Source organism: Sanguibacter antarcticus, assembly GCF_002564005.1.
Classification (GTDB): domain Bacteria; phylum Actinomycetota; class Actinomycetes; order Actinomycetales; family Cellulomonadaceae; genus Sanguibacter; species Sanguibacter antarcticus.
Genome location: NZ_PDJG01000001.1, coordinates 3,432,041 through 3,489,048 on the forward strand (window position 1 = coordinate 3,432,041; position 57,008 = coordinate 3,489,048).

A 57,008-nucleotide genomic window follows, 5' to 3' on the forward strand; every position below is an offset into this window, starting at 1 on the left:
GGCTTCGGAAAGTCGAAGGCCAAGCTGGCGACCAAGGACACCCCGCAGGTGACGTTCGCGGACGTCGCCGGTGCAGACGAGGCCGTCGAAGAGCTCCGCGAGATCCAGGAGTTCCTCTCCGAGCCGGCGAAGTTCCTCGCGGTCGGTGCCAAGATCCCCAAGGGCGTCCTCCTCTACGGCCCGCCCGGGACCGGCAAGACGCTCCTCGCCCGCGCCGTCGCCGGCGAGGCGAAGGTGCCGTTCTACACGATCTCCGGCTCCGACTTCGTCGAGATGTTCGTCGGTGTCGGTGCCTCCCGTGTCCGTGACCTGTTCCAGCAGGCCAAGGAGAGTGCGCCCGCGATCATCTTCGTCGACGAGATCGACGCGGTCGGGCGTCACCGTGGTGCAGGTATGGGCGGCGGGCACGACGAGCGGGAGCAGACGCTCAACCAGCTCCTCGTCGAGATGGACGGGTTCGACGTCAAGGCGAACGTCATCCTCATCGCCGCGACGAACCGGCCCGACATCCTCGACCCGGCACTGCTCCGTCCGGGCCGCTTCGACCGGCAGATCGCCGTCGAGGCACCCGACCTCCAGGGCCGGACCGACATCCTGCACGTGCACGCCAAGGGCAAGCCGATCGTCGACGGAGTCGACCTGCGCGCCGTCGCGCGCCGGACGCCCGGCTTCAGCGGTGCTGACCTCGCCAACGTGCTCAACGAGGCCGCGCTGCTCACCGCGCGCAGCGGCGCCCAGCTCATCGACGACCGTGCGCTCGACGAAGCGATCGACCGCGTCATCGCGGGGCCGCAGAAGCGCACACGGGTGATGAACATCAAGGAGCAGAAGATCACGGCGTACCACGAGGGCGGCCACGCCCTCGTCGCCGCGGCGATGCGCTACACGGACCCCGTCACCAAGGTGACGATCCTCCCGCGCGGCCGGGCGCTCGGCTACACGATGGTCATGCCGACCGAGGACAAGTACTCCACGACGCGCAACGAGCTGCTCGACCAGCTCGCCTACGCCATGGGCGGGCGGGTCGCCGAGGAGATCGTCTTCCACGACCCGACGACCGGTGCGTCGAACGACATCGAGAAGGCCAGCAGCACAGCCCGGAAGATGGTCACCGAGTACGGCATGAGCGAGCGGGTCGGGGCGATCAAGCTCGGTCAGGGCTCCAGCGAGCCGTTCATGGGCCGCGACATGGGCCACCAGCGCGACTACTCCGAGTCCGTCGCCGGCACGGTCGACCACGAGGTCCGCAAGCTCATCGAGTCCGCGCACGACGAGGCGTGGGAGGTGCTCATCGAGTACCGCGACGTCCTCGACGCACTCGTTCTCGAGCTCCTCGAGAAGGAGACGCTCAACCAGAAGGAGCTCGCCACGATCTTCGAGCCGGTCGTCAAGCGGCCGCCGCGCGAGGTGTGGCTCTCCAGCGAGCAGCGCGCGATCTCCGACCGTCCCCCCGTGCTCACTGCCGCAGAGCAGATCGAGCACGGCTCTGGTCCCGTCATCCCGGAGGACGAGGCTGCCGCAGCGCGCGAGGAGAAGGCCGCCGCAGAGATCGTCGAGGTGCCCCCGACAGGGACCGTCGACACGACGAAGCAGACACCGTCGACGTCGTCGACGCCTGAGGTGGATGCCACCGACGGGCCGGTGGCATGACGCCGACCGGCGCTCCGGCGTCGCCCGCGGACGCCGGAGAGGTCGACCTCGAGCGTGCGGCGGCCGCCGTCCGTGAGCTGCTCCTCGCCATCGGCGAGGACCCTGACCGCGACGGCCTCCGGGACACGCCCGCACGGGTCGCCCGCGCGTGCACCGAGATCTTCTCGGGGCTGCGCCAGAGCCCGGCCGACGTGCTCAACGCCGTCTTCGACATCGGCCACGAGGAGATGATCCTCGTCAAGGACATCGAGGTGTACTCGACCTGCGAGCACCACCTCGTGCCCTTCCACGGTGTCGCGCACGTCGGGTACATTCCAGGCCCCGACGGCCGGGTCACCGGCCTGAGCAAGCTCGCGCGGCTCGTCGACGTGTTCGCCCGCCGCCCGCAGATCCAAGAACGGCTCACCGCACAGGTCGCCGACTCGCTCGTCGAGGCGCTCTCTCCGGCCGGCGTCATCGTCGTCGTCGAGTGCGAGCACCTGTGCATGTCGATGCGAGGAGTGCGCAAGCCGGGCTCGCGCACCGTGACGTCCGCCGTGCGCGGGCAGATGCGCAACCCCGCCACGCGAGCCGAAGCGATGAGCCTCATCATCGGGCGTTGACCGCCGTGCGCCACCCCCAGCCGCTGCCGAGCGCGCTGACCAGCCTCGACCGGACGCTCGTCATGGGCGTCGTCAACGTCACGCCGGACTCGTTCTCGGACGGCGGACGATGGTTCGAGCCGGCCGCAGCGATCGAGCACGGGCTCCAGCTGGTGCGTCAAGGCGCCGATCTCGTCGATGTCGGTGGAGAGTCCACCCGACCGGGAGCGCAGCGGGTCCCTCTCTCGGTCGAGCTGGAGCGAGTGGTCCCCGTCGTCGCCGCCCTCAGCGCCCAGGGCGCGGTGGTCTCCGTCGACACGACCCGGGCCGAGGTGGCTCAGCAGGCGCTCGACGCCGGAGCGCTGGTGATCAACGACGTGTCAGGCGGGCTCGCCGACCCCGAGATGGCTGGTGTCGTCGCGAGCAGCGGTGCCGTCTACGTCGCCATGCACTGGCGCGGGCACGCCGACGTCATGGACGACCTGGAGCACTATGACGACGTGGTCGAGGACGTCCGGCGCGAGCTTCTCGACCGTGTCGACGCGCTCGAGTCGGCAGGCGTCCGCAGGCACCAGATCGTCCTCGACCCAGGCCTCGGGTTCTCCAAGGTGGGGTCCGCGAACTGGCCGCTCCTCGGGTGTCTCGACGAGCTCGTCGACCTCGGTCTCCCCGTGCTCGTCGGAGCATCGCGCAAGAGATTTCTCGGACATCTCCTCGCAGGCCCGGACAGCGAGCCTGTCGCGCCGGCCGAGCGTGATCGAGCCACCGCAGCAGTGAGTACTCTGGCAGCAGCATCGGGCGCATGGTGCGTCCGCGTGCACGACGTCACCGGCTCGGTGGACGCCGTGCGCGTCGTTCAGGCATGGTTGGGCGGGCAGCAGCACGGTGAACGGCTGGACGGACAGATGAACGGGGACCGGGGATGAGTGTGCTCGTACAACGATCGGTCCTGGGCCAGAGCGGTTACCCGCTGGACCAGATCCACATCCGGGGCATCGCCGCGCGAGGCTTTCACGGCGTGCTCCAGAGCGAGCGCGAAGCGGGTCAGGACTTCAGCGCCGACGTGACGCTGTACCTCGACACGCGCGCGGCAGCCCGTGGTGACGACCTCACCGAGACGGTGAACTATGCGCTCGTCGCCGAGGACGTCCACGCGATCCTCAGCGGCGAACCGGTCAACCTCGTCGAGACCGTCGCCGAGCGGATCGCCGACGCGGTGCTCACCCGCGCGCAGGTCATCTCCGTCGACGTCACCGTGCACAAGCCCCAGGCGCCGATCCCGCTCCCGTTCGACGACGTCGTCGTCACCATCCACCGCGACCGGGTCAACGTCCCGGTGACCAGCGTGCCCCTCGACGCTCCCGCCGCAGCCGACTTGGAGGCCGACGCCGACGACGGCACCGACCCGCTCGGCACGACGGACGTGCCGTTCCTTCCCGAGCGCGACGACGAGACCGTGCAGGCGCCTGCGCAACCACCGGCGTTCGCACCTGCCCCAGCACCCCAGGAGCAGTCGCATCCTCGGGTGGTTTCCCGGACGGCTTCAGGTCAGGTTCCTATGGCACGCCCGGCGGACGCCGGCGAACCGATCGGGCACCCCGGCGACGGCGCGTCGACAGAGCCGGTGCGCAGCGATCCTCCTGCCTTCGTCCCGACCTTCGCCTTCTCCCCGCCACCTCCTTCTCCTGATCCTGCCCCTGCTCCGACGTCTGCTCCTACGCGGATACCGGCACCGGTGCCCGCACCTGCTCCCATGCGGGTACCCGCACCCGATGCGACGGCCTTCATCCCGCGGCAGACCGTCCCGCTGGCAGGAGACACCGTCCGGCGACCCACGTCGCAGGAGATCGCTGTGCTCGAGGAGCAGGCACGTGTCTCGGCCGAGCGCCGTCGTCCCGAGGTGTTCGGGGTGACACGGATCACCGCGGGCGACCGTCCCGACTTCGTCCTCGACCAGACGACCGTCTTCTCTGCCGTCACCGCAGACGAGCCACGGCAGGTCGCTCCGGTGCGCACCGCTGCCAGCGAGGAACGCTCAGCAGAACCTGCGGCATCCGAGACCACCGCGCTCCTCGACCCTGTCGCGATGCTCGACCGCATGGACACGAGACCGAGCGAGCCTGTCGACGTCGTCGTCGCGCTCGGGGGGAACCTCGGCGAGCCACAAGAGACCCTCCGGCAGGCGGTCGCAGACCTCGGCGCGGTCGCCGGCACGCGGATCGTCGCGGTCGGCCCGCTCGCCAGGTCCGCCGCCGTCGGAGGACCTGAACAGCCCGACTACCTCAACACCGTGGTGCTCTTGCAGACCACGTCGTCGGCCCGCGAGCTCCTCCACGGGTGCCAGCGCATCGAGCAGGCGCACGGTCGAGAGCGGATCGAGCGGTGGGGCCCACGGACCCTCGACATCGACATCATCCTCTACGACAGCCTCATCGACTCCGCCGACGACCTCGAGCTGCCGCACCCACGAGCGCACGAGCGGTCGTTCGTCCTCGCACCGTGGGCGCACGTCGACCCGGACGCTGTCCTGCCGGGCCTCGGTGGGGGACCGGTCGCAGCACTCGCCGCGACGGCACCGGACCGTGACGGGATCCGCTGGCTCGCGCTCGACTGGTTGCAGGAGGCAGAAGAGGCTACCGAAGACCGCCGGGCTTCCCCGCCCTCGATCGCGCCGCAGCAGAGCAATCCGACGCCGCCTCGCGGCGAGGACACCGGCCGCCCAGGGTCGGTCGAAACTCTGATGCCACGCGAGTGACCGGGGGCGCCGCATGATCGGTCGGACCCGGGCATCGACGCTCGCGCTCGCCGGCGGGGGCACGCTCGGCGCAGGCTGGGTGCTCCTGATGCTCCTCGAGGACCGCGGGATATTTCTCTCCCCGGTCCCGTGGGGTGTCGGGCCTGTGCTCCTCGTGCTCGGCGTCGTCGTGTTCTGGACAGGGTGGACGGTCCGGGCATACCAGCGAGGACACCGCCCCGCGCTCAGCGCGCTCCGGGCCGCGCGGACCGCGGCGCTCGCGAAGGCCGCGGCAGTGACCGGTGCGCTGCTCGCCGGCTGGTACGGCGCCCAGGGCCTGCTGGCGCTCGGCAACGGCCCGTTCGAGTCCCAGCAGTCGCGTGCGCTCGCCGCCGGGATCGCGTGCGTCTGCGCCCTCGTGCTCGTCGTCGCAGGCATGATCGCCGAGCGGTTCTGCCAGCTGCCACCACCGAGTGACGAGCCTCGGCTCGAGATAGGCGAGGATGGGGCTCATGACTGACATCTCGGCGACGCCTGCCTCGACCGTGTCGCCGTTCGACCCGGACGACGTCACGTGGGTCCGGGTCTCGACCCGTCTGGCTACCGCACGGCTCATCCTGGCGGGCATCTGGCTGGGGGTCCCTCTCGTGGCCAGCAGCGTCCTCGCAGCCGTCTTCGACGAGCCATGGCTGTGGATCGTGGCTGTCGCACTGCTCGCACTGTCCTTGTGGACCGGGGTCGTCGTCGGTCGCCAGGTCCGGGCGATCGGCTATGCGGAGCGAGACGACGACCTGCTCATCCGTAAGGGGCTGCTCTTCTGCACCCTTGTCGTGGTCCCCTACGGGCGGATGCAGCTCGTCGACGTCACCGCGGGTCCGCTCGCACGCCGGCTGGGCATCGCGTCGGTGCAGCTGCACACGGCGTCGCCCGGGACAGACGCGACGATCGAAGGGCTCGTCCCGAGCGAGGCGTCCCGTCTGCGCGACCGCCTCGCATCGCGCGGCGAGGCGAGGCTGGCCGGCCTGTGAGCACGGGGACGGTCGGCCCGACGCCGGACGTCGGACCAGACAGACCGGACGGACCTGACCGGCCCGGCGGACCAGGAAAGGCCGGTGAGCCTGACGGCCCGGCGGACGGTCTCGCATGGCGGCGGCTGCACCCGGTGACCCCGCTCGTGCGCGGGTGGGCAGTCATCGCTGTCGTGCTGTTCATCCTCGCGCAGCGGTCGGTCGAGGCTCTGCCGTCGGGCGGTTCTGTCCTGCCCACGGACAACGTGTGGATCATCGTCGCTGGTATCGCGGTGATCGGGCTCGTCGGTGGTGTCTATGCGTGGTTGTCGTGGCGTGTCACGCGGTACGCGTACGACGCAGACGCCGTGCACGTGCACTCAGGCATCCTCTTTCGCAAGCAGCGCAAGGTGCGTCTCGACCGGCTCCAGGCGATCGACGTCGTCAAGCCGCTCCTTGCGCGCTTCTTCGGCCTCGCGGAGCTCAAGCTCGAGGTCGCCGGTGGTCCCGGGTCGAACGTCAAGCTCGGTTTCTTGCGTGACGCGGAGGCGTCTGCCCTCCGCAACGCGCTGCTCGCCCGTGCTGCGGGGGTCGAGGAAGACCCCGACGGGACAGCGGCCGTCGAAGCGCCCGAGCGTCCGGTGCTCGATGTCCAGCCGGGTCGGCTCATCGGCTCGCTGCTGCTCTCCGGTGCGACGATCGTTCTCGTGCTCATCCTCGTGGGCTCGTCCGTGGCCGCGATCGCTTCGCGGAGCGGCGCACCGTTCGTCGCGGTCTTCTCCGCGCTCCTCGGCCTCGGGCCGTTCGTCGCGACGAGGTTCACGGGCGAGTTCGGGTTCACGGGGGCGATCTCGCCCGACGGCATCCGCTTGCGTCGCGGCCTCCTCGAGACCCGGTCCCAGACGATCCCGCCCGGACGGGTCCAGGCGATCCGCCTGCGCCAGAGCCTGCTGTGGCGCATGTGCGGTTGGTGGCGGGTCGACGTCAACGTCGCGGGGTACGGCATCGAGACGGACGGGAACCAGACGAACACCGTCCTGCTGCCCGTCGGGACGCGCGACGACGCCTTGCGGGCGCTGTGGCTCGTGCTCCCGGACCTCGGGGTCGAGGATCCTGTCGGTCTGCTCGATGCGGCGCTCGTCGGCTCAGGGCCGGCCGCGGGGTTCACGTCGAGCCCGCGCAGCGCACGGTGGGTGGACCCGCTCGCATGGCGCCGCAACGGGTTCTTCGTCATGGGGCGCGGTCTGCTCGTCCGGCGAGGCCGACTGGTCCGCACGGTCGAGGTCGTGCCGCACGAGCGCACGCAGTCGCTCGCTCTCGTCCAGGGGCCTCTCCAGCGCAGGTTCGGGGTGGCGTCGTTCGTCGTGCACTCGACGGCTGGTCCCGTCTCGCCCAGGGTGCCGCACCTCTCTGGACCGGATGCGGCGTCGCTGCTGCGGGACCAGGCGGAGCGTGCCAGGTACGCCCGTCAGCATGCTGGTCCTGAACGCTGGATGCAGGTGGTCGTCGAGGGAGACGGACAGCGTGAGCAGGTGACGTCCGAGGAAGACGGCGCGGTCGAGACAGGACAGGCACCGGACACCGGACGAGAGGAGGCCCCGTGAGTGCAGCGAGCGGCGCCCGACCGGGACGGCTCGGCGTGGGCATCGTCGGTGCGGGCAAGGTCGGCGCGGTGCTCGGGAGCGCCCTGCGGTCCACGGGTCACGTGGTCGTGGGGGCGAGCGGCATCTCCGAGGCGTCGCGGGACCGCATCGAGAACCTCCTGCCCGGAGTGCCCGTCCTTGAGGTGCGCGATGTCGTGGAGCGCTCGGAGCTCACCGTCCTGGCGGTCCCCGACGACGTCCTGTCCGGCCTGGTCGCCGGGCTCGCGGACCTCGGCGCGTGGCAGCCCGGCCAGATCGTGGTCCACACCTCGGGTCGCTACGGGACAGACGTCCTGGCTCCTGCGCGGGCAGCCGGGGCGATCCCCGTGGCCATCCATCCGGCGATGACCTTCACCGGCACGTCGCTCGACATGAGCCGGCTGGTCGGTGCGACCTTCGCGGTGACAGCGCCTGCTCCCGTCCTGCCGATCGGGCTCGCGCTCGTCGTGGAGATCGGCGGCGAGCCTGTCGTCGTCGAGGAGCGTGACCGTGCGCTCTACCACGCGGCGCTCGCCCACGGTGCGAACCACCTCGTGGTGCTTGTCGCCCAGGCGGCCCAGGCCTTGCAGGTCGCAGGCGTCGACGATCCGGGGCGGGCCCTCGGGCCGCTGCTGCACGCGGCGCTCGACGGTGCGCTCCGGGCGGCCGACGGGGTCTCCGACCCTGTCCAGACGCTCACCGGCCCGGTGGTCCGCGGCGATGTCGGGACGGTCGCCGACCACCTGGCGGTCTTGACGGAGCTCGCGGTCCGGCGCGGTGCGACCGATACACCTGACGCCTACCGGGCGCTCAGCCGGGCAGCGACGGTCCGGGCCCTCGCAGGAGGACGGATCAAGGACGCGCAGGCGCAGGCGCTGCTCGACGTGATCGACAGACCGGAGCACGGCGCTCCGGAGGATGAAGGGTGAGAACCATCAGCAAGGCAGCAACGTCCTCAGGGTCGAGCACGACGGGTGCGTTCGCAGCGGGTGGGCTCGTCGAGCCGCCGTCGCGCGCGCCGGTCGTCGTGCGGACGCGTGCGGAGCTGGCCGTGGCTCTCGGGGAGGCCTCCATGGTCTCGGGCACGGTCGCGTCGACCCGAGCGCTCGTCATGACGATGGGCGCGCTGCACGAGGGGCACCTCGCACTGGTGCGTGCAGCCCGCCAGGTCGCTGACACGGTCGTCGTCTCGATCTTCGTCAACCCCCTCCAGTTCGGCCCGGGGGAGGACTACGAGCGCTATCCGCGGACGCTCGACGCCGACGTCGCCCTGTTGTCCGAGGTCGGTGTGGAGATCGTGTTCGCGCCGGACCGTGACGAGATGTACCCCGGCGGAGACCCCACGGTCAGCGTCACGGCCGGGACACCGGGCGGCATCCTCGAGGGCGCTTCCCGGCCGGGGCACTTCGACGGCGTGCTCACGGTGGTGCTCAAGGTCATCCACCTCGTCCGGCCCGACGTGGCGATCTTCGGCGAGAAGGACGCGCAGCAGATCCTCCTCGTCCGGCGCATGGTCGAGGACCTCGCTGTCCCTGTGCGCATCCAGGGCGTGCCGATCGTCCGGGACGACGACGGCCTCGCGCTGTCGTCGCGCAACGCGTACCTGAGCGCGGACGAGCGGCAGGCTGCGCTGGCGCTCTCTCGTGGCCTTCGAGCAGGTCGCGACGTAGCAGACGAGGGCGGGTCGCCCGCGGAGGTGCTCGCTGCCGCGCGAGGGATGCTCGACCGGTCTGCGGGGGTCGTCACGGATTACGTAGAGCTGCTAGACACGGCTACCGTTGAGGTGGTACCCGAGTCCCACGCCGGGCAGGCGCTCTTGCTCGTCGCAGCACGCGTCGGTGCCACACGACTGATCGACAACATGGCCGTCTCGCTCTCGGCTCGGCCGGGACGGGGCACCTCAGGAGGAACCCAGTGACGTCTTTGCAGCGTCCGATGATGATCGGCAAGATCCACCGTGCGACCGTGACGCAGGCAGACCTGCACTACGTCGGTTCGGTCACCGTGGACGCAGACCTGCTCCATGCTGCGGACCTCGTCCCAGGCCAGCAGGTCGACATCGTCGACGTCACCAACGGTGCACGGCTGACGACGTACATCATCCCGGGCGAGCCCGGCTCCGGGCAGGTGTGCATCAACGGTGCTGCGGCGCACCTCGTGCACCCGGGAGACGTCGTCATCCTCATCGCCTACGGGATGCTCGCCGACGACGAGGCCCGCCACTTCATGCCGCACGTCGTGTTCGTCGATGCGACGAACCGGATCGTCGAGGTCTCGGGCGAGCCCGGCCAGGTGCCCGACGGGTACGGGCTCGAGCCGAGCGGTCTCGACATCGCCCCCTTCCAGGCGCCCCTCGGCGCCGAGGCGTGAGCGCCTCGGAGGCTTCCCCGGTCGGGGTGGCGTCCGACGCCACCGTCTGCGCAGGGCCGAGGCTCGCGACGACGCTCGCCGCGGCGGAGCCCGGATGGGTGACCGAGGCCGACGTGGTGGTCGTCGGCTCGGGGATCGCGGGGCTCACGGCTGCGCTCGAGCTGCGGTCCCGTGTGCCGCGGGTCCTGCTCGTGACCAAGGGCGAGCTCTCGTCCGGGTCGACCGTGTGGGCGCAGGGCGGGATCGCGGCGGCGCTCGCGCCGTCCGACTCTCCTGCTGCTCACCTCGAGGACACGCTCGTCGCGGGTGGCGGGCTGTGCGACCGTCGCGCGGTCGAGGTGCTCGTCACGGAAGGGCCCGCTCGCGTCCGTGAGCTCGTCTCCCGCGGTACGCGGTTCGACACCGAGGTCGACGGCGAGATGTCCCTGACCCGGGAGGGCGGGCACCACGCTGACCGGATCGCGCACGCGGGCGGTGACGCGACGGGCGCGGAGATCTCTCGTGCTCTCGTCGCGCAGCTCGAGGCGGTGCGTGACGACCCGGGCATCGAGGTCATCGAGCAGGCGCTCGTGGTCGACCTCCTGACGAGCGCGGGTCCTGTCGCGCCGACGACCCCGGACGGGGAACGGCGCGCCGTGTGCGGCGTGACGCTGCACGTGCGTGGAGCGGGCAGCCGAGACGGTGTCGGTGCGGTGCGTGCCCGGGCTGTCGTCCTCGCGACGGGAGGTGTCGGCCAGGTCTACGTGGCGTCGACGAACCCGCCGCAGGCGACAGGTGACGGCATCGCGACGGCGCTGCGTGCCGGGGCAGACCTGGGGGACCTCGAGTTCGTCCAGTTCCACCCGACGGTGCTCTGGCTCGGCAGCGCAGCGCGCGGGCAGCTCACCCTCATCTCGGAGGCGGTCCGGGGCGAGGGCGCGTTCCTCGTCGACACCGACGGTCACCGTTTCATGCCCGCGGTGCACCCGATGGCGGAGCTCGCTCCGCGCGACGTCGTCGCGCACGCGATCGTCCGCCAGATGGCGGCGACGGGCTCAGACCACGTGCTGCTCGACGCCCGGCACCTCGGCGCAGACTTCTTGCGGCGGAGGTTCCCGACCATCACGGAGCGCCTCCTGGCTCAGGGCTTCGACATCACGGAAGAGCCCGTGCCGGTAGCGCCTGCGCAGCACTACCACTCGGGTGGCGTCATCACGTCGTTGGCGGGTCGCACCACGCTCCGCGGGCTGTACGCGGTCGGTGAGGTGGCGTGCACCGGGGTGCACGGAGCGAACAGGCTCGCGTCGAACTCGTTGCTCGAGGGTCTCGTGTTCGCCCACCGTGCGGCGGCCGACATCGCTGCCCGGATGGCGGCGGGGGAGCTTCCGCTGCTGCCGGCCGCGCCGCGCGGCGGCAGCGTAGGCCTCGTCATGGCAGCGTCTCGTTCGCGGATCCAACGGGTGACCACCGCCGGCTCGGGGGTGCTGCGCTCTGCGGAGAGCCTGAGGACCGCCGCAGCCAAGCTCGCGGAGGTCCGGACAGACGCCAACGTGCCGGAGCAGGTCCCGGGCGACCTCAGCGTGCAGCCTCAGACTGCCGAGTGGGAGACGAGCAACGTCTTTCAGGTCGCCTCTGCGCTCACGGCGGCTGCGCTGGCGCGGACGGAGAGCCGTGGCGGGCACTTCCGTACCGACTTCCCGGTGCCTGACGCGGCGTGGGAGCGGCGGGTCGTCGTCCGGCTGGACGACGACGGGATCGTGCAGGTCGTCTAGCAAGACCTCATTCACAAGAACTCTTGTACAAGAGTCCTTGTGAACCTATGCTCGGTGACATGACCGAGAACCGCTCCGTCCGCACGCTCCGCCCCGACGACACGGCCGCGCTCCGCGCCCTCGCCCACCCGGCACGCCTCGCCATCCTCGGCGAGCTACGGACCAACGGGCCCGCGACGGTCGGCACCCTCGCGCACGCGCTCACCATCGCGCCAGGCTCGGCGAGCTATCACCTCACGGTCCTCGCCGAGCACGGTTTCGTCGGCGAGACCGACGACCGGCCGCCCGGCCGCCCGGTGGACAAGCGGTCGCGGTGGTGGCGCGCCACCGACCGCACCACCTCGTGGGAACCGTCCGACGTCGCGACGACCCCCGAGGCCGCGGCCGCCGCGCGAGAGCTCGAGGCGAGCATCCTGGGCGTCTATCACGACCGTGCGCTCGCGGCGCTCGACCGACGGCCGGCCCTCGACCCGGCGTGGCAGCGCACCCACCTCCTCGCCGACGACAACCTCCCCCTGACCGTGACCGAGGCCGCCGAGCTCCGCGCCGAGCTCGAGGCCCTCGTCGGCCGATGGTCTGCCCGGGCGCTCGACCGACCACGCTCGTCCGAGCCGACCATGCCCGTCACCCTCATCGTCCAGACCTTCCCGGACCCGACGAGCGCCCCATGACACGTCAGGCCCGACTTTCCGCGACGCGACCCTCCGGGCTCCCTGGGCTGGTCGGCGCGCACACCCTCGCTGTGGTCGGCAACGTCGTCACCCTCGTCGCGCTCCCGCTCTACGTCCTCGACGAGACGGGCAGCGCCGTCCTCACCGGGGTGCTGGCGATCGCCACGACCCTCCCGATCGTGCTGGGAGGCGCCCTCGGCGGCGTCCTCGTCGACCGGTTCGGCTACCGCCGCTCGTCGATCGTCTCCGACCTCGTCGGAGCAGCCACGATCAGCGCGATCCCGCTGCTGCACGCCACGGTCGGCCTGCCGTTGTGGGGGCTCTTCGCGCTCGTCTTCGCCACCGGGCTCCTCGACGCCCCCGGCCAGGGTGCACGGACCGCGCTCGTCCCCGAGGCGGCCGGGCGTGCAGGAGTGCCCCTCGACCGGGCCATGGGCTGGTGGGGAGCTGCACAACGGTCGGGCGCGATGATCGGCGCTCCGCTCGCAGGCCTCCTCGTCGCATGGCTCGGACCGATCGTCGTCCTCGTGCTCAACGGTGCGACCTTCCTCGTCTCCGCGCTCCTCGTCCAGCGCACGGTGCCGGTCGACCTCCAGGCCGAGGACGACCCCACCGGCCCTGGCGCGTCCGGAGACGCTCCGGACGAGGCCTACTGGGCAGCCCTGCGGGCCGGGCTCCAGGCGGTCTGGTCCGCCAGGCTCCTGCGCGCCGTGGTGCTCATGGTGCTCCTCACCAACGCGCTCGACGTCGGCCTGCTCAACGTCGCCCTGCCGGTCTACGCCGCCGACGAGCTCGGCGGCGCCCGCGCCTACGGTCTCCTCGTCGGAGCGTTCGGCCTCGGCGCCCTCACCGGGTCGCTCGTGTACAGCGCGGTCGGCACGCGAGTCTCGCGGCGCGCCACCTACGCCCTCGGTTTCGCGCTCGCTGGGCCGCCCATGTGCTTCGCGCTCGCGGCCCGCCCGGGCCTCGTCGGCTGCGTCGCTGTCATGGTGGTCGGCGGGCTGGCTGCGGGGGCCCTCAACCCCATCATCGGGACGCTGCTCCTCGAGCAGGTGCCTCGACGGATGCGTGCCCGCGTCAACGGTGCGGTGGGGGCTGGTGCCTGGGCCGCGATGCCCGTCGGGGCGCTCGGCGCCGGGGTCCTCGTGGAGGAGGTCGGGCTGGTCACGGCGCTCGTCGTGATGGGCGCCGCCTACACCGTCATTGTCGTGGGTCCGTTCGTGCTGCCCGTCTGGCGTGGGCTGGAGCGCCCTCGGACGGTCGGCACGGTGGACGATCACGGATAGGTTGGGCGCGTGACTGAGACACCCGATCCCGTGACCCCCTCCGCCCCGATCGCAGCGCACCTCGCGCCCGGGCTCGATCCAGGGTGGGTGGCCGACGTCGTGCGCCGCACCCTCGACGAGGACCTCGGTGGCGATCCTGGTCGCGACGTGACGAGCGAGTCGACCATCGGTCCCGACGCACCGGCGGTCGCCCACCTCGTGGCGCGGGCGGACGGGGTCGTGGCCGGGCTCTCCGTCGTGGCGGAGGTGCTCGACCAGGTCGCTACCCGCTTCGCGCTCGCTGGCGTCGTCGTCGTGCTCGAGGCGCAGGACGGCGACCGGGTCGCGGCTGGGCGCAGGCTCGCGGTCCTCACGGGACCTGCACGGGTCGTGCTCGTCGCGGAGCGCTCGCTCCTCAACCTCGTCAGCCGGGCGTCCGGTGTCGCGTCGGCGACGCGGCGCTGGGCGGACGTGCTCGACGGGACCGGTGCGACCGTCCTGGACACCCGCAAGACGACGCCGGGCCTGCGGGAGCTGGAGAAGTACGCGGTCCGCGCCGGCGGCGGGACGAACAAGCGGATGGGGCTCTACGACGTGGCGATGGTCAAGGACAACCACATCGTCGCGGCCGGCTCGGTGTCAGGTGCCATCGAGGCGGTCCGCACCACCTACCCGGGGGTGCTCGTGCAGGTGGAGGCCGACACGGTCGAGCAGGCGCTCGAGGCGGTCGGTGCCGGTGCGAGGTTCCTTCTTCTCGACAACATGCCCACAGACGTGCTGGCGAGCACCGTCCAGGCGGTGCGTGCGCTCGAGCACACGACCGGAAAGGTCGAGCTCGAGGCGACGGGCAACCTCACGCTCGATCGCGCGCGCGAGGTCGCTGAGACGGGCGTGGACTTCCTCTCCGTGGGTGCGCTCACGCACTCGGCGCCGATCCTCGACCTCGCTCTCGACCTCGTCGCGGGCTGACCGGAGCCGTCGCGGGACCCGGGAGTGCCCCTCTGGCGTACGACTAGGATTGCCGGGTGACTCCTCCGCAGACCCCCGCCCCCAGCACGACGCCAGAGCACGGCGACGACGATCTCCCCGAGCAGCTGCGGGTCCGTCGCGAGAAGCGCGACCGGTTGATCCAGGGCGGTGGTGAGGCCTACCCGGTGTCGGTCCCACGGACCCACACGATCGCCGAGGTCCGCAGCGCCTACGCGCACCTCGAGCAGGGGGAGGAGACCGACGAGCTCGCTGGGGTCGCTGGTCGTGTCGTCTTCCTGCGCAACACCGGCAAGCTGTGCTTCGTCGCCCTGCAGGACGGTGAGGGCAACCGCCTGCAGATCATGCTCAGCCAGGCGGTCGTGGGCGAGGAGTCGCTCGCCGCGTTCAAGGCGGACGTCGACCTCGGGGACCACCTCTTCGCTCACGGTCGGGTCATCAGCTCCAAGCGCGGCGAGCTGAGCGTCTTTGCCGACTCGTGGCAGATCGCGGCGAAGTCGCTGCGCCCGCTGCCTGTCCTGCACAAAGAGCTGTCCGAAGAGGCACGCGTGCGTCAGCGGTACGTCGATCTCATCGCGCGTCCTGCAGCGCGCGACGTCGCACGGCTGCGTGCCGGTGTGGTGCGTTCCTTGCGGGACAACCTGCACCGGCGGACATTCATGGAGATCGAGACCCCGATGCTCCAGACGATCCATGGAGGCGCGTCGGCGCGCCCGTTCACGACGCACATGAATGCATTCGACATCGATCTCTTCCTGCGTATCGCGCCGGAGCTCTTCCTCAAGCGGGCTGTCGTCGGTGGAATCGAGCGCGTCTTCGAGATCAACCGGAATTTCCGCAACGAGGGCGCTGACTCGACGCACTCGCCCGAGTTTGCGATGCTCGAGGCGTATGAGGCCTACGGTGACTACGACACGATGGCCGCTCTGACGAAGGACCTCGTGCAGGGTGCCGCGCGCGACGTGCTCGGTAGCACGGCGGTGACGCTTCCTGACGGTGAGGAATACGACCTCGGCGGCGAGTGGGCGCAGATCACGATGTATGGCTCGTTGTCCGAGGCGCTCGGTGAGGAGATCACTCCGGAGACGACGCTCGACGCGCTCGTCGCCCGTGCTGCGCGGGACGGCATCTCTTTCGATCCCAAGAAGGCCAGCCACGGCAAGCTCGTGGAAGAGCTGTGGGAGCACCACGTCGGTGATTCGTTGTACGCGCCGACATTCGTCCGTGACTTTCCGGTCGAGACCTCGCCGCTGACGCGCGACCACCGTTCGGTCCCGGGCCAGGTGGAGAAGTGGGATCTCTACGTGCGCGGCGTCGAGCTGGCCACTGCTTACTCCGAGCTCGTCGACCCGGTCATCCAGCGTCAACGGTTCGAGGCGCAGGCTCTCCTCGCGGCGGCCGGAGACTCTGAGGCGATGGCACTGGACGAGGACTTCCTCACAGCGATGGAGTACGCGATGCCGCCGAGCGGGGGCATGGGGATGGGGCTCGACCGTCTCCTCATGGCGCTGACGGGGCTGGGGATCCGCGAGACCATCCTCTTTCCGCTGGTCAAGCCGACCCAGTAACGACTCAGCCCCGCCCCGCACCGTCGGCGGACCGCTGCGGGGTGCGGTGCCGGTGCGACACAGGGATTCCCAGGTTCGCGTCGTAGAGTGACCGGGTGGATACATTCTGGCAGGTTGCTGAAGCGCTCGTGCCGTCAATTGGCGTCGGCGTGATCTTCTACATCGCCATGCGATTCATCATCCGTGCGGACCGCAACGAGCGGGCAAATCTCGCGGAATTGGACCGTATTGAGTCGACTGATGGTGGTACGGACGGCCGGGAGCCGGCCTCGCGAGGGCTGTGAACGGACGACCGATTTCCTGCCCGTGTTGACGTGGATTGCTTAATGGTGTGATCATGAATGTTCGGTGGTGAATCATCATGATCCGCGACGAACGACAGAATGGTAGGTGCCCTCAGTGGCTCAGAAAGTACAGGTCATTCTTGTCGATGACCTTGATGGCGGTAGCGCAGACGAGACCGTCACGTTCGCTCTGGACGGCGTCACCTATGAGATCGATCTGACCACGGACAATGCAGCTCAGCTTCGCGACTCTCTCTCCACGTGGACGGGTCACGCACGCAAGGTTGCGCGTTCCGGTGCGAAGGCTGCACGCCGACCGAGCGGCCGTGCTGCCGCGGGTGGCTCCAGCGCGAACACGATTCGTGAATGGGCTCGTTCCAACGGATATTCTGTGAACGAGCGCGGTCGTATCTCGGCGGAGATCCGAGCAGCGTACGAGGCGGCAAACTAACGTCTGGACATCTCTGATATGTGTGGGTGGCTGGTCTTCGGACCTGCCACCCACACGTCTGTCCAGGCTGCGTGTCCTTCCGCCATCGAGTGATCGAGCGATCTGAGAGGCCTGAACCGTGCACTGGTTGTTCGTCGGTACCTATCCCACCGGAGACGGACCTGGAACGGGCGAGGGCATCTGGGGTGTCCCGCTCGATACGGGCACCGGCCGCCTCGGCGCACCACGGCTGCTCGTCGAGGCAGCAGCGCCCTCGTTCGTGGCCGTGTCTCCGTCGGGACTGCGGCTGTATGCAGTGTCTGAGCAGGCGCACGGCACGCTGTCAGCGTTCGCGGTGACTCTGGTCGACGGCACGCCTGTCCTCGAGCGGCAGGGCGACGAGCCGAGCGGGGGAGCCGACCCGTGCCACGTCGTGGCGCTCGAGCACGAGGTGTGGGTGAGCAACTACTCCTCGGGGACGTTCGGCGTCCAAGTGCTCGACGACGCTGGCGACCTCCTCCCCGGTGGCCTCGTCACGTTCGAGCACGTCGGTTCCGGCCCTGTCCTCGATCGTCAGGGTGGTCCGCACGCGCACTCGTCGCTCGCGACACCGTGCGGCAGGTTCGCCTGGGTGATGGACCTCGGGACAGACGAGGTCCGACGCTATCGGCGCACGGACGGCTGCGGGAGTGCCGCAGGGACCGGCGATTCCGGGACGGTCGAGCCGGACGGTACCGCGGTCGTCTTCGGTCCGGGGACCGGCCCACGGCACGCTGTCGTCCACCCACGAGGGACGGCGTTCGTCGTCGGGGAGCTCGACGCGTCCGTGCACGTGGTGCAGACGGATCGAGACTCGGGCAGCGGCGTCCCGGTGACGCGCGCTCCGGCGTGCGTGACGCCGTCGCGCGAAGGGGTGGTCCCGCTCCCGTCCCACGTCGCGCTGAGCCCGGACGGTACGCGGCTCTACGTCGCGGTCCGCGGGCCTGACGTGGTGTCGACCTTCGCGGTCCACGTGGGAGGGGAGAGCGAGCCTGCGACGATCGAGCACCGTGCAGACACGTCGGTCGCCGGGGTGTGGCCCCGCCACTTCGCCGTCGTCGAGGCAGACGACGGCGCGGACCTTCTCGTCGTCGCGAACCAGGAGTCGTCGTCGCTCGTCGTGCTGCGGATGGACCCTTCGACAGGTGCGGGGGTCGTGGTGTCGCAGGCGCAGGTGCCTGCTCCAGCGTGCGTCGTCGTCGCGTGACCTGGTCTCACGCGAGGTCACGCGCCTGACCTCAGGCCGGGCGCGTGGTGTGCCTCAGGCGGGACGCGCGCGGAGGATCTCGAGGTCCACGAGGCCGGCGACGGTCGGCAGGCAGTGCCCGCACGCTCCGCCGGCGCGCGTCTTGACCTGGATGTCGTCCAGGCTGGCGCAGCTTCCGTCCTGCATGGCGGTCCGGATCTCTCCGGCGCTCACGTTGTTGCAGGTGCAGACCATGTGGTCGTCGGCGAGCAGGTCGCACTCTGCCGCGGACAGCGGCACGACCACCTCAGGGGCGTCGGCCGGGTCGTCGAGCATGAGCCGCAGAGCTGCGAGCGAGGAGGCACTGGTGGTTGCTGCCGACTGTTCCATGCTCACCATCTTCCGCTGTGGGCCCGGGGAGATCATGGGACCTTTGGGCCGGTACGGTATCGATCCGTGCTGAACGACGAGACGACCCCCGTCCGTGGTGGGAAGATGGTCCGATGCACCTTGTGACCGTACGCGCATGACGCACGACCTGCCGAGGGTGGCGATGCTCTCCGTCCACACCTCGCCGCTGGAGCAGCCCGGCACCGGGGACGCAGGCGGCATGAACGTCTACATCACCGAGCTGTCCCGTGCGCTCGCGCGTCGTGGTGCGAGCGTCGAGATCTTCACACGTCGGACGTCGTCTGCCCAGGCTGGCGTCGTCCAGGTCAGCGACGGAGTCCTCGTCCGGCACATCACGGCCGGCCCGTTCGAGGGGCTCGACAAGAACGACCTCCCTGGCCAGCTGTGCTATTTCTCGGCAGGTGTCCTCCGGACGGAGGCCGCACGCCAGGTGGGCTGGTACGACGTGGTGCACTCGCACTACTGGCTCTCCGGGCAGGCAGGCTGGCTCGCCGCCGACCGGTGGGGCGTCCCGCTCGTGCACGCGATGCACACCATGGCGCGAGTGAAGAACGCGACGCTGGCCCCGGGAGACGCAGCCGAGCCGATGGGGCGGATCATCGGGGAGGAGCAGGTGGTCGAGGAGGCCGACGCGCTCATCGCCAACACTCCGGCCGAGGCGCACGACCTCATCACGCAATATCACGCCGACCCGGCGCGCGTGCACGTCGTGACACCTGGGGTGGACCTCGAGACGTTCTCGCCCGAGGGCCCCGGCCGGGCCGCAGAGCGTGCTGCCCTCGGGCTTCCTCTGGACACGAAGATCGTGCTCTTCGCAGGACGGGTGCAGCTCCTCAAGGCACCCGACGTCCTCATCCGTGCGCTCGGGGTGCTCGCCGACCATGGCGAGCCGGTCCCGACCCTCGTCGTCCTGGGCGGACCCAGCGGACGGCCGACCGCGTTGCGCGAGCTCGAGGCGCTGGCGTACCAGGTCGGGGTCTCGGAGCACGTGGTCTTCCACCCGCCGGTAGGCCGGACAGAGCTCGCACGCTGGTTCCGGGCTGCAGACGTCGTCGCTGTCCCGTCGCGCAGCGAGTCGTTCGGGCTGGTCGCCGTGGAGGCCCAGGCGTGCGGGACCCCGGTCGTCGCAGCTGACGTGGGCGGGCTCCGGACCGCGGTCGCCGACGGCGTCTCGGGGATCCTCGTCCCCGACCACGACCCGAGCCGGTGGGCGCGCACGCTCGGAGACCTCTTGCGCGACGACGCACGGCGGGCCGACCTCGCCCGCGGTGCCGTGCGGGTGGCCGCCGAGTTCAGCTGGGACGCGACGGCGGAGCAGACCCTCGAGGTCTACTCGTCGGCGGTCCGCGCGTGAGGTCCGTGCCTGATCGGACGGGAGTGTCCATCGGTCGAAAGGCCCAGTCGCGGGGTGTCCTGCATGCGGCAGGATAGGACCATGACATACACCCTTGTGCTGCTCCGTCACGGCGAGAGCGAATGGAACGCGAAGAACCTCTTCACAGGCTGGGTCGACGTCCCGCTGTCCGAGAAGGGCGTCGAGGAGGCTGCGCGCGGCGGCAGGCTGCTCGCCGAGGCCGGCATCCTCCCGGACGTCGTGCACACGTCGCTCTTGCGCCGTGCGATCACGACCGCGAACCTCGCGCTCGATGCCGCAGACCGTCACTGGATCCCGGTCAAGCGCGACTGGCGCCTCAACGAGCGCCACTACGGTGCGCTCCAGGGCAAGGACAAGAAGCAGACGCTCGCCGAGTTCGGCGAGGAGCAGTTCATGCTGTGGCGTCGTTCCTACGACGTCCCGCCGCCCGCGATCGAGCTCGGCTCTGAGTTCTCGCAGGACACCGACCCTCGTTACGCGGACGCCCCCGTCGTGCAGAGCGAGTGCCTCAAGGACGTCCTCGTCCGCGCCCTGCCGTACTGGGAAGGGTCGGTCGTCCCGGACCTCCAGGCAGGCAAGACGGTGCTCGTCGCGGCGCACGGCAACTCGCTGCGCGCGATCATCAAGCACCTCGACGGAATCGACGACGACGCGATCGCGGGCCTCAACGTGCCGACCGGCATCCCGCTCGTCTACGAGCTCGACGAGAACCTCGCACCGGTCGTCAAGGGCGGTCGGTACCTCGACGCCGACGCTGCCGCTGCTGCGATCGCGGCAGTCGCCAACCAGGGGCGCTGACCACCCGCGTCGTCGACGCAGGCTCATGACGACGGGCCGGGGCTCCTCGAGGAGTCCCGGCCCGTCGTCATGAGCGAGGTGCTGGTGTGCTGAGCGGGTGCGGCCGCTCGACCGCGGCGGGTCTGATCAGACGGAGCGGATCGCCGACGCCTCGGCGAAGTCGCCGGTGACGAGATAGACGACGCGACGGGCGATCGAGACGCCGTGGTCGCCGAAGCGCTCGTAGTAGCGCCCGACGAGCGTGATGTCGATCGTCTCCTGCGCGGTCCCGTCCCAGCTCTCGCCGAGGAGCGCAGCGAACGTGTCCTGGTGCAGCGCGTCCAGGAGGTCGTCGTCGCGCTCGATGTTGGCCGCGACGGTGAGGTCACGGGTGGTGAGGAGCGTGGTGGTGCGACGCGCGACGCGGGTCGCGGCGTCGTGCATGGCAGCGAACGTGTGCTCGGCTGCTGGTGCGATCGCCTTGCTGGGGTAGCGGCCCCGAGCAACCTGAGCGACGTGGCGGGCGAGGTCGCCCATCCGCTCGAGCGTCGCGCTCATCCGCAACGCGCTGACGACCACGCGCAGGTCGGTCGCCACCGGTTGCTGCTGGGCGAGGAGCAGCACGCAGCGCTCGTCCAGGTGTCGCTCGATCTGGTCGATCGCATGGTCGTCGGCGATGACGGACTGTGCGAGCTGGAGGTCGGCAGTCAGCAGCGCGGTGCCCGCGCGGCTGATGGCAGACTCCACCAGACGGCTCATCTCGGCCAGGTCGTCACCGACCTGCTTGAGCTCTGATTCGAAGATCTCGCGCATGTGTTCCCTCTCGTGGTGTGGTGCAGCGACCACGATGACAAGTCCAGGTGTGGCTGCGGGGGCCGTCTCGTGAACGACGGGCCGACTCAACATGAACACTGGGTGACCAGTCTCGCCCGTGCACTGACCATCTGTCGTCTGAACGGCCAGGCGGCCACTGTATGCCTGCTGGTGATCGTAGGCTGACGCCGTGGACGGATATTCGATCATCGTGGCAGGACTGCTCGGTCTCATGACCGGTGTGCTCGCGACCCTGGCGTTCCGGATGAGCGAGCGAGAGCAGCGCTCGGTTCCCGTGCGGGTGCCTCCGGAGATCGATCCGGGCGTGGTGAGGGTCTTGGCCGTCCTCCGTTCTGCGGCCGTGGTCCTCGGCGCCGACGACCGCGTCGTGCGAGCCAGCGCACAGGCGTACGCGCTCGGGATCGTCCGGACAGACGCGGTCGCCCACCCGGCGATCCAGGACATGGTCGACGCGGTGCGCCGGGACGGTGTCATCGCCGACGAGGAGCTCGAGCTGCCCCGCGGGCCGATCGGTCGGGGGCGCGTCATGGTCCAGGTCAGGGTCGCTCGGCTCGACAGCGACCACGTCGTGGTTCTCGGCGAGGACCGCACGGAGGCGCGACGCGTCGAGGCCATCCGTCGCGACTTCGCGGTGAACGTGTCGCACGAGCTCAAGACGCCGGTCGGTGCGATCTCCCTGCTCGCCGAGACCATGCAGGACGCTGCAGACGACCCGGAGGCGGTGCGCCACTTCGCCGGACGGATGCAGCAGGAGTCGACCAGGCTCGGCGCTCTCGTCCACGAGATCATCGAGCTCTCCCGCCTCCAGGTGGCCGGTGCTCTCACGGAGATCGGTGTCATCGAGGTCGACGAGGTCGTTGCCGAGGCAGCGGACCGGGCTCGGGTCGTCGCCCAGGCGAAGGAGATCACGCTCGACGTCGGTGGAGAGCCGGGCCTGCGGGTCTTCGGCGACCACGCGCTCCTGGTGACCGCTGTGCGGAACCTGCTGGACAACGCGGTCGCGTACTCGGGGTCCAACACGCGGATCGGGCTCGGTGTGCGCAGCGCGGGCGACCTCGTGGAGATCGTCGTCGTCGACCAGGGGATCGGTATCGACGCGAGCCAGCAGGCGCGGATCTTCGAACGTTTCTACCGCGTCGACCCGGCGCGCTCTCGCGACACCGGTGGAACAGGTCTCGGCCTGAGCATCGTCAAGCACATCGCGTCCGACCATGGCGGGGACGTGCGGATCTGGTCCGAGCCCGGACGCGGATCCACGTTCACCCTGCGCATCCCGTCAGCCGGCGCAGAGCACACATCTCCTGAGGAGGACGCATGACCCGCATCCTGGTGGTCGAGGACGAGGAGTCCTACCGCGAGCCGCTCACGTACCAGCTGACCCGTGAGGGCTTCGAGGTGGTCGCGGTCGCGACAGGGCTCGAGGCGCTCGCCGCGTTCGACGAGGGGGGAGCGGACCTCGTCCTGCTGGACCTCATGCTCCCCGGGCTGTCCGGCACCGAGGTGTGCCGGGAGCTGCGCCAGCGGTCGGACGTGCCGGTCATCATGCTCACGGCGAAGGACGGCGAGATCGACAAGGTCGTCGGGCTCGAGCTCGGTGCGGACGACTACGTGACGAAGCCGTACTCGTTCCGTGAGCTGCTCGCACGGGTGCGCGCGGTCTTGCGTCGCCGGCAGCCGGCTGCCGGAACCGAGGACGATCCGTTGGAGGACATGCTCGTCGCCGGACCTGTGCACATGGACGTGGAGCGGCACGTCGTCACCGTGCGGGGAGAAGCTATCGCGCTCCCGCTCAAGGAGTTCGACCTCCTCGAGTTCCTGCTCCGCAACGCAGGCAGGGTCCTCACACGTGGGCAGCTCATCGACCGGGTGTGGGGATCGGACTACGTCGGTGACACCAAGACGCTCGACGTCCACGTCAAGCGGATCCGGTCCAAGGTCGAGATCGACCCGGGGACACCAGAGCTGCTGCTCACCGTGCGCGGCCTCGGATACAAGTTCGTCGAGGCAGAATGACCGTTATACCCCTCGGTGTCGGGAGGTGGGGCCGTGTCCGCTGGAGTATCTGTGCACTGTTCATCTTCCGTTCACCCTGGGAGCGTCGTCGCGTCATCCGGACTCCTTAGCGTCGTCCTAGATCGCAGACAACCCGTGCTGCGGCCGAGAACTTGAGGATGGGTCAGACAGTGAAGCGTGTGAACAACCGCAGCCTCACCAGCATCGCGCTGGTCGGAGCAGTCGCAGTTTCCCTCGCCGGGTGCGGCGCCGATGCAACCAGCTCGGACAGCTCCACGTCCGCCAGCACGGAGGGCGCAGAGCTCAGCGGAAACCTTGCCGGTGCGGGCGCCAGCTCGCAGGAGAAGGCGATGAACGGCTGGATCGCGACCTACACGGGCGTCGCTCCTGACGTCACCGTGTCGTACGAGTCGATCGGCTCCGGCGGTGGCCGCGAGCAGTTCCTCTCTGGTGGCGTGCAGTTCGCCGGGTCGGACGCCGCGCTCAAGGACGACGAGCTCGAGTCGGCAGTCGAGCGCTGCTACGGCGGCGAAGCGATCGAGCTTCCGCTGTACATCAGCCCCATCGCCGTGGTCTACAACCTGCCTGGCGTCGACGCCGCGAACCTCAACATGTCGGCTGAGCTCATCGCCAAGATCTTCAACGGCGACATCACGATGTGGAACGACCCGGCGATCGCCGCCGAGAACGAGGGCGTCGAGCTCCCGGACATCGACATCATCCCGGTGAACCGCTCTGACGAGTCCGGCACGACGGAGAACTTCACCGAGTACCTCTCCGCCGCCTCGAACGGCGCCTGGACCCACGAGGCGAGCGGCGACTGGCCGATCTCCGGCACGCAGTCGGGTGCACAGACGTCTGGTCTCATCGACACCGTGACAGGTGCCGAGGGTGCGATCGGCTACGCCGACGCGTCCCGCGCCGGTGACCTCGGTACGGTCGCTCTCAAGGTCGGCGACGAGTACGTGCCGTTCTCGGCAGAGGCCGCCGCGAAGGTCGTCGACGCTTCCCCGCGCACGGAAGACTCGACGGACAAGCGTCTTGTCGTCGAGCTCGACCGCACCACCACCGAGTCGGGCGCCTACCCGCTCGTTCTCATCTCGTACTCGATCGCGTGCTCGCAGTACGAGGACGAGGCTGACGCCGCCAACGTCAAGGCGTTCCTCAGCTACGTCGCCAGCGCGGAGGGCCAGGACGTGGTCGCCGCGGCCGACGTCGCAGGCTCCGCCCCGATCTCGGACGACCTGCGTGCCGAGGCACAGGCTGCGATCGACTCGATCAGCACCGTCGGCTGACACCCGAGGGCCGCACCGGGACCTGTCCCGATGCGGCCCGTGTCGTTGGACCCGTTCCACACCTCACCATCGACGGAGAACCAGTGGCCGTACTGAGCCCCACCCGGGCTGACAAGCAGCTCAACGAGAGAGAGCCGGACGTGAAGCGCAACAAGGGCGGGATCGCCGGGCGCATCTTCCAGTACCTCTCCGTCGGCGCAGGTCTGACGATCCTTCTGACACTGGCAGCCGTGGCCGTCTTCCTCGTCGTCCGTGCCTGGCCGGCGCTGACCGCGAGCCCCGAGGAGCTCCAAGAGATCTCGTGGTTCAGCGGGAGCTCGCTCCTCGGGTATGTCGGGCCGCTGATCTTCGGCACCCTGCTCGCGTCGATCCTCGCCCTCCTCATCGCCGTGCCGCTCTCGATGGGCATCGCGCTCTTCATCTCGCACTACGCTCCACGCTCGCTCGCGCAGGCTCTCGGCTACGTCATCGACCTGCTCGCGGCGATCCCGTCGGTCGTCTACGGGCTGTGGGGCGCGCTGTGGCTCGCGCCGACGCTCGACCCGATCTTCCAGTGGATGACCGACTTCCTCGGCTTCATCCCGCTCTTCGCGGGGTATCAGCCGCCAGCGAAGAACGTGCTGACAGCCTCGGTCGTCCTGGCCGTCATGATCCTCCCGATCATCACCGCAGTCGCCCGTGAGGTCTTCCTCCAGACTCCGCGACTGCACGAGGAAGCCGCGCTCGCCCTCGGCGCGACGCGCTGGGAGATGGTTCGCACGGCCGTCATCCCGTTCGGGCGGTCCGGCGTCATCAGCGCCTCGATGCTCGGCCTGGGCCGCGCGCTCGGCGAGACGATGGCGGTGCTCATGATCCTGTCCCCGGGAGCCCTGTACTCGTTCTTCCTGCTCAAGCCAGGGCAGCACCAGACGATCGCTGCGAACATCGCGTCGAAGTTCCCGGAAGCGTCCGGGCTGTCCGTCAGCGCACTCATCGCGACCGGCCTCGCGCTGTTCGTGATCACGCTTGCCGTCAACATGTTCGCCCGGTGGATCATCTCTCGCCGCAGCGAATTCTCTGGAGCCAACTGATGACGACCACGACCGTCGATCCCGCCACCGGGACGCAGACCCTAGCTCGTCGGAAGCTCGCGTCGTGGGCGCCCTGGGCATTCGCTGCCGGTGCTCTCGTCCTCGCGTTCCTCCTCGTCCTCGTGCTGGGTACACCGACCTTTGCGTCAGTCGGGGCGCTCGCCATCGTGCTCTACGCAGTCGGGCTGACCCTGACGTCACGGATCGTCGAGGGCGAGCGCCAGGCCACGGACCGGCTGGCGACGACGCTCATCACGCTCGCGTTCGGGGTCGCCCTCATCCCTCTCGTGTCGCTGCTCTGGACGGTCGTCGTCGAGGGGTCGAAGCGATTCAGCCCGACGTTCCTCAACACGAACATGGTCGGGGTCTTCGGGGACATGACCGAGGGCGGTGTTTACCACGCGATCATGGGGACCCTGCTCATCACGGTCGCCGCGGCAGTGATCTCGGTGCCGATCGGCATCCTCACCGCGATCTACCTCGTCGAGTACGGGCAGGGGCACCTCGCCCGGAGCATCACGTTCCTCGTCGACGTCATGACCGGCATCCCGTCGATCGTCGCGGGCCTCTTCGCGTTCACGCTCTTCACCTGGGTTTTCGGCCCGGCCTACCGATCGGGCCTCATGGGTGCCGCAGCGCTCTCGGTGCTCATGATCCCTGTGGTCATCCGGTCGTGCGAAGAGATGCTGCGGCTCGTGCCGAACGAGCTCCGGGAAGCGGCGTACGCGCTCGGTGTCCCGAAGTACCTGACGATCATCAAGGTCGTCCTGCGCACAGCAGTCGCCGGTATCGTCACCGGCGTGATGCTCGCAGTCGCTCGTGTCATCGGTGAGACCGCTCCCTTGCTGCTCACCGTCGGTATCGTCACGAACGTCAACTGGGACCTCTTCGACGGTCGGATGGCGACCCTGCCGGTGTACGCCTATCGCCAGTACTCTCAAGGTGGCATCGGCGTGGAACGCGCCTGGGCCGCTGCGCTGACGCTCATCGCGATCGTCATGATCCTCAACATCGTCGCCCGGCTCGTGAGCCGGTACTTCTCACCGAAGGCCATCCGTTGACCGCGGTCCGCACGTCCCGTCCTGCACCACCCGCCGTCATGGTCTCCGCACCGGCGAGCTTCCTGAAAGGAACCACGTGTCCAAGCGCATCGACGTCAGCGATCTGAACGTCTACTACAGCGAGTTCCTCGCCGTCGCGGACGTCTCCATGACCATCGAGGAGCGTTCTGTCACGGCGCTCATCGGTCCGTCAGGCTGCGGGAAGTCGACCTTCCTCCGCACCCTCAACCGCATGCACGAGGTCATCCCCGGAGCGCGCGTCGAGGGCAAGGCGGTCATGGACGGCCGCGACCTCTACGCGGCAGAGGTCGACCCGGTCGACGTCCGTCGTCAGGTCGGCATGGTCTTCCAGCGACCCAACCCCTTCCCGACGATGTCGATCGAGGAGAACGTCCTCGCGGGCGTTCGCCTGAACAACCGTCGGATCTCGAAGTCCGACGCGTCCGACCTCGTCGAGTCGTCGTTGCAGGGCGCCAACCTGTGGAACGAGGTGAAGGACCGACTCGGCCGACCAGGCTCCTCCCTCTCCGGTGGGCAGCAGCAGCGCCTGTGCATCGCGCGGGCGATCGCGGTGAAGCCGGACGTCCTGCTCATGGACGAGCCCTGCTCGGCGCTCGACCCGATCTCCACGCTCGCCATCGAGGACCTCATGGCCGAGCTCAAGGACGAGTACACGATCGTCATCGTCACGCACAACATGCAGCAGGCCGCACGCGTCAGCGACCGGACGGCCTTCTTCAATATCGCCGGAACGGGCAAGCCTGGTCGTCTCATCGAGATGGACGATACCTCGACGATGTTCTCCTCCCCGACGCAGAAGGCCACGGAGGACTACATCTCCGGTCGCTTCGGGTGAGCACCCCGCCGCACGGCCGCTGACGACGAAGGCCGGTCTCCCTGAGGGGAGGCCGGCCTTCGTGCGTGCAGAGGACCTACTCGGACGGGACGAAGTCTGCGTACTCGTCGAGGGTGCTGTCGAGCACGGGCACGAACACGTCGATGCTCTCGCCGGCGCTAGTCGTCAGCGTGACGGGCAGGTTCGCACCGGGAGCGACGGTGACCTGGTCGATGAGCAGCATGAGGCCGTCGTCGACGGAGAAGTTCACGGTCTCGCCGGCCTCCAGCTGTACGGGGATGGTGACCGACCCGTCCTGCGCCGCGATCGTGAGCGTCTCGGGCTCTGCGGACGCGCTGCTCGCTGCGCCGAGCAGGCGTCCGGCGGCGTCCTTGCTCGGGCTGAGGATCATGAGGTTGAGGACGTCGAGGTCCCCGACCTGCGCGCGGATGCCGTCGGACGCCGCGTAGGGCACGTCCGTCGTGATCGGCGAGCACGCGGCGAGCGCGAGGGCGAGACCTGCGACGCCGAGGGCGAGCGCTGGACGGGGCAGGGTCTTGTGGCGCATCAATGAACTCCTGTAGTCGCGTGCGGGCCTCGCGTGGCGGCTTCTGGCGGCTCAGCCCCCGATTTTCGGCGCGGACCATAACCTCCCGATCGTACCGGTCCGCTGCTCCGTCCGGCGCGTCGGATGCTGTGGTAGCGCCCACATCGACGGCCCTGCGCCGAGCCGTCCTCGAGCCTCCTCCCCGTCGAGACCCGACGACCGGCCCGGAATTTCAACGTTCTGACGTGGTAAGATCGGCATCCGCGAAAGGGGACTTCCACAGATGACGTTCACAGTTGGGGAGACCGTTGTCTACCCGCACCACGGTGCCGCTCTTATTGAAGAGATCAAGACCAGGACAGTCCGTGGCGAGGAGAAGGTCTACCTCAAGCTCAAGGTCACGCAGGGAGATCTGACGATCGAGGTGCCCGCGGACAATATCGACCTCGTCGGCGTGCGCGACGTCGTCGGCCAGGAAGGTCTCGACCGCGTGTTCGAGGTGCTCCGTGCTCCGTACACCGAAGAGCCGACGAACTGGTCGCGTCGGTACAAGGCCAATGTCGAGAAGATCGCGTCGGGTGACGTGATCAAGGTGGCCGAGGTCGTCCGCGACCTCTCCCGCAGAGACGCCGACCGCGGGCTCTCGGCCGGCGAGAAGCGCATGCTGGCGCGTGCTCGTCAGATCCTCGTGTCGGAGCTTGCGCTCGCCGAGCACACGGAAGAAGAGAAGGCGGAAGCGATCCTCGACGAGGTCCTCGCATCCTGAGCACGCCGATGCTCGACGAGGACGTCACCCCATGACCGCGACGATGGCCTCGGTCGCCATCCTGACGGCTGCCGGCTCCGGCAGCCGTCTGGGCTTCGGCTACCCCAAGGCGCTCGTCGAGGTCGAAGGTCGGACGCTCCTCGCTCACGCAGCGCTCGGTCTGGCCTCGACCGGAGAGATCTGCCGCATCGTGGTCACCGCGCCTGTCGACCACGTCGCAGCCTTCGAGGAGATCCTCCGCTCGACCACCGAGCTGACCGTCCCGTGGGAGGTCGTGACCGGCGGTGCGACGCGTCAGGCGTCTGTGGCCGCCGGGATCGCGGCGCTCGAGCGTGAAGCCGGCGGGCACCCAACCTACGAGGTTGTCCTCGTGCACGACGCCGCGCGCCCGCTCGCTCCGGCGAGCATGATGAAGCGCATCATCGACACCGTGCGTGCTGGATACAGCGCAGTGATCCCTGGATACGCGGTGACCGACACGATGAAGCTCGTCGCGCCGGCGCTCGACGCCGAGGGTCCGGAGCTCGTCGCAGGTACTGCGGACCGTTCGTCGTTGCGTGCTGTCCAGACGCCGCAAGGCTTCACCTGGGACCTGCTCGTGCGTGCGCACGCAGCCGGCGTCGACCGCGCACGGTCTGAAGAGACCGCCGCGACGGACGACGCGACCCTCGTCGAGGCCGTCGGGGAGACGGTGTGGGTCGTCGAAGGGCACTCGGCCGCTCTGAAGATCACGACCGCGCACGACCTCGCCGTCGCTCGGCTCCTGGCGAGCGAGATCGGTGCGGCGTCTGTCGCTGCCCACGACGCTTCGGGCACGCTCCGATGACGGTGCTGCCACGGACGGGGCTGGGGATGGACGTCCACGCCTTCGCCTCGTCCGACAGCCCACGCGAGCTCTGGGTCGCTGGGCTGTACTGGCCAGGTGAGCGGGGCCTTGCGGGGCACTCCGACGCCGACGTCGTGGCGCACGCAGCAGCGGATGCGCTCTTCTCTGCAGCAGGGCTCGGCGACCTGGGATCCAACTTCGGCACGAGCGAACCGGAATGGGCAGGCGCCGCAGGCGCGGTGCTGCTCGCCGAGGCTGCCGCTCGCGTCAGGGCTGCCGGGTTCGAGATCGGTAACGTCGCGGTCCAGCTTGTCGGGAACCGGCCACGCCTCGGCTCTCGGCGCGACGAGGCCCAGGCAGTCCTCGGTGCCGCGGCAGGAGCCCCGGTGACCGTCACTGCCACGACCACCGACGGGCTGGGCCTGACAGGGCGTGGCGAGGGGCTCGCGGCCGTCGCGACCGCGCTCGTCGTCCCGCTCTAGCGGTAGCGTCCAACCGTGCGCACCGGTCCCACCTGTGCCCGTCCACGTGCTGGGTCGTCGGTCCCGCGCGCTGACGGCTGAAGCATGATGGGGTGGGGGCGCACGACAAATCAAGGGGAGCAGCACTATGGGATGGACGCTCGAAGAGCGCCGGGACAGGGTCGTCGACGCAGCACTGGAGCTGGCGGCCGATCAAGGTGTCGAGCACGTGAACCTGCGCGCGGCCGCGCACTCCGCGGGGATGTCGTGGGATGCCGCGCAGGGCAGCTTTGACGACCACGCCGACCTGCTCCAGGCGATGAGCTCGTCGCTCGACGAGCGTCATGTGGGCCTCGAGGCGGTCGACCTCACCATGCACGGATCGCTCGAGGAGGACCTCGAGTCCGTCGCGCTGCAGCTGTGGACGACGATGTCGGCCCGTCGCGAGTTCCAGCTCGTCAGCTATGAGCTCGCGATGCTCGCGCTGCGGCGCACGATGCTCCGGCCCCTCGTCTCGGGCCGCTACGACAGGGCGTACGAGGCCGCACTGACCCTGCTCGGTGTCCTGGGCGAGCGTCATGGCGTCACGTGGTCGCGGCCTGCCGAAGACATCGCCCGGTTCGCTGCGACGTTCCTCGACGGTGTCTGCCTCGCCTGGGTGGTTGACCGTGACAGCGAGCTGGCCGAGTCGCAGGTGCGGATGCTCGCGCACGACATCGGGATGCTCGCGAAGCCAGCCTGACGCTCGGTGACGCCAGGATTCATCGCACGACTGCGCCCGCCGGTAGCCTTAGGTCCGTGACCCTTCGACTGTACGACACCGCCACGCGTGATCTGCGCGACTTCGAGCCCGTGAACAAGGGTGAGGTCGGGCTCTACGTGTGTGGCGCAACAGTCCAGGGAGCGCCCCACATCGGGCACATGCGGTTCTCGGTCGCCTTCGACGTCCTCGTCCGCTGGCTGCGCAGAACCGGCCTGCGGGTGACGTACGTCCGCAACGTCACGGACATCGACGACAAGATCATCGCGAAGTCGGCGGCAGCCGGCGAGCCGTGGTGGGCGTGGGCGGCGATCAACGAGCGCGCCTTCTCGGACGCGTACACCTCCCTCGGCAACCTGCCTGCGACCTATGAGCCGCGGGCGACCGGGCACGTGACCGACATGATCGACCTCATGGAACGTCTCGTCGCAGCCGGTCACGCCTACCAGGCGGCCGAGGGCGACGTGTACTTCGACGTGCGGTCGTGGAAGGACTACGGGTCGCTCACCAACCAGCGCCTCGAAGACCTCGCTCCGGCACAGGACGAGGCACAGGTCAGCGCGAAGCGTGACCCGCGAGACTTTGCGCTGTGGAAGTCCGCGAAGCCGGACGAGCCGGAGACGGCGTCCTGGCCCACCCCGTTCGGTCGCGGCCGCCCGGGATGGCACCTCGAGTGCTCGGCCATGGCCCGGCGCTACCTGGGCGAGACCTTCGACATCCACGGTGGCGGGCTCGACCTGCGCTTCCCGCACCACGAGAACGAGCAGGCGCAGTCGCACGCGGCAGGCTACGGCTTCGCCCGGTACTGGATGCACTCCGCGTGGGTGACGCAGGGGGGAGCGAAGATGAGCAAGTCCCTCGGCAACGGGCTCCTCGTCTCTGAGGTCCTCGAGCACACACGTCCGGCAGTCCTGCGCTTCGCGCTCGCCAGCGTCCACTACCGGTCCATGATCGAGTGGACAACCGACACCGTCGGGGACGCGGACGCCACGTGGGACCGGTTTCTCGGGTTCGTCGATCGCGCGACCGAGCGCGTCGGGGCACTGCCCGACGACGTCGTCACCGGCGCCGAGCTTCCGGAGGCGTTCGTTGCCGCGATGAACGACGACCTCAACGTCTCGGCGGCACTCGCTGTCGTGCACGAGCGTCTCAAGGCCGGCAACTCGGCCCTCGCCGAGCGCGACGACCACAGCACGCGCGCCGAGCTCCTCGCGGTGCGCTCGATGCTCGACGTCCTCGGTCTCGACCCAGGACGGTGGACGGACACCTCCGGCGACAACAGGTACGCCACCGCTCTCGACGCACTCGTCACGTGCGAGCTCGAGGCACGCGCCGACGCGCGTGCTGTCAGAGACTTCGCCACCTCGGACGCCATCCGGGACCGCCTCGCGCGGGCCGGGATCGTCGTCGAGGACTCAGCTACCGGCGCGCGATGGACACTCGCGGCCACACCTACGGAGGACCAGAACTGATGGCAGGCAACTCACAGCGTCGCGGAGCGGTGCGCAAGGCAGGCTCCAAGAAGGGAGCCAAGATCGGCTCCGGCGGATGGGGCAAGCAGGCGCTCGAGGGCCGTGGGCCCACGCCCAAGGCCGAGGAGCGCCCGCACCACATCGCGTCGAAGCGCAAGGCGGCCGCCGAGCGCGGCGAGAAGTACGAGAGCGGCCGCAACGGTGGCACGAGCACCCCGCGCCAGGGGGCAGCGCCCGCGTCCTCCTCACGTCAGGGAGGCAGCGGTCGTCCGAGCGCAGGCGGCTACTCCCGTCCGGCAGCCGGCCGTTCCGGCCCGAGCCGTGGCAAGCCTGCGAAGCGCAGCGTGTCCGCGACGCACGAGATCGTCGCAGGCCGCAACGCCGTCCTCGAGGCTCTGCGTGCTCGCATCCCCGTCACCACCGTGTACTTCGGCACGCGTCTCGAGGCTGATGACCGTACCCGCGAGATCCTTCAGATCGCGTCCGGCCGGGGATACAACCTGCTCGAGGTCACGAAGCCCGAGCTCGACCGTCTCACCGACGACTCTGTGCACCAGGGAGTCGCGATCCAGGTGCCGCCGTACGAGTACAGCGACCCTGACGACCTGCTCGACGCTGCTGCGACGGCCGGCGAGCGCCCGCTCATCATCGCTCTCGACGGCGTGACCGACCCGCGCAACCTCGGAGCCGTCCTGCGGTCCGCGGGCGCTTTCGGTGCGCACGGCGTGCTCGTCCCTGAGCGTCGCTCAGCAGGCGTGACCGCCTCGGCGTGGAAGGTCTCTGCCGGGGCCGCTGCTCGGGTCCCTGTGGCCCGTGCGACGAACCTCGTCCGGACGCTGCTCGAGTACAAGTCCGCCGGGTGCTTCATCGTCGGGCTCGACGGCGGCGGGACGACAGATATCGGTGAGCTCGCGTTCGCGACGGATCCGCTCGTGCTCGTGGTGGGGTCCGAGGGCAAGGGCCTCTCCCGCCTGGTGCGCGAGACGTGCGACGTCATCGCGTCGATCCCCATCGGTTCCGAGATGGAGTCCCTCAACGCGGGCGTCGCTGCGGGGATCGCGCTCTACGAGGTAGCACGCACGCGTACCGCCGAGGTCGCGAAGGCCTGACCACAGCAGGGTCGCGGCGACGGCCTGAGCGCCGCGCACGGGCCTGTACGGCCCTGGATGCCCGTGGGGGCCGGTCTGTGTCATCAGACCGGCCCCCACGGGCGTTCGTGCTCCTGCTACTCCTGCTGGTCTGCCGCCTCCGGCGGGAGCCCGAGGATCGCCATCTCGTCTGGACGGTGCCGGAGCACCTGGTCCACATAGCTCTCGACGGCTTCCGACATCGGCACGTCGCGCCCTGCCTGCTCCGAGACGAACCATCGGTGGTCGAGCACCTCGTGGAAGAGCTGAGCCGGTTCGAGCTTGCGGCGCTGGTCCCGCGGGACAGCGCGGACGGTGGGCTCGAAGATGCCCGAGAACCAGTCGTGGGCGACGAACTCCTCGTCGTCGTTCTGGCGCTCTGTCGCGGCACGGAACGAGTCGAGGTCGTTGAGCAGACGACGTGCTTGGTTCTCTTGGACGTCGAGCCCGGTGAGCCGCATGAGCCGGCGAGAGTGGTGGCCTGCGTCGACCACCTTGGGCTGGATCTGGACGCTCGTGCCGTCGATGTCTGTGGTCATCTCCAGCTCTCCGACGTCGAAGCCGAGGTGGTTGAGCCGCTCGATGCGTGCTGCGACGCGCCACCGCTCGTCGGAGCCGAACGACTCTTCCTCGGTGAGCGCGCTCCAGAGCTCGTTGTACCTCTCGAGGAGGGCGTCGCCGATCGCGATCGTGTCGATGTCCTCGTCGAGGAGCTCACCGGCGGCGAGGTCCATGAGCTCGCCGATGATGTTCGTCCGCGCGAGGTCGACGTCGTAGGTGCGCTGGCCGACGCTGAGCTTCTGGTGCAGGTCTCCGGTCTCGGCGTCGACGAGATAGGCCGCGAACGTCTCGGCGTCGCGCCGGAAGAGCGTGTTGGACAGCGAGACGTCGCCCCAGTAGAACCCGATGAGGTGGAGGCGCACGAGGAGCACCGCGAGGGCATCGATGAGCCGTGTGGCGGTGTCTGGGCGCAGCGTCTGGCTGAACAGCGACCGGTACGGCAGCGAGAACTGGAGGTGCTTCGTGATGAGCACGGCCTCGAGACGCTCGCCGTTCTTGTCCTGTCGACCGGTGATCACGCCGACCGGCTCGACGCTCGGGACGTCGACCCTGCTCAGCTGGCGCAGCAGCTCGTACTCGCGATATGCGACCGACTCCCCGATCTCCTTGACGGCGATGACTCCACCGGACAGCCGGACGAACCGGACGACGTGCCGTGACAGTCCGCGGGGGAGAGCAGCGAGCACCGATGCTGGCCACTCCTCCAGGGGGACGTCCCACGGGAGGTCGAGCAGGGCGGGGTCAGGTGACGCCGCCGTGATCTGGAGATTCTGCGCCACGGGAGTGATCCTTTCCGTGGGTCGGAGCGAGCCGGGTCGGCTGCTGGGTGCACGCTGGTCGTGCGGAGAGAGCAAAAGGGGCGGGTATGGCCGTGTGGCCAGACCCGCCCCTCAACCTACGTCAGATGCTGTCGAGCCGGAGACCGCTGCTCGCAGAGAAGACGTGCTCCTGGCCTGCACGGATCGCGACGTGGATGCGCTCGCCCTTGGCCGGTGCGGTGCGCGGGTTGATGCGCACGATGACCTCGTGGTCGCCGGCCCCGGCGGAGCTGAGGTCGCCACCCTGGAGGTCGGCCTTGAGCGTGCCGTACACGTACGCGTCGGAGCCGAGCTCCTCGACGATGTTGACCTCGATCGGGATGGCCGACGGGTCAGAAGCGTCGACGATGTCGAGCGCCTCGGGGCGGAAGCCGAGCGTGACCCTGCCGTTGTCCTCTGCCGTCATGCCGGCGACGGCGCTGCGGGAGATCGGGATGCGTGCCTGACCGATCTGCGCGACGCCGTTGTCGATGGCGAACGTGCCGAGGTTCATGGCGGGGGAGCCGATGAAGCCTGCGACGAAGACGTTCTGCGGCGCGTCGTACATCTCGCGCGGCGTACCGACCTGCTGGAGGAGGCCGTCCTTGAGGACCGCGATGCGGTCTCCCATGGTGAGCGCCTCGGTCTGGTCGTGCGTGACGTAGACCGTCGTGACGCCGAGGCGGCGCTGCAGCGACGCGATCTGCGTACGGGTCTGGACGCGGAGCTTGGCGTCGAGGTTCGACAGCGGCTCGTCCATGAGGAAGACCTGGGGCTGGCGGACGATCGCACGGCCCATCGCGACACGCTGACGCTGGCCACCGGAGAGGGCCTTCGGCTTGCGGTCGAGGTACTCGCTGAGGTCGAGGATCTTGGCGGCCTCTTCGACGCGAGAGCGGATCTCGGCCTTCGGCTTGCCGGCGATCTTCAGGGCGAAGCCCATGTTGTCCGCGACGGACATGTGCGGGTACAGCGCGTAGTTCTGGAAGACCATCGCGATGTCGCGGTCCTTGGGCTGGACGTCTGTGACGTCGCGGTCGCCGATGAGGATCCGGCCCGCGTTGACGTCCTCAAGACCTGCGAGCATGCGCAGGGAGGTCGACTTTCCACAGCCAGAGGGGCCGACGAGAACGAGGAACTCGCCGTCCTCGACGTGGAGGTTGAGCTGGTCGACGGCGGGGCGCTCGGTCCCGGGGTAGACGCGGCTCGCGTGGTCGAAAGTAACTGTAGCCATGGTGGTGGCATCCCTTCACCGGCAGGTACGTGCCGGACGATCCGTAGTGAATGGGGTGTTCTCGCGGTGGTGCATCGTGTCCGCGCTGACACTCGTCTTCAGTTGTAACGCTGGTCGAGATGGCCAGCGCTCGTGATGCATCTTACACGCTTGTGTCACCCGTCACAGGTGACGGTCAGGCGAGCGCGTGCTCGAGAGCGTCGGCGAGGTCGGCGAGGAGGTCTGCGGCCTCGTCGGTGTCGGCGACGCGGACGAGGGCGGCGGTCTCTCCCGAGCCCACCTTGACCGTGAGGTCGTCTGCACCGAGGACGGCGAACGCCCGCTCGTCCGTGACGTCGTCGCCCATGTAGAAGACGACCGTGGCACCCAGCTCCTCGCGGAGCGCGAGGAGAGCCTCGCCCTTGGACGTCTCGACGACCGCGATCTCGACGACGTTCTTGCCGCTCATCACATGGGCACCGAGCCGCTCACCGAGGGCGACCGCCCGCGTAGACACGGTCTCGGCGTCGGTCTCCGTGGACAGACGCGTGTGCAGGACCGCGGCGGACGGCTTGCGCTCGACCCAGGCGCCATCGACGTTCTCGACGATCTCGTCGAGCCCGGTCGTGACATCCCTGAGGAGGGCCTCCTGCTCAGGGACGAGATCGAACGGAGCCCGCTCGACGTCGGGCAGCCGGGTGCTCGAGTCCTCGCTCGGGTCCTGGCGGATCTCGCCGCGCTCGGCCCCGTGGCTCCCCACGAGGATCGTGCCCGACGGAGCGAGCGCGAGCTGAGCGAGCGTCTCGAGATGGCGTCCCGAGACGAGCGCGAGCCGCAGGCGCTCGTGCGGCAGCCGTGCGAGCCGGACGAGCGCGGCCGCCGCTGCCACGGTGGGACGGGACGCCGACGGGTCGTCGCCGAGCGGAGCGAGCACCCCGTCGAAGTCGGTCGCGATGAGGACCGGCCCCTCGTCGGCACCGGCCCTCGCCTGCTCGACGAAGCGGGCGACGGCTGACTGGACAGACTCGAGCGACATGGCAGACCTCAGACGTAGGTGGTGCGAGACGGCATGGCGCTGAGCACGCCGAGAAAGCTCTCGGACCACTTTGCCACGTCGTCCGACAAGACTCGGCGGCGCAGGCGGCGCATGCGCTTGCGCTTGTCCTTGGGGTCCATGTGCGCGCCGTGGAGGATGGCTTCCTTCATCCCGTCGATGTCGTGCGGGTTGACGAGCAGCGCGCCCGCCAGCTCGTCGGCAGCCCCGGTGAACTCAGACAGGACGAGGGCACCGTTGTCGTCCGAGCGCGCAGCGACATACTCCTTGGCGACGAGGTTCATGCCGTCGCGCAGCGACGTCACGAGCATGACGTCCGCAGCGAGATAGAGGGCCGCCATCTCGTCCGGCGGGTACGAGTGGTGCAGATAGTGGATCGCGCTGTGGCCGATCTCGCCGTACTCGCCGTTGATCCTGCCCACGAGACCCTCGACGTGCTCGCGGAGCTCCTGGTAGGCGCCGACGTTCTCGCGGCTCGGGCTCGCCACCTGCACGAGGGTGGACTTGCTCGGGTCGAGCCGACCGTCCTGCAAGAGCTCGCCGTAGGCCTTGATCCGGTGCCGGATGCCCTTGGTGTAGTCGAGGCGGTCGACGCCGAGCATGACGATCTCAGGGTCGCCGAGGTCCTCGCGGATCTCCTTGGCGCGGGCCTGGACCTCGGGTGTACGAGCCAGGTCGTCGAAGCGCTGCGAGTCGATCGAGATCGGGAACGGAGCTGCCCGGACGTGTCGGCTCGGCTTGCCGTCGTGCCCCTCCATCGTGATGATCTGGCCGCGGGTGGTCAGGTCGGTGAGGCGGCGCACAGCACGGATGAAGTTCGACGCGTCGCCTGCCCGCTGGAACCCGATGAGGTCGGCGCCCAGGAGACCCTCGATGACCTGCCTGCGCCACGGGAGCTGCTGGAAGAGCTCGAGAGGCGGGAACGGGATGTGGTTGAAGAAGCCGATCCGCAGGTCCGGGCGGATCTCGCGCAGCAGCTTGGGGACGAGCTGGAGCTGGTAGTCCTGGACCCAGACGATCGCGCCCTGGGCTGCCTGGGCGGCCGCCGCCTCAGCAAAACGCTGGTTGACGCGCCGGTACGCGTCCCACCAGTGGCGGTGGAAAGCAGGCTGAGCGATGACGTCGTGATAGAGCGGCCAGAGGGTGTCGTTGGAGAACCCCTCGTAGTAGCGCTCGATCTCCGTCGCGCTGAGAGTCACCGGGACCAGACGCATGTCGTCGGCGTCGAACGGCTCCACCTCGAGCCCCGCAGCACCGGACCAGCCGACCCAAGCACCGTCTGCGTCCTGCATGACGGGCTCGAGAGCCGTCACCAGACCGCCGGGGGAACGCTGCCAGTCCACCGACCCGTCTTCTGCCACCGTCATGTCTACCGGAAGCCGGTTGGCGACCACTACGAGACTGAACCCGTCTTTACCCATGCTTGATCAACTCCTTGGAATCGCACCTAGGGTATCGACACCCCGGGAAATGCGCCTATTGGACACGTGTGAGGCGCGTCTCGCCTACGGTTACGCCATGGAACGCATCGGACTCGAACCTGGGACGGAGATCGGCGGCTACCGCATCGTCTCCCCGCTCGGCTCTGGCGCGATGGGCGCCGTGTACAAAGCTGTCGACGGCGGAGGGACAGCGGTCGCGCTCAAGATCCTCCACCCGAACTTCGCACCCGACGCAGAGATGCGCCGACGCCTGGGACGCGAGGTCGCGGCCCTGCAGAAGGTGCGCCACCCGGCGGTCGCGCAGGTGCTCGACGCCGAGGCCGACTCGGCCGAGATGTTCATCGTCACCGAGCTCGTCGACGGCCCCACGCTCGAAGAAGAGGTCGCCAACGGCGGCCCGCTCGACCCCGTCGACCTGCACGAGCTCGCCGACCAGCTCCGCGACGCGCTCGCGGCCGTGCACGCCGCAGGCGTCATCCACCGCGACCTCAAGCCGAGCAACATCCTCATCAGCGACGACGGACCGGTCCTCATCGACTTCGGTATCGCTCACGGCATGGAGGACGCGCGCCTGACCTCCGCAGGCTTCGTCCTGGGGACGCCCGGGTACCTCGCCCCGGAGCTCGTCGACCGGCACGACCCGTCGGTCGCGAGCGACTGGTGGGGCTGGGCCGCGCTCCTTGCCTATGCTGCGACCGGCCGCCCTCCGTTCGGTCTGCGCCCGCTCGAGGTGGTCATCGCTCGCGCGCGCTCGGGCGACCTGGACGCCGACGGTCTCGGCCCGCTCACCTCGAAGGCGCTGCGAGGAGCGCTCTGTGCCGACCCTGCCGAGCGGCTGTCCGCCGACGAGGTGGTGGCCATCCTCCGGACCGCGGCCGAGGACGGGGACGAGCCCGAGCCCGAACCAGAGCCGGTGCCGGGACCCGACGTCGTGGCGGAGAGCGCGACGGTCGTCCTCCCTGCTGTGCCGAGCGGCGCGCCTGTCGATCAGGAGGCGAACAACGACGGAAGCACGGTGCTCATCGGACAGACCGTCGCCCCGCTCCCTGAGGAGCCGGCCACGATGGTCGTCCCTGTCACCCGCCCCGCCGACGGGTACGCCCCGGCTCCACCCCCGCCGCCGTCGGTCCCGGTCGACTCCTACGGGGGGCGGGCGGACGTCGGGCCCCCGATCACCTCTACGCAAGACGTCCCGCTCGCACCGCTCGCAGCCCCTGGGTACGCGCGCCCCGTCGTGCGCCGCCGGACGGGCTCCGTCCTCGCGATCGCGATCGCCCTCGTGCTCGCCGGTGCGACGTTCCCCGGCCGTGCTCTCGTGGTCCTGCTGGCGCTCGTTCTCGTGTGCCGCTACGTCGGGGTGATGCACGACGCTTTCCATTCTCGGCGTGCACGCCGTGGTGCTCGCGGCTCGGACGGGGTCCAGGCTGTGGCCCGCGCGCCCTGGCACCTCGTCCGCACCGTCGTCGCTACGGTGCCGTCGCTGCTCGTGGGTGCGAGCGCTGTCGTCGTCGTCGGCGGGATCCTGTGGTGGCTGCTCGTCACGGACCGGCTCGTCGTCGGCGGGAGCACGCCGCCGTGGGCTTATGCGGGCGTGGTCGGGATCGCTGTGCTCGTCGCGGTGACCGTGCTCTGGTTCGGTCCGGTGACGCTGCTGGCACGTTACGGCGCTCGCGTCGCGCTGGGGCGTGCGGCCCCTGGATGGCCTGGTGCCCTGGTGGTCGTCCTGATCAGCCTCGTGGTCTCCGCGTACTTTTTCGGTGTCGTCGTCGACGAGCACCCGATCGTGTGGTCGCCCCTTCAGGAACCCCCCAGTTTCGCCCCGTAAACTGGGCTTTCACACCGGGCCCACCTCAGCAAAGGTTGCGAACGCATGGTTACGAAGGACTCCCAGCTGTCGAAGGCGGAGCGCCGTGACGCCGCCCGCGCACAGGCGCTCAAGCTCCAGCAGGAGCAGGTGCGCCGTGAGAAGCGGACGCGAGCGATCATCATCGGTTCGCTCGTCGCAGGCCTCGCGATCGTCGGCGTCATCGTCTATGCGATCTTGCGCAGCGCTCCGGAGGACCTCGAAGGCATCAGCACGATCCCGGCGAGCGTCGAGACGCCCAGCGTCGCGAACGACGCCGGTGGCATCTCCTTCGGCGAGACCGGTGAAGCAGGTACCACCTCGGGTGACGATGCAGTGACCGTCGACGTGTACCTCGACTACATGTGCCCCAACTGCGGACAGTTCGAGGTCTTCAACGGTCCCGATCTCGACGATCTCCGCACGTCCGGCGACATCACCCTCGTGCTTCACCCCGTCTCTATCCTCGACGGCGCCTCGCTGGGGACCTCGTACTCCACCCGTGCCTCGGCAGCGTTCGCCTATGTGGCCGAGAACGCCCCGGAGAGCGCTCTCGCGTTCAACGTCGCGCTGTTCGCCAACCAGCCGACCGAGAACACCGAGGGGCTGACGGACGAGCAGATCGAAGGGATCGCCGTCGATGCGGGCGTCTCTGCCGACGTGGCGGCCGGTATCGCCGACCAGACGTACATGGAGTTCGTCGCCGCGCTGACGCAGGTCGCCTACGGCGACCCGTCCGTGACGAACTCTGAGGGCGGGTTCGGGACGCCGACCGTCGTCATCAACGGTGAGCGCTTCGAGGGGAACTGGGCCGAGGACGGCGCGCTCTCCAGCGCCATCGCTGACGCACAGGGAACAGCTACAGTCGAGCCGTAACCGTGACGCGACCGGGGAGACCCGGTCGCGTCGCACGGTCGATGAACTGTAGGCTGTCCGCCGCACGTCATCGATCGTGCGTGCCGCCTTAGCTCAGCTGGTAGAGCATTCGCCTTGTAAGCGAAAGGTCGTCGGTTCGAACCCGACAGGCGGCTCCATGCACGACCCTCGCGGAGGTCGACCACGGCCGGTGCGGCCCTGCAAGGGGTCCGTCAGCGGCTCGTCGAGACCCGGTACTGCGCGTTGGCGACCGGGATGAAGACCGCGAGCGTGACGACGGTCCACACGAGCGTGTAGACGACCGGGTGCTGGAGCGGCCACGCCGTCGGCTCGGGTGTCCCTGCCGGGATGTTGCCGAAGAGCTCGCGGGCAGCCTGCGTGACCGAGGAGACAGGGTTCCACTCGGCGAAGCGCTGCAGCGGCGTCGGCAGCGTCTCGAGGGGGACGAACGTGTTCGCCACGAACGTCAGCGGGAAGATGATGATGAACGACGCGTTGTTCACCACCTCTGGGCTCGGCACGAGCATCCCCACCCACGCCATGATCCAGGAGATCGCGTAGGCGAAGACGATGAGCAGCAGGAACCCGCCGAGCGCGTCGAGGAGCGACCCGCGGATCCGCCAGCCGACGAGCAGCCCCGTGAGCGACATGACGACGAGCACGATGATGTTGTTCACCACGTCGGACAGGGTGCGCCCGGTGAGGACCGCCGAGGGCGCCATCGGGAGCGACCGGAAGCGGTCGATCACGCCCTTCTTCACGTCCTCCGCCAGGCCCGCGCCGGTGATGGTCGCCCCGAAGATGACCGTCTGGGCGAAGATCCCCGCGATGAGGAACTCGCGATACCCCTCCCCGCCCGCGGTGCCCTCGACCGAGATCGCCCCGCCGAAGACATAGGCGAAGAGCAAGACGAACATGATGGGCGAGAGCGTGGTGAAGACCAAGAGGTCCGGGACCCGCTTGATCTTGATGATGTTCCGCCGGGCGACGACGTGGGCGTCGACCAGGAAGTACGGGATCTTCATGGCGTCTCCGTCTCGGCCGCAGCAGCGGTCTCTGTCGTCCTGCCGGTGAGGGCGAGGAACACGTCGTCGAGGGTGGGGCGTCGCAGCGCGGCGTCCTCGAGCGCCATACCGGTCGGCTCGAACGCACGCAGTGCGGCGGAGAGCGTGGAGACGCCGTCGTCAGCGGCGACCGAGACGATCCGCCGCTCGGTGTCGACGTGCGGCTGTCCGAGTTCGAGGCCCGCGACGACGGCCTCGGCGTCAGGCAGCCGGGTGCGGTCTGCCACGGTGATCTCGAGCCGCTCTCCGCCGACCGTCCGCTTGAGATCGGTCGCTGTCCCGCGCGCGATCGCACGGCCCCGGTCGATGACGACGATCTCGTCCGCGAGGAGGTCAGCCTCCTCGAGGTACTGAGTGGTGAGGAGCAGGGTCGTGCCCTCCGAGACGAGGCTCCGGATGACCTCCCACATGTCCGTGCGCCCCCGGGGGTCGAGGCCCGTGGTCGGCTCGTCGAGGAACAGCACCGGAGGGTGGGCGACGAGAGCACCTGCGAGGTCGAGACGGCGGCGCATGCCGCCCGAGTAGGTGCGGGTCGGGCGGTCGCCCGCCTCGGCGAGGCTGAACTGCTCGAGCAGCTCCCGGGCCCGGTCCCGGCTGCGCCGGCGACCGAGGTGGTAGAGCCGGCCGATCATGTCGAGGTTCTCGAACCCCGTGAGGTACTCGTCGACGGCGGCGTACTGCCCGGAGAGCCCGATGCGCTCGCGGACCCCGGCAGGGTTCGCGAGGACGTCGATCCCGGCGACCTCTGCCGTGCCGCTGGTGGGGCGCAGCAAGGTGGAGAGGATGCGGACGATCGTCGTCTTGCCGGCGCCGTTGGGGCCGAGGAGGCCGAGGACGGTGCCCTCGGGCACGTCGAGGTCGACGCCGTCGAGGGCTGTGACCTTTCCGTAGTGCTTGACGAGACCGCGTGCGTGGATGACGGGGGTCGAGCCCGCCCGTGCTGACGATGTGGTGTGCGTCACACGGATAATCTATGGCGTGCCTGAGACGTGCGCCAGGGGGATTCGCTCAGACGAACCGCGGAGGGTCACCCGAAGGGCACGAGCTCCGGATACTTGGCCGTCCGCGCGTCCCCGGAGGACTCCTTGCGGATCCGACGTGCCGCCCACGGTGCCACGTGCTCGCGCAGCCACAGGGCGTTCTCCCGGGCCCACTCGAGCCGCGGGACAGGGGGCAGAGGCGCGAGCGGGTCGTCCCACTGCGCGTCGTCGGGCTCCTGGCCGAGAGCGATGAGCGCGCCCTGCGAGATCCGACGGTGCCCGTCTGTCGTCAGGTGGATGCGGTCAGGGGCCCACATGCGCCAGTCTCTGAGCGCGCGCATCCCCCACTGGTCCATGACGAATGCCCCGTGCCGCTGAGCGATAGACCAGACGTTCGCGTTGAAGATCCCGACCCGACCACGGGTCAGGCCCATGAGCGGGCTGTCTGACGCATCGACTCCCGTGCTGAGGAGCACGTCCGCACCAGACTCGCGGATCCGGACGACAGCAGCCTCTAGGCTGCGTGAGAGCACATCCACGTCGACGTTGGGCCGAAGGATGTCGTTCCCGCCGCCGATGAGGCTCACGAGGTCAGGCTTCATCTCCAGCGCGGCCGGCAGCTGTTCGGCGATGATCGGGCGCAGCAGCCGTCCCCGGATGGCGAGGTTCGCATAGAGCAGCGGGTCGAGCCCGGCGGCGATGCGCCGGTGCGACAGGTTCATCGCGAGCATGTCCGCCCACCCGCGGCAGTTCGTCTCGTCCTCGGGCTGCAGGTCCCAGAGCCCTTCGGTGAACGAGTCGCCGATGGCGATGTAGCGGGACCACGGCGCCGGCGGCGGCAGCGTGGTCGCCTGCTCCTGGGTGGACTCGTCGAGGTCTGCCTGTCCGTCGGTGCTCTTCACGTCGCTCACCGGTCCATTCTCGCTCACCGAGCGGGCTGGTCGTCAGGCACAGGCTCGGCCCGACCGCCCGCGGTCTCGCGAGCATCCCCCTGGTCGGCCGCGAGCGTCCAGTCGATCGGTGCCGCGCCCTGCGCGACGAGGAGCTCGTTCGTCCGGGAGAACGGGCGAGACCCGACGAAGCCGCGGCGTGCAGACAACGGGCTGGGGTGCGCGCTCGTGACGATCGCGACGTCGCCCAGCCGGGGCGCGAGCGCCGCCGCGTCCCGGCCCCAGAGGATCGCGACGAGCGGGCCGCCACGCTCGACGAGCGCCTCGATCGCGCGGTCCGTGACCGACTCCCACCCCCGGCCGCGGTGCGAGCCTGCGTCACCGGTGCCGACGGTGAGGACACGGTTGCAGAGCATGACGCCCTGCCGCGTCCAGGGTGTGAGGTCGCCGTCCACCGGCACCGGCACACCGACGTCCTCGTGGAGCTCGGTGAAGATGTTCTTCAACGAACGCGGCACGGGACAGACCCCGGGACGCACAGAGAAGGACAACCCCATCGCGTGCCCGGGCGTGGGGTACGGATCTTGACCGACGACAAGGACCCGGACACCGGCCAACGGCTCCTGGAAGGCGCGCATGATGTCCGAGCGCGGTGGAAGGACCGCACCCTCCGGCGCAGGGTCGAGGAGAGTGCGGTCGAGGTCGTCGAGGTGGCCTGCGACGGGTGCGAGGGCAGCCGCCCAGTCGGGTGCGACGGTGTCGAGAAGAGGCATGCACAGAGCCTCGCAGACCGCCCGCGTCGATGCGAGGAGGTAAATGACACCGGTGTGGTTCGCGCGTAGGATCGCCCGGAGAGAGCACGAACACGAGACGCACGAGGAGTGGTATCCGCATGATCGAGGCCGTCGTCGAACCGGCGAGGTCGCCCGAGGCGACCCGTGCCGAGAGCGCAGGCTCCGAAGCGCTCCCCGCCGAGGAAGCAGCCACGGCTCCTGACCTGTCCGAGCGCGACGTGGCGATCCTGGGCTTCGAGAAGCAGTGGTGGAAGTACGCGGGCGCGAAGGAGCAGGCGGTCCGCGAGCTGTTCAACCTCTCCGCGACGCAGTACTACCAGATCCTCAACGCGCTCATCGATACGCCTGAGGCGCTCGCTGCCGAACCCATGCTCGTCAAACGGCTCCGGCGCATGCGTTCCACCCGCCAGCGCGAGCGCACCGAGCGCAGGGCGCAAGGCTGACGGTGCCCTCGAGAACTGTCGCCTGTACGCGGCCTTGCCGTTCTCGCAGCAAGACAAGTTAGCCTGTCCCGGTGAGCAAGCGGAGCAGCACATACCCACCCGACGAGTTCGACGACGTCGACGGCGACGGAGTCCCTGCGGGAGTCCACCGCGCGCCCCGGTCCAGATGGGCCCGCGCCTGGCCTTACGTGATCGTGGTGCTCGGGTGCTCGCTCCTGGCTGTCGGCATCGTGTACTCGGTGTCCAACTCTGACGACACCCCGACAGCGACAGCGACAGCTGCGCCGACGTCGAGCGAGACGACCGATCCCGACGCCACCGCGTCGGACACTCCCGCCGAAGAGGCGCCTGCGACCGAGACACCGGTGGAGCCGACGGAGGAACCGACCGACGACGCCACAGACACCAGCACACCTGTGCGTGTCCTCAACAGCACCGGTATCGCGGGTCTCGCGGCGAGCGCCGCCAGCGACCTCGAGGCCGAGGGCTGGACGGACATCACCGCGGCCACCTACGAGGGCACCCCCGTCGACGACTCGGTCGTGTACTACAAGACGACCGACGACCAGGCTGAGGCCACCGAGGTCGCGCGCATCCTCGGGATCCCGACCGTCTACGAGGCTCCCTCGCTCGTCGGTCCGGTCTCTGCGGTGCTGGCGGGCGACTACGGTCAGTGACCGTGGCGGACGTCGTCGTCGTCGGATCAGGGCCTAACGGGCTCTCCGCCGCGGTGACCCTCGCCCGCGCGGGACTCCGCGTCCTCGTTCTCGAGGCGCAGACGACCGCTGGGGGAGGCGCGCGGACCACGAGCCTCGGCCTTGCCGAGGGAGTGGTCCACGACATCTGCTCTGCGGTCCACCCGATGGGGGTCGCCTCGCCGTTCTTCCGCGAGTTCGACCTCGGTGCGCGCGGCGTCGAGCTGCTGCACCCGGAGGCGTCCTACGCCCAGCCTCTCGACGGCGGGCGCGCAGGCGTCGCGTACCAGGACATCGAGCGCACCGTGCACGGTCTCGGGGCGGACGGTGCAGCGTGGCGCTCCCTCCTCGGCCCGCTGGCCGACGCTCAGGACGCTGTCCTCGCTCTCGCGCTCGGTGACAAGCGCAGCGTCCCGCCCGAGGTCGTCCACGGTCTCGGCGGAGCGGCGCGCTTCGCGCTCGCTGTGCTCGAGCAGGGGACGCCGCTGTGGGATGCACGCTTCCGCGGGGAGGTCGCCCCAGCCCTGCTCACCGGTGTCGCTGCCCACGCGATCACGCGCGTGCCGTCGCTCGCGGCGGCCGGCACGGCGCTCCTGCTCGGGTCCCTCGCGCACTCGTCTGGATGGCCGATCCCGCGAGGCGGGTCGGGTGCCATCGTGGACGCCATGGTCACGGACCTTCTCGCGCACGGCGGCGAGATCCGCACCGGCACGCCGGTCCGGAGCCGGCGCGACCTCCCACCGGCCCGCGCCTACGTGTTCGACACGAGCCCCCGGACGGCTGCCGACGTGCTCCACGGGAGCCTCAGCCCACGGGCGGAGCGGATGCTGCGGCGCTTTCGCTACGGCAACGCGGCCGCCAAGGTCGACTTCGTCCTCGACGGCCCCGTGCCCTGGGCCAACGCAGAGGTCGCCCGCGCCGGCACGGTGCACGTCGGCGGGAGCCGTGCGGACATGGCGCGTGCCGAGGCGGACGTCGCGCGGGGTGTGCACGCGGCTCGCCCCATGGTGCTGCTGAGCGACCCGTCGGTGGTCGACGAGGGGCGGATCGTCGGCGGGCTCCGGCCGCTGTGGACGTATGCCCACGTCCCGGCGGGCTCCACCGTCGACCCGACCGAGACGGTCACTTCGCAGATCGAACGGTTCGCGCCGGGGTTCCGGGACGTCGTCGTCGCGTCGCGCGGCGTGCCGGCTGCGCGGATGAGCGACCACGACGCGAACTACGTCGGCGGCGACATCGCCTCGGGCGCCGTGACGATGTGGCAGATGGTCGCGCGGCCCACGCCGCGTCTCGACCCGTACCGGACGGGTGTCCCGGGCGCCTACCTCTGCTCGTCCTCGACCCCGCCCGGGCCTGGTGTGCACGGCCTTAGCGGTTGGTACGCCGCAGGGCGCGTCCTGCGCGACCGCTTCGGGATCCGTGCGCTGCCCAGCCTTGCTCCAGGCGCCTGAACCGAGCGTCTGGCACCGTCCGGGGCGTCGTGTCGGAGGTCACGCGTGCCCGCTCGTGCGCGGCCCCGCGCCGTTCCGGTGACCGTGCCGCAGACACAGGGGCGCGTGGTCTTGCACTCTCGGGGTCCGAGTGCCAATAATGGCGTTAGCACTCTCACTAGGAGAGTGACAGAACATCGGTCGATCGGTGAGGCCTGGACCGCGCTGCGTGACATGAACGCAGCAGGACCAGACCGTCCGTCGCGGGCGCCACTCGACCACTCACACGCCACAGCGGAGGATCACACCCCAATGGCAAAGATCATTGCCTTCAACGAGGAGGCCCGTCGCGGTATGGAGCGTGGACTCAACATCCTCGCCGACACCGTGAAGGTCACGCTCGGCCCCAAGGGCCGCAACGTCGTCCTCGACAAGAAGTGGGGCGCGCCCACCATCACGAACGATGGTGTGAGCATCGCCAAGGAGATCGAGCTCGAAGAACCGTTCGAGAAGATCGGCGCCGAGCTCGTCAAGGAGGTCGCCAAGAAGACGGACGACGTCGCTGGCGACGGCACCACCACCGCCACCGTCCTCGCACAGGCACTCGTGCGCGAGGGCCTGCGCAACGTCGCAGCCGGCTCCAACCCCATCGCGCTCAAGCGTGGGATCGAGAAGGCCGTCGAGGCTGTCATCGCGCAGCTCGTCAGCGCCGCCAAGGAGATCGAGACCAAGGAAGAGATCGCGGCCACGGCCTCCATCTCCGCCGGGGACCCGGCCATCGGCGCGCTCATCGCCGAGGCGCTCGACAAGGTCGGCAAGGAAGGCGTCATCACCGTCGAGGAGTCGAACACGTTCGGCCTCGAGCTGGAGCTGACCGAGGGCATGCGCTTCGACAAGGGCTTCCTCGCTCGCTACTTCGAGACGGACGCCGAGCGTCAGGAAGCGGTCCTCGAAGACCCGTACGTCCTGCTCGTCGAGTCGAAGATCTCCAGCGTCAAGGACCTCCTGCCGCTGCTCGACCAGGTCATGAAGTCTGGCCGTTCGCTCCTCATCATCGCTGAGGACGTCGAGGGCGAGGCTCTCGCGACTCTCGTGCTCAACAAGATCCGTGGCACGTTCAAGTCCGTCGCCGTCAAGGCTCCGGGCTTCGGAGACCGCCGCAAGGCGATCCTCCAGGACATCGCCATCCTCACGGGTGCTCAGGTCATCTCGGAGACCGTCGGCCTCAAGCTCGAGACCGCGACGCTCGACCTCCTCGGTCAGGCACGCAAGGTCGTCGTCTCCAAGGACGAGACGACCATCGTCGAGGGCTCTGGCGACGTCGACCAGATCGCTGGTCGCGTCAAGCAGATCCGCGCCGAGATCGAGAAGTCGGACTCCGACTACGACCGCGAGAAGCTCCAGGAGCGCCTCGCCAAGCTCGCGGGCGGTGTCGCGGTCATCAAGGCCGGTGCAGCGACCGAGGTCGAGCTCAAGGAGCGCAAGCACCGCATCGAGGACGCTGTGCGCAACGCCAAGGCAGCTGTCGAAGAGGGCATCGTCGCCGGTGGTGGCGTCGCTCTCATCCAGGCTGGCAAGCTCGCGTTCGAGACGTCGGCGATCACCGACCTCGAGGGCGACGAGGCGACCGGCGCGACGATCGTGCGTCTCGCGATCGACGCTCCGCTCAAGCAGATCGCGATCAACGCTGGTCTCGAGGGTGGAGTCGTGGCCGAGAAGGTCCGCAACCTCCCCTCCGGCCACGGCCTCAACGCCGCGACCGGCGTGTACGAGGACCTGCTCGCGGCTGGTGTGAACGACCCGGTCAAGGTGACGCGCTCTGCTCTGCAGAACGCAGCCTCGATCGCGGCCCTCTTCCTCACCACCGAGGCAGTCGTCGCGGACAAGCCGGAGAAGCAGCCGGCGATGCCCGGTGGCGACGGCGGCATGGGCGGAATGGACTTCTGATCCGCTAGCACCTGCACAGAAGAGCTGGCCTGTCCCGGAACGTTCGGGGCAGGCCAGCTCTTCTGTGTCTCGACGGTCTGCTGTGCCTGGCCGGGTGGCTGTGCCTGGCCGGTCTGTCTGCTGCTAGGCCGAGCCGCGCCAGACGACCGGGGTGTCGAGCAGGACGCCGCCCGCCGGGGGCGTCTCGCCGTGCAGCTGGCTGAGCACGGATGCTGCGGCCGCCGCGCCGAGGCCCTGTGCGGGCTGGTGGACGGTCGACAGCTGGGGTTTGGTGCGCAGTGCCCACGTGCTGTCGTCGAATCCCACGATGCCGACGTCCTGGGGGATCGAGCGGCCTGCTGAGCGCAGCGCGTTCATCGCGCCCGCGGCGACGGCGTCGGAGGCTGCGAACACCCCGTCGATCTGTGGCTCGCGTCGGAGCAGCTCTTGCATGGCGGTCACGCCGGAGGCGAACTCGTAGAGCGGCACCGCTTCCACGAGGTTCGCGTCGAACCGGTCGCCGAGCGCGTCCCGGAAACCGGCGAGCCGGTCGGCTCCTGAGTCGCGGTCGAGAGCCGCGGCGATCATCCCGATCCGTGACCGTCCGGTCGCGACGAGCCGTTCGGTGATGGCTCGTGCCGAGGCGCGGTTGTCGATGCCGACGAACGCCATCTGGGTGACGTCTGGAGGATGCCCGACGAAGGTGGCCGGCAGCCCGATCTTCTCGATGACCCGGGTGATCGGGTCGTGGGTACGGGCCGAGACCATGATCACGCCGTCGGCGTAGCTGCCGCTCAGGTAGCGCGAGACGCGTTCGGTGTCTCGCTCGGAGTCCACGATGAGCAGCACCATCTGGTAGTCCGCGGCGGAGAGCGCGGCGTTGGCACCGAGCATGATGGCGCCGATGTTGGGGTCCTCGGCGAAGAGCGACGCGGGCTCGTGCACGACGAGCGCCACCGCCTGCGAGCGCTGCATCACGAGGTTGCGTGCTGCGACGTTCGGGCGGTACCCGACCTTGCTGATGGCCGCCTTGATCGCGGCCTCTGCCTCGGAGGACACGTATCGCTCACCGTTGATGACGCGGCTGACCGTGCCGCGGGAGACACCGGCTTCACGAGCCACGTCGATGATCGTTGCGCGCTTCTGACGTGGCGGATCGGTGGACACGGGACCACTGTAACCGAGCGTGTGCTTGACACCGAGCAAATGTGCGACCTAGTGTGTGCACGTTCCCAGATCCTCAGTGCCGAGCGGTCATTGATGAATCTGTGCACGTTCACAGACAGATGGGAAGAGCCTTGACCTCGCCAGCGACACCCCCGAGCCGGCGCCCCGTGTTCACTCACGACGGCATCGCCTTCGGCTGCGACTACAACCCCGAGCAATGGAGCCGTGAGGTCTGGAACGACGACGTCCGGCTCATGCGCGAGGCTGGAGTCGACCTCGTCGCGATCAACATCTTCGGCTGGTCCCACATCGAGCCGCGCGACGGTGTCTACGACTTCGAGGGGCTCGACGCCATCATCGAGCTCCTTCACGCGAACGGCATCCGGGTCAACCTCGGAACAGGAACGGCATCCACGCCGCCGTGGCTCACGCACCAGCACCCCGAGATCCTCCCGATCATGGCCGACGGCACCACCCGCTACCCGGGCGGTCGCCAGGCCTGGTGCCCCAGCTCGCCCGTCTTCCGCGAACGAGCGCTCCGGCTCGTCGACAAGGTCGCCGAGCGGTACGGCTCGCACCCCGCGGTGGCGATCTGGCACGTCTCGAACGAGCTCGGCTGCCACAACGCCCTGTGCTACAACGACGAGACCGCAGCCGCGTTCCGGCTCTGGTTGCAGCGGCGCTACGCGACCATCGCCGACCTCAACGCCGCCTGGGGCACGTCCTTCTGGAGCCAGCGCTACAGCACGTTCGAGGAGATCCTCCCGCCGATGCTCACGGTGTCGACGTCGAACCCGAGCCAGCTCGTCGACTTCCACCGCTTCAGCTCTGACGAGCTGCTCGACCACTACCGCAGCGAGTACGCCGCCCTGCGCCGGCACAGCACCATCCCGATCACGACGAACTTCATGGTGACCGCCCACATCAAGAACCTGGACTACTGGTCCTGGGCCCCTGAGATGGACATCGTCGCCAACGACCACTACCTCGACAACCGCCTGGCAGACCCGACCGCCGAGCTGTCGTTCTCCGACGACCTCACCCGAGGCCTGGCTCAGGGCGCCCCGTGGATCCTCATGGAGCACTCCACGAGCGCCGTGAACTGGCAGCCGCTCAACCGGGCGAAGCAGCCGGGGGAGATGACGCGCAACTCGCTCACCCACGTCGCACGCGGCGCTGACGGTGTCTGCTTCTTCCAGTGGCGTGCCTCCCTGCAGGGGTCGGAGAAGTTCCACTCCGCGCTGGTGCCGCACGCAGGGACCGACACCGACCTCTGGCGCGAGGTCGTCGAGCTCGGCGCGACCCTCGACCGTCTCGACGAGGTCGCCGGCAGCCGGGTCGTCGCCGACGTCGCCATCGTGTTCAGCTGGGAGTCGTGGTGGAGCGCCGACGGCGAGTCCCGTCCGTCTCAGAGCGTCGACTACCTCCAGCAGGTGCACGCCGCCCACGGCGCCCTGCGCGAGCTCGGCATCACCACGGACGTCGTCGCTCCCGGCGCGGACCTCAGCGGCTACCGCCTGGTCGTCGTGCCCGGCCTGTACATGGTCACGGACGCGGACGCCGCGGTCATCAACGACTACGTCGCGTCGGGCGGTCACGCTCTCGTCACGTTCTTCAGCGGCATCGTCGACGAAGACGACCGGGTGCGTCCTGGCGGCTACCCGGGCGCGTTCCGCGAGATGCTCGGCATCACGGTCGAAGAGTTCGTGCCGCTGGCCCCCGCAGAGCGGGTCACCCTGAGCACGGGCGCGACGGCGAGACTCTGGACGGAGCGCCTGCGCTCGGCCGGTGCCGATGTCCTCGCCCGGTACGTCGACGGCCCGCTGCCCGGTTCCCCGGCCCACACCAAGCACGTGTTCGGCCAAGGGGTCGGCTGCTACCTGGCCACGGTCCTCGACCGTGACGACCTGAAGAACGTGCTGCGCACGCTGGCAGCAGACGCGGGCGTCGTCCCGATCGGCCCTGACCTGGGGGGCTCGGTCGAGGTCGTCCGTCGGGCGTCCGCGCAAGCGTCCTACCTGTTCATCGTCAACCACTCGGCCGATCCGGTCGATATCCCTGTCAGGGGAACCGAGCTCGTCACCGGATCGATCGTCCGTGACAGCGTGCTCGTACCCGCGGGTGCCGTCCGCGTCGTGAAAGAGGAGAACGCAGCATGACTGCAGAGCACACCGCGAGCGTGACCGCCGCGCCTCGACAGGGCCGGGCGACGATGCCCAAGGTCCCGAGGCGGCGGATCCCGCACAAGAAGGCGATCGCGACCTTCGTCCTGCCGTTCGGCGTCCTGTTCACGCTGTTCTACCTGGCGCCGATCGGCTACGCCGTCTACCAGTCGATGCTCGTGATCGAGCGTGACGGGACGTTCGGCCAGGCGAAGGAGGTGTTCGGCGGTCTCACCCAGTACGTCGCGGTGTTCAACAACGGCCCGTTCTGGACCTCCATCGGGCGCGTCCTGACGTTCGGCATCGTGCAGGTGCCGGTGATGCTCGGCGTCGCGCTGCTCCTGGCGCTGCTGCTCGACTCGCCGCTGGTGAAAGGCAAGAAGTTCTTCCGCCTCGCTTTCTTCGTGCCCTACGCCGTGCCGGGAGTCATCGCCGCGATCATGTGGGGATTCCTCTACTCGCCGAACCTCTCGCCGTTCACAGCACTCACCTCGAACATCAACTTCCTCTCCGCGGACCTCGTCCTGTGGGCGATGGCGAACGTCGTCACCTGGGTCTACGTCGGGTACAACATGCTCATCATCTACTCGGCGCTGCTGGCGATCCCGACCGACATCTACGAGGCCGCCACGCTCGACGGCGCCGGACAGATGCGCATCACCTGGTCGATCAAGATCCCGCTCATCATCCCGGCGCTGACGCTCACCGCGATCTTCTCGGTCATCGGGACGCTGCAGCTGCTCGCCGAGCCCCAGGTGTTCCGGACGTTCAGCTCCGCTGTCACGAGCACGTACACGCCGAACCTCGCCGTGTACTCGACGTCGGCAGTCCCCAACTTCAGCCTGGCCGCGGCCATGTCCGTGGTGCTCGCGCTCGCTACCTTCGCCCTGTCCTTCACCATCCTCAAGTTCACCCAGCGAAAGGCCGACCAGTGAGCACCGCCGCCCAGTCGTCCCACGCGTCGCCTGCACAGACGCCGGCCGCACCCACGCCCCCGCCGTCGTCGGGCCGATCCTCGAAGCAGCGCACCACGGCTCGGGGCCCGAAGGAGAGCATGTTCTCCCGGACCGGTGCCATGCTCGTCATGGGCATCTCCGCGGTGTACTTCCTCATCCCGATCTGGTGGCTGCTCGTCGCCTCCACCAAGGACCAGTCCCAGTTCACGAACACCAACCCGCTGTGGTTCGCCGACTTCAGCCTGTTCCAGAACATCGCGGACCTCGTCGCCTACCGTGACGGTGTCTTCCTGCGCTGGATGATGAACTCGGTCCTCTACGCCGGGGGCGGCGCGCTCATCGCGACGCTGCTGGCCGCAGGGTGCGGGTACGCGCTGGCCAAGTACCGGTTCCCGGGACGGGACCTGCTGTTCAACATCGTGCTCGGCGGCGTCCTCGTGCCGGCCACGGCGCTGGCGCTCCCGCTGTTCCTCATCTTCAGCCAGATCAGCGCGACGAACACGTTCTGGTCGGTGTTCCTCCCCAGCCTCGTCAGCCCGTTCGGCGTCTACCTCACACGCATCTATGCGGCAGCGAGCGTCCCCGACGAGCTGCTCGAGGCCGCGAGGCTCGACGGCTCTGGCGAGGTCCGCACCTTCTTCACCGTCTCGGTCAGGCTCATGTTCCCTGCCCTGGTCACGGTCTTCCTCTTCCAGTTCGTCGCGATCTGGAACAACTTCTTCCTGCCGCTCATCATGCTGCGGGACGAGACCCTCTTTCCTGTCACGCTCGGTCTCTACGCCTGGAACTCTCAGGTCAACCAGATTCCGGAGCTGCGTGGCTACGTGCTGATCGGAGCGCTCCTGTCGATCATTCCGCTCATCATCACGTTCCTGTTCTTGCAACGTTTTTGGCGCAACGGCCTGGGGGCGGGCTCCGTCAAGTAACGCGCTCGACCGTTCGACCACGAACGGTGTCTCAACCTGCGTCGTCCGTCGAGACGCACCACCCCGCACCATCCCCCGGTGCACTACCGCACCACCCACTAGAGGAGAATCATGCAGCTCAAGACACGAGCGGTCACCGTCGCCCTGCTCTCCAGCCTGGCTCTGGCCGGCTGTGCAAGCTCGGACGAGGCAACCGACAGCACAGACGCTGCCGCCTGCGCCCCGTCAGACGGCGCTGTCTCTCTCACGTTCACGTCGTGGATCCCCGGGATCGAAGACACCGTCGCGGTGTGGAACGAGAACAACCCTGACATCCAGGTCACGGTGCAGACCGGACCGAACGGCAACGGCGGCACCTACCAGAACTTCTTCAACCAGCTGAAGGCTGGCAACGCTCCCGACCTCGGCCAGATCGAGTACGACGCGCTGCCGAACTTCCGTGTCCAGGACGGCCTCACCGATCTTGGAGCGTGCGAGAACGTCATGGCCGCTCAGGACCAGTTCGTGGACTGGACCTGGAACCAGGTCAGCTTCGGTGAAGAAGGTTCGGCGTACGCGGTCCCGCAGGACTCCGGCCCCACGGCCCTGTTCTACCGCTCGGACCTCTTCGAGGAGAACGGCATCGCTGTCCCGACCACCTGGGCAGAGTTCGCCGACGCAGCGGAGAAGGTGCGCGCCGCAGGCGGGTACATCACCAACTTCTCGCAGAGCGACATCAACCAGTTCGCCAGCTTCGTCTGGCAGGCTGACGGCAGCTGGTTCCAGAACGACGGAGAGAACTGGACGGTCGACCTGACGAGCGACGCCTCGATCACGGTTGCCGACTACTGGCAGGACCTCATCGACCGCGACCTCGTCTCGACGTACCCGGCGTGGACGAGCGAGTGGGACAACGCCTACAACTCCGGCGAGGTCTGGGCCTGGAACTCCGCTGTGTGGGGTGCCAACTCCATCGCGAGCGGCGCGCCGGACACCGCGGGCAACTGGTCCGTGGCTCAGTCCCCGCAGTGGGTGGCTGGCGACACGGCCGCAGGTAACTGGGGCGGATCGTCCACCGCAGTCTTCAGCAGCTCGGAGCACCCGTACGAGGCTGCAGAGTTCGCTCTCTGGCTGAACACCTCGGACGAGGCGCTCACGATGCTCAACGAGTCGGCCAACATCTACCCGGCGACCACGGCCGGTCTGGAGCTGCCGGTGCTCAAGGAGGGCGTCGAGTTCTACGGCGACCAGGCGATCTACGACGTGTTCGCGGCCGCTTCCGCCGAGGTCAACCCTGACTTCACGTGGGGACCGACCATGACGCAGACGTACAACGACGTCTCTGACGGCTTCAAGGCTGCCGTCTCGGGAACGGGCACCCTCGCTGAGGCGCTCGAGGCCGGCCAGGCGTCGACGATCGAGGCGCTCAAGGCACAGTCAATCCCCGTCAACGAGTAGCTGACACGTAGGTCGTCATCTATGTAGCTCATCACCACAGTGCCGCGGTCATCGTCTTGATGGCCGCGGCACTGTCGTGTGTGGTGGCGCCCACGGTGGGAGGATCGATGACGTGACTGACGCACCTGGAACCGTGCCCGCACCGTCCGTGTTCGCTGAGCAGCCTGCGTGGTGGACGCGTGCGGTGGTCTACCAGATCTACCTGCGGAGCTTCGCGGACTCGAACGGCGACGGGTTCGGGGACATCGGCGGGATCCGGTCGAAGCTTGATCATCTCGCCGAGCTCGGTGTCGACGTCCTGTGGTTGTCGCCGATCTATCCGTCGCCGCAGCACGACAACGGGTACGACATCAGCGACTACGAGGACGTCGACCCGCTGTTCGGGTCGCTCGAGGAGCTCGACCTCTTGATCGCGGAGACGCACGCGCGCGGGATGAAGCTCGTCATGGACCTCGTGGTGAACCACACGAGCGACGAGCACCCGTGGTTCGTCGAGTCGCGGTCGTCGCTCTCCAACCCGAAGCGGGACTGGTACTGGTGGCGCTCGCCGCGCCAGGTGGCGGGCTCGGACGTGCTG

At 69.1% G+C, this 57,008-nt stretch carries 55 protein-coding genes and 1 tRNA gene (2 of these 56 running past the window's edge); 44 read left to right on the forward strand and 12 right to left on the reverse strand.

Features of this window, described 5'->3' with window-relative positions; genetic code table 11:
• The 18 genes from ftsH to ATL42_RS15760 form a co-directional block, all read left to right on the forward strand.
• Positions 1-1,650, forward strand: partial view of an ATP-dependent zinc metalloprotease FtsH gene (gene ftsH, locus ATL42_RS15670; protein ID WP_098456162.1) — the 3' portion only. 444 nt of this gene lie to the left of the window's left edge; 1,650 of the gene's 2,094 nt are visible here — the last part of the coding sequence; its start codon lies beyond the left edge, outside the window; its stop codon occupies positions 1,648-1,650.
• Entirely contained in the window at positions 1,647-2,252 is a 606-nt protein-coding gene (gene folE / locus ATL42_RS15675; RefSeq protein ID WP_098456163.1) for a GTP cyclohydrolase I FolE, read from the forward strand. The genes ftsH and folE overlap by 4 nt, the downstream gene beginning before the upstream one ends.
• Positions 2,249-3,157, forward strand: a complete 909-nt coding sequence (gene folP / locus ATL42_RS15680) for a dihydropteroate synthase (RefSeq protein ID WP_425443207.1) — start codon at positions 2,249-2,251, stop codon at positions 3,155-3,157. The genes folE and folP overlap by 4 nt, the downstream gene beginning before the upstream one ends.
• On the forward strand, positions 3,154-4,986 hold the full coding sequence (gene folK / locus ATL42_RS16870; protein WP_281254309.1) for a 2-amino-4-hydroxy-6-hydroxymethyldihydropteridine diphosphokinase: 1,833 nt from the start codon (positions 3,154-3,156) through the stop codon (positions 4,984-4,986). Before folP ends, folK begins: the two co-directional genes overlap by 4 nt.
• A 13-nt stretch (positions 4,987-4,999) precedes the next feature.
• Positions 5,000-5,485, forward strand: coding sequence for a DUF3180 domain-containing protein (locus tag ATL42_RS15695; protein ID WP_098456164.1), 486 nt, complete (start codon positions 5,000-5,002; stop codon positions 5,483-5,485).
• Entirely contained in the window at positions 5,469-5,993 is a 525-nt protein-coding gene (locus ATL42_RS15700; protein WP_098456165.1) for a PH domain-containing protein, read from the forward strand. Before ATL42_RS15695 ends, ATL42_RS15700 begins: the two co-directional genes overlap by 17 nt.
• A complete protein-coding gene (locus ATL42_RS15705) occupies positions 5,990-7,576 on the forward strand; it encodes a PH domain-containing protein (RefSeq protein WP_245862657.1) in 1,587 nt (528 codons plus the stop codon). Before ATL42_RS15700 ends, ATL42_RS15705 begins: the two co-directional genes overlap by 4 nt.
• The gene (locus tag ATL42_RS15710; protein WP_098456167.1) at positions 7,573-8,523 is read left to right on the forward strand and encodes a Rossmann-like and DUF2520 domain-containing protein; all 951 of its coding nucleotides are present in this window, start codon (positions 7,573-7,575) and stop codon (positions 8,521-8,523) included. The genes ATL42_RS15705 and ATL42_RS15710 overlap by 4 nt, the downstream gene beginning before the upstream one ends.
• A 98-nt stretch (positions 8,524-8,621) precedes the next feature.
• Entirely contained in the window at positions 8,622-9,512 is an 891-nt protein-coding gene (gene panC / locus ATL42_RS15715; RefSeq protein ID WP_098456631.1) for a pantoate--beta-alanine ligase, read from the forward strand.
• Positions 9,509-9,964, forward strand: a complete 456-nt coding sequence (panD, locus tag ATL42_RS15720; protein ID WP_098456168.1) for an aspartate 1-decarboxylase — start codon at positions 9,509-9,511, stop codon at positions 9,962-9,964. Before panC ends, panD begins: the two co-directional genes overlap by 4 nt.
• On the forward strand, positions 9,961-11,715 hold the full coding sequence (locus ATL42_RS15725) for an L-aspartate oxidase (RefSeq protein WP_425443208.1): 1,755 nt from the start codon (positions 9,961-9,963) through the stop codon (positions 11,713-11,715). Before panD ends, ATL42_RS15725 begins: the two co-directional genes overlap by 4 nt.
• Before the next feature lie 59 nt (positions 11,716-11,774).
• Positions 11,775-12,386, forward strand: coding sequence for an ArsR/SmtB family transcription factor (locus tag ATL42_RS15730; RefSeq protein WP_169925456.1), 612 nt, complete (start codon positions 11,775-11,777; stop codon positions 12,384-12,386).
• The gene (locus ATL42_RS15735) at positions 12,383-13,672 is read left to right on the forward strand and encodes an MFS transporter (RefSeq protein ID WP_098456170.1); all 1,290 of its coding nucleotides are present in this window, start codon (positions 12,383-12,385) and stop codon (positions 13,670-13,672) included. The genes ATL42_RS15730 and ATL42_RS15735 overlap by 4 nt, the downstream gene beginning before the upstream one ends.
• 9 nt (positions 13,673-13,681) lie before the next feature.
• Positions 13,682-14,620 carry a carboxylating nicotinate-nucleotide diphosphorylase gene (nadC, locus tag ATL42_RS15740; protein ID WP_245862660.1) on the forward strand — a complete coding sequence of 313 codons (939 nt, stop codon included), beginning with the start codon at positions 13,682-13,684 and terminating at the stop codon, positions 14,618-14,620.
• A 56-nt stretch (positions 14,621-14,676) separates the two neighbouring features.
• On the forward strand, positions 14,677-16,206 hold the full coding sequence (gene lysS, locus ATL42_RS15745) for a lysine--tRNA ligase (RefSeq protein WP_098456171.1): 1,530 nt from the start codon (positions 14,677-14,679) through the stop codon (positions 16,204-16,206).
• A gap of 95 nt (positions 16,207-16,301) precedes the next feature.
• Positions 16,302-16,490 (forward strand): hypothetical protein, encoded by a 189-nt coding sequence (locus ATL42_RS15750; protein ID WP_098456172.1) that lies wholly within the window; start codon positions 16,302-16,304, stop codon positions 16,488-16,490.
• Positions 16,491-16,605: 115 nt separating this feature from the next.
• Positions 16,606-16,941, forward strand: coding sequence for a histone-like nucleoid-structuring protein Lsr2 (locus ATL42_RS15755; protein ID WP_098456173.1), 336 nt, complete (start codon positions 16,606-16,608; stop codon positions 16,939-16,941).
• 118 nt (positions 16,942-17,059) lie between these two features.
• Positions 17,060-18,166 carry a lactonase family protein gene (locus ATL42_RS15760; protein ID WP_098456174.1) on the forward strand — a complete coding sequence of 369 codons (1,107 nt, stop codon included), beginning with the start codon at positions 17,060-17,062 and terminating at the stop codon, positions 18,164-18,166.
• Between the two features lie 54 nt (positions 18,167-18,220).
• Here the strand turns inward: ATL42_RS15760 and ATL42_RS16525 are convergent, their stop codons facing one another.
• Positions 18,221-18,535 (reverse strand): (2Fe-2S)-binding protein, encoded by a 315-nt coding sequence (locus ATL42_RS16525; RefSeq protein WP_169925457.1) that lies wholly within the window; start codon positions 18,533-18,535, stop codon positions 18,221-18,223.
• Between the two features lie 136 nt (positions 18,536-18,671).
• On the opposite strand from ATL42_RS16525, the gene mshA reads away from it, so the two are divergent.
• Both mshA and ATL42_RS15775 read left to right on the forward strand, forming a co-directional pair.
• Entirely contained in the window at positions 18,672-19,910 is a 1,239-nt protein-coding gene (gene mshA, locus ATL42_RS15770; RefSeq protein ID WP_098456175.1) for a D-inositol-3-phosphate glycosyltransferase, read from the forward strand.
• A gap of 81 nt (positions 19,911-19,991) precedes the next feature.
• Positions 19,992-20,729 (forward strand): phosphoglyceromutase, encoded by a 738-nt coding sequence (locus tag ATL42_RS15775; RefSeq protein ID WP_098456176.1) that lies wholly within the window; start codon positions 19,992-19,994, stop codon positions 20,727-20,729.
• Positions 20,730-20,855: 126 nt separating this feature from the next.
• Here ATL42_RS15775 and phoU read toward each other — a convergent pair whose 3' ends face one another.
• Entirely contained in the window at positions 20,856-21,521 is a 666-nt protein-coding gene (phoU, locus tag ATL42_RS15780) for a phosphate signaling complex protein PhoU (protein WP_098456177.1), read from the reverse strand.
• Between the two features lie 190 nt (positions 21,522-21,711).
• Here phoU and ATL42_RS15785 point away from each other — a divergent pair, with 190 nt between their 5' ends.
• The 6 genes from ATL42_RS15785 to pstB all read left to right on the forward strand — a co-directional run bounded on the left by ATL42_RS15785 (position 21,712) and on the right by pstB (position 27,837).
• Positions 21,712-22,860: a sensor histidine kinase gene (locus ATL42_RS15785; protein ID WP_245862664.1), complete on the forward strand. Its 1,149-nt coding sequence runs from the start codon at positions 21,712-21,714 to the stop codon at positions 22,858-22,860.
• A complete protein-coding gene (locus ATL42_RS15790; RefSeq protein ID WP_098456178.1) occupies positions 22,857-23,555 on the forward strand; it encodes a response regulator transcription factor in 699 nt (232 codons plus the stop codon). Before ATL42_RS15785 ends, ATL42_RS15790 begins: the two co-directional genes overlap by 4 nt.
• Before the next feature lie 158 nt (positions 23,556-23,713).
• Complete coding sequence (gene pstS, locus ATL42_RS15795; protein ID WP_098456179.1) at positions 23,714-24,850, forward strand: phosphate ABC transporter substrate-binding protein PstS; 1,137 nt, start codon at positions 23,714-23,716, stop codon at positions 24,848-24,850.
• Positions 24,851-24,933: 83 nt separating this feature from the next.
• Positions 24,934-25,920 carry a phosphate ABC transporter permease subunit PstC gene (gene pstC / locus ATL42_RS15800; protein WP_098456180.1) on the forward strand — a complete coding sequence of 329 codons (987 nt, stop codon included), beginning with the start codon at positions 24,934-24,936 and terminating at the stop codon, positions 25,918-25,920.
• On the forward strand, positions 25,920-26,981 hold the full coding sequence (pstA, locus tag ATL42_RS15805; protein WP_098456181.1) for a phosphate ABC transporter permease PstA: 1,062 nt from the start codon (positions 25,920-25,922) through the stop codon (positions 26,979-26,981). The genes pstC and pstA overlap by 1 nt, the downstream gene beginning before the upstream one ends.
• Before the next feature lie 76 nt (positions 26,982-27,057).
• On the forward strand, positions 27,058-27,837 hold the full coding sequence (gene pstB / locus ATL42_RS15810; protein ID WP_098456182.1) for a phosphate ABC transporter ATP-binding protein PstB: 780 nt from the start codon (positions 27,058-27,060) through the stop codon (positions 27,835-27,837).
• A 76-nt stretch (positions 27,838-27,913) separates the two neighbouring features.
• On the opposite strand, the gene ATL42_RS15815 is transcribed toward pstB, so the two are convergent.
• The gene (locus tag ATL42_RS15815) at positions 27,914-28,384 is read right to left on the reverse strand and encodes a copper chaperone PCu(A)C (protein ID WP_098456183.1); all 471 of its coding nucleotides are present in this window, start codon (positions 28,382-28,384) and stop codon (positions 27,914-27,916) included.
• 262 nt (positions 28,385-28,646) lie between these two features.
• Between ATL42_RS15815 and ATL42_RS15820 the strand changes: the two genes are divergently transcribed.
• The 6 genes from ATL42_RS15820 to rlmB all read left to right on the forward strand — a co-directional run bounded on the left by ATL42_RS15820 (position 28,647) and on the right by rlmB (position 33,757).
• On the forward strand, positions 28,647-29,129 hold the full coding sequence (locus ATL42_RS15820) for a CarD family transcriptional regulator (protein WP_098456184.1): 483 nt from the start codon (positions 28,647-28,649) through the stop codon (positions 29,127-29,129).
• Positions 29,130-29,160: 31 nt separating this feature from the next.
• Positions 29,161-29,955, forward strand: a complete 795-nt coding sequence (gene ispD / locus ATL42_RS15825; RefSeq protein ID WP_245862666.1) for a 2-C-methyl-D-erythritol 4-phosphate cytidylyltransferase — start codon at positions 29,161-29,163, stop codon at positions 29,953-29,955.
• Positions 29,952-30,437 (forward strand): 2-C-methyl-D-erythritol 2,4-cyclodiphosphate synthase, encoded by a 486-nt coding sequence (ispF, locus tag ATL42_RS15830; RefSeq protein ID WP_098456185.1) that lies wholly within the window; start codon positions 29,952-29,954, stop codon positions 30,435-30,437. Before ispD ends, ispF begins: the two co-directional genes overlap by 4 nt.
• A gap of 127 nt (positions 30,438-30,564) precedes the next feature.
• Entirely contained in the window at positions 30,565-31,158 is a 594-nt protein-coding gene (locus tag ATL42_RS15835; protein ID WP_098456186.1) for a TetR/AcrR family transcriptional regulator, read from the forward strand.
• A gap of 56 nt (positions 31,159-31,214) precedes the next feature.
• Positions 31,215-32,648 carry a cysteine--tRNA ligase gene (gene cysS, locus ATL42_RS15840; RefSeq protein WP_098456187.1) on the forward strand — a complete coding sequence of 478 codons (1,434 nt, stop codon included), beginning with the start codon at positions 31,215-31,217 and terminating at the stop codon, positions 32,646-32,648.
• Positions 32,648-33,757: a 23S rRNA (guanosine(2251)-2'-O)-methyltransferase RlmB gene (gene rlmB / locus ATL42_RS15845; RefSeq protein WP_098456188.1), complete on the forward strand. Its 1,110-nt coding sequence runs from the start codon at positions 32,648-32,650 to the stop codon at positions 33,755-33,757. Before cysS ends, rlmB begins: the two co-directional genes overlap by 1 nt.
• 116 nt (positions 33,758-33,873) lie before the next feature.
• Here rlmB and ATL42_RS15850 read toward each other — a convergent pair whose 3' ends face one another.
• The 4 genes from ATL42_RS15850 to otsA form a co-directional block, all read right to left on the reverse strand.
• A complete protein-coding gene (locus ATL42_RS15850) occupies positions 33,874-35,115 on the reverse strand; it encodes a DUF4032 domain-containing protein (protein ID WP_098456189.1) in 1,242 nt (413 codons plus the stop codon).
• Between the two features lie 121 nt (positions 35,116-35,236).
• On the reverse strand, positions 35,237-36,367 hold the full coding sequence (locus tag ATL42_RS15855; RefSeq protein ID WP_098456190.1) for an ABC transporter ATP-binding protein: 1,131 nt from the start codon (positions 36,365-36,367) through the stop codon (positions 35,237-35,239).
• Positions 36,368-36,542: 175 nt separating this feature from the next.
• Positions 36,543-37,382 (reverse strand): trehalose-phosphatase, encoded by an 840-nt coding sequence (gene otsB / locus ATL42_RS15860; protein WP_098456191.1) that lies wholly within the window; start codon positions 37,380-37,382, stop codon positions 36,543-36,545.
• Between the two features lie 8 nt (positions 37,383-37,390).
• Complete coding sequence (gene otsA, locus ATL42_RS15865) at positions 37,391-38,821, reverse strand: alpha,alpha-trehalose-phosphate synthase (UDP-forming) (RefSeq protein WP_098456192.1); 1,431 nt, start codon at positions 38,819-38,821, stop codon at positions 37,391-37,393.
• Between the two features lie 97 nt (positions 38,822-38,918).
• On the opposite strand from otsA, the gene ATL42_RS15870 reads away from it, so the two are divergent.
• From ATL42_RS15870 to ATL42_RS15880, 3 genes are all read left to right on the forward strand, one after another.
• Positions 38,919-40,667 (forward strand): serine/threonine-protein kinase, encoded by a 1,749-nt coding sequence (locus ATL42_RS15870; protein WP_169925458.1) that lies wholly within the window; start codon positions 38,919-38,921, stop codon positions 40,665-40,667.
• Between the two features lie 45 nt (positions 40,668-40,712).
• Complete coding sequence (locus tag ATL42_RS15875) at positions 40,713-41,561, forward strand: DsbA family protein (protein ID WP_098456193.1); 849 nt, start codon at positions 40,713-40,715, stop codon at positions 41,559-41,561.
• A gap of 82 nt (positions 41,562-41,643) precedes the next feature.
• Positions 41,644-41,719: transfer RNA gene (locus ATL42_RS15880), tRNA-Thr, on the forward strand.
• A 54-nt stretch (positions 41,720-41,773) separates the two neighbouring features.
• Here the strand turns inward: ATL42_RS15880 and ATL42_RS15885 are convergent.
• The 4 genes from ATL42_RS15885 to ATL42_RS15900 all read right to left on the reverse strand — a co-directional run bounded on the left by ATL42_RS15885 (position 41,774) and on the right by ATL42_RS15900 (position 45,268).
• Positions 41,774-42,586 (reverse strand): ABC transporter permease, encoded by an 813-nt coding sequence (locus ATL42_RS15885; RefSeq protein ID WP_098456194.1) that lies wholly within the window; start codon positions 42,584-42,586, stop codon positions 41,774-41,776.
• Positions 42,583-43,587 carry an ATP-binding cassette domain-containing protein gene (locus ATL42_RS15890; protein ID WP_098456195.1) on the reverse strand — a complete coding sequence of 335 codons (1,005 nt, stop codon included), beginning with the start codon at positions 43,585-43,587 and terminating at the stop codon, positions 42,583-42,585. The genes ATL42_RS15885 and ATL42_RS15890 overlap by 4 nt, the downstream gene beginning before the upstream one ends.
• Before the next feature lie 65 nt (positions 43,588-43,652).
• Positions 43,653-44,507, reverse strand: a complete 855-nt coding sequence (locus ATL42_RS15895) for an SGNH/GDSL hydrolase family protein (RefSeq protein WP_245862814.1) — start codon at positions 44,505-44,507, stop codon at positions 43,653-43,655.
• A 23-nt stretch (positions 44,508-44,530) separates the two neighbouring features.
• Positions 44,531-45,268 (reverse strand): uracil-DNA glycosylase, encoded by a 738-nt coding sequence (locus ATL42_RS15900; protein ID WP_098456196.1) that lies wholly within the window; start codon positions 45,266-45,268, stop codon positions 44,531-44,533.
• A 119-nt stretch (positions 45,269-45,387) separates the two neighbouring features.
• On the opposite strand from ATL42_RS15900, the gene ATL42_RS15905 reads away from it, so the two are divergent.
• The 4 genes from ATL42_RS15905 to groL all read left to right on the forward strand — a co-directional run bounded on the left by ATL42_RS15905 (position 45,388) and on the right by groL (position 49,804).
• The gene (locus tag ATL42_RS15905; protein WP_098456197.1) at positions 45,388-45,732 is read left to right on the forward strand and encodes a DUF3263 domain-containing protein; all 345 of its coding nucleotides are present in this window, start codon (positions 45,388-45,390) and stop codon (positions 45,730-45,732) included.
• Between the two features lie 71 nt (positions 45,733-45,803).
• A complete protein-coding gene (locus ATL42_RS15910) occupies positions 45,804-46,409 on the forward strand; it encodes a LytR C-terminal domain-containing protein (RefSeq protein ID WP_098456198.1) in 606 nt (201 codons plus the stop codon).
• Positions 46,410-46,411: 2 nt separating this feature from the next.
• Entirely contained in the window at positions 46,412-47,878 is a 1,467-nt protein-coding gene (locus ATL42_RS15915; RefSeq protein ID WP_098456199.1) for a phytoene desaturase family protein, read from the forward strand.
• 291 nt (positions 47,879-48,169) lie between these two features.
• Positions 48,170-49,804, forward strand: a complete 1,635-nt coding sequence (gene groL / locus ATL42_RS15920) for a chaperonin GroEL (protein WP_098456200.1) — start codon at positions 48,170-48,172, stop codon at positions 49,802-49,804.
• Between the two features lie 123 nt (positions 49,805-49,927).
• Here the strand turns inward: groL and ATL42_RS15925 are convergent, their stop codons facing one another.
• On the reverse strand, positions 49,928-50,950 hold the full coding sequence (locus tag ATL42_RS15925; protein WP_098456639.1) for a LacI family DNA-binding transcriptional regulator: 1,023 nt from the start codon (positions 50,948-50,950) through the stop codon (positions 49,928-49,930).
• A 119-nt stretch (positions 50,951-51,069) separates the two neighbouring features.
• On the opposite strand from ATL42_RS15925, the gene ATL42_RS15930 reads away from it, so the two are divergent.
• From ATL42_RS15930 to ATL42_RS15950, 5 genes are all read left to right on the forward strand, one after another.
• The gene (locus ATL42_RS15930) at positions 51,070-53,109 is read left to right on the forward strand and encodes a beta-galactosidase (RefSeq protein WP_098456201.1); all 2,040 of its coding nucleotides are present in this window, start codon (positions 51,070-51,072) and stop codon (positions 53,107-53,109) included.
• Positions 53,110-53,162: 53 nt separating this feature from the next.
• On the forward strand, positions 53,163-54,047 hold the full coding sequence (locus ATL42_RS15935; protein WP_245862816.1) for a carbohydrate ABC transporter permease: 885 nt from the start codon (positions 53,163-53,165) through the stop codon (positions 54,045-54,047).
• 119 nt (positions 54,048-54,166) lie between these two features.
• Complete coding sequence (locus tag ATL42_RS15940) at positions 54,167-54,994, forward strand: carbohydrate ABC transporter permease (RefSeq protein ID WP_169925496.1); 828 nt, start codon at positions 54,167-54,169, stop codon at positions 54,992-54,994.
• Positions 54,995-55,105: 111 nt separating this feature from the next.
• A complete protein-coding gene (locus ATL42_RS15945) occupies positions 55,106-56,431 on the forward strand; it encodes an ABC transporter substrate-binding protein (RefSeq protein WP_098456203.1) in 1,326 nt (441 codons plus the stop codon).
• A gap of 112 nt (positions 56,432-56,543) precedes the next feature.
• Positions 56,544-57,008: the start of an alpha-glucosidase gene (locus ATL42_RS15950; RefSeq protein WP_098456204.1), read on the forward strand. The gene runs 1,257 nt beyond the window's last position; the window shows 465 of its 1,722 coding nt (coding positions 1-465); it begins with the start codon at positions 56,544-56,546; its stop codon lies beyond the right edge, outside the window.

Coding starts and splice junctions, on each gene's coding strand:
- folE (WP_098456163.1), top strand. CDS start 1,647: ATGACGCCGACCGGCGCTCCGGCGTCGCCCGCGGACGCCGGAGAGGTC.
- folK (WP_281254309.1), top strand. CDS start 3,154: ATGAGTGTGCTCGTACAACGATCGGTCCTGGGCCAGAGCGGTTACCCG.
- ATL42_RS15695 (WP_098456164.1), top strand. CDS start 5,000: ATGATCGGTCGGACCCGGGCATCGACGCTCGCGCTCGCCGGCGGGGGC.
- ATL42_RS15700 (WP_098456165.1), top strand. CDS start 5,469: ATGGGGCTCATGACTGACATCTCGGCGACGCCTGCCTCGACCGTGTCG.
- ATL42_RS15730 (WP_169925456.1), top strand. CDS start 11,775: ATGACCGAGAACCGCTCCGTCCGCACGCTCCGCCCCGACGACACGGCC.
- ATL42_RS15735 (WP_098456170.1), top strand. CDS start 12,383: ATGACACGTCAGGCCCGACTTTCCGCGACGCGACCCTCCGGGCTCCCT.
- ATL42_RS16525 (WP_169925457.1), bottom strand. CDS start 18,535: ATGGAACAGTCGGCAGCAACCACCAGTGCCTCCTCGCTCGCAGCTCTG.
- mshA (WP_098456175.1), top strand. CDS start 18,672: ATGACGCACGACCTGCCGAGGGTGGCGATGCTCTCCGTCCACACCTCG.
- ATL42_RS15775 (WP_098456176.1), top strand. CDS start 19,992: ATGACATACACCCTTGTGCTGCTCCGTCACGGCGAGAGCGAATGGAAC.
- phoU (WP_098456177.1), bottom strand. CDS start 21,521: ATGCGCGAGATCTTCGAATCAGAGCTCAAGCAGGTCGGTGACGACCTG.
- ATL42_RS15790 (WP_098456178.1), top strand. CDS start 22,857: ATGACCCGCATCCTGGTGGTCGAGGACGAGGAGTCCTACCGCGAGCCG.
- pstS (WP_098456179.1), top strand. CDS start 23,714: ATGGGTCAGACAGTGAAGCGTGTGAACAACCGCAGCCTCACCAGCATC.
- pstA (WP_098456181.1), top strand. CDS start 25,920: ATGACGACCACGACCGTCGATCCCGCCACCGGGACGCAGACCCTAGCT.
- ATL42_RS15815 (WP_098456183.1), bottom strand. CDS start 28,384: ATGCGCCACAAGACCCTGCCCCGTCCAGCGCTCGCCCTCGGCGTCGCA.
- ATL42_RS15820 (WP_098456184.1), top strand. CDS start 28,647: ATGACGTTCACAGTTGGGGAGACCGTTGTCTACCCGCACCACGGTGCC.
- ispD (WP_245862666.1), top strand. CDS start 29,161: ATGACCGCGACGATGGCCTCGGTCGCCATCCTGACGGCTGCCGGCTCC.
- ispF (WP_098456185.1), top strand. CDS start 29,952: ATGACGGTGCTGCCACGGACGGGGCTGGGGATGGACGTCCACGCCTTC.
- ATL42_RS15835 (WP_098456186.1), top strand. CDS start 30,565: ATGGGATGGACGCTCGAAGAGCGCCGGGACAGGGTCGTCGACGCAGCA.
- rlmB (WP_098456188.1), top strand. CDS start 32,648: ATGGCAGGCAACTCACAGCGTCGCGGAGCGGTGCGCAAGGCAGGCTCC.
- ATL42_RS15855 (WP_098456190.1), bottom strand. CDS start 36,367: ATGGCTACAGTTACTTTCGACCACGCGAGCCGCGTCTACCCCGGGACC.
- otsB (WP_098456191.1), bottom strand. CDS start 37,382: ATGTCGCTCGAGTCTGTCCAGTCAGCCGTCGCCCGCTTCGTCGAGCAG.
- otsA (WP_098456192.1), bottom strand. CDS start 38,821: ATGGGTAAAGACGGGTTCAGTCTCGTAGTGGTCGCCAACCGGCTTCCG.
- ATL42_RS15870 (WP_169925458.1), top strand. CDS start 38,919: ATGGAACGCATCGGACTCGAACCTGGGACGGAGATCGGCGGCTACCGC.
- ATL42_RS15875 (WP_098456193.1), top strand. CDS start 40,713: ATGGTTACGAAGGACTCCCAGCTGTCGAAGGCGGAGCGCCGTGACGCC.
- ATL42_RS15885 (WP_098456194.1), bottom strand. CDS start 42,586: ATGAAGATCCCGTACTTCCTGGTCGACGCCCACGTCGTCGCCCGGCGG.
- ATL42_RS15900 (WP_098456196.1), bottom strand. CDS start 45,268: ATGCCTCTTCTCGACACCGTCGCACCCGACTGGGCGGCTGCCCTCGCA.
- ATL42_RS15905 (WP_098456197.1), top strand. CDS start 45,388: ATGATCGAGGCCGTCGTCGAACCGGCGAGGTCGCCCGAGGCGACCCGT.
- groL (WP_098456200.1), top strand. CDS start 48,170: ATGGCAAAGATCATTGCCTTCAACGAGGAGGCCCGTCGCGGTATGGAG.
- ATL42_RS15930 (WP_098456201.1), top strand. CDS start 51,070: ATGGGAAGAGCCTTGACCTCGCCAGCGACACCCCCGAGCCGGCGCCCC.
- ATL42_RS15935 (WP_245862816.1), top strand. CDS start 53,163: ATGCCCAAGGTCCCGAGGCGGCGGATCCCGCACAAGAAGGCGATCGCG.
- ATL42_RS15940 (WP_169925496.1), top strand. CDS start 54,167: ATGTTCTCCCGGACCGGTGCCATGCTCGTCATGGGCATCTCCGCGGTG.
- ATL42_RS15945 (WP_098456203.1), top strand. CDS start 55,106: ATGCAGCTCAAGACACGAGCGGTCACCGTCGCCCTGCTCTCCAGCCTG.